This is a genomic window from Vogesella facilis (genome assembly GCF_042648525.1).
Taxonomy (GTDB): Bacteria; Pseudomonadota; Gammaproteobacteria; order Burkholderiales; family Chromobacteriaceae; genus Vogesella; species Vogesella facilis.
The window spans coordinates 1-56,492 of record NZ_JBHRXN010000036.1 but is presented as its reverse complement, the minus strand read 5'-3'; the positions used below and the strand labels follow the sequence as shown (position 1 = coordinate 56,492).

51 protein-coding genes (1 of these 51 running past the window's edge) are annotated in these 56,492 nt (G+C 63.9%); 29 read left to right on the top strand and 22 right to left on the bottom strand.

All coding sequences use genetic code 11. The features are described 5' to 3' along the window. Positions 1-1,299: the 5' portion of an MATE family efflux transporter gene (locus ACFOLG_RS15570; RefSeq protein ID WP_386093463.1), read on the bottom strand. The gene continues 81 nt to the left of window position 1, outside the view; 1,299 of the gene's 1,380 nt are visible here — the first part of the coding sequence; it begins with the start codon at positions 1,297-1,299; the stop codon falls past the left edge of the window. Between the two features lie 92 nt (positions 1,300-1,391). Then, positions 1,392-1,685, bottom strand: coding sequence for a hypothetical protein (locus tag ACFOLG_RS15565; RefSeq protein WP_386093462.1), 294 nt, complete (start codon positions 1,683-1,685; stop codon positions 1,392-1,394). Between the two features lie 374 nt (positions 1,686-2,059). On the opposite strand from ACFOLG_RS15565, the gene pcnB reads away from it, so the two are divergent. The 7 genes from pcnB to ACFOLG_RS15530 all read left to right on the top strand — a co-directional run bounded on the left by pcnB (position 2,060) and on the right by ACFOLG_RS15530 (position 7,220). Next, the gene (gene pcnB, locus ACFOLG_RS15560; protein WP_386093460.1) at positions 2,060-3,421 is read left to right on the top strand and encodes a polynucleotide adenylyltransferase PcnB; all 1,362 of its coding nucleotides are present in this window, start codon (positions 2,060-2,062) and stop codon (positions 3,419-3,421) included. Then, positions 3,418-3,897, top strand: a complete 480-nt coding sequence (gene folK / locus ACFOLG_RS15555) for a 2-amino-4-hydroxy-6-hydroxymethyldihydropteridine diphosphokinase (protein ID WP_386093459.1) — start codon at positions 3,418-3,420, stop codon at positions 3,895-3,897. Before pcnB ends, folK begins: the two co-directional genes overlap by 4 nt. 23 nt (positions 3,898-3,920) lie before the next feature. After that, positions 3,921-4,559, top strand: coding sequence for a deoxynucleoside kinase (locus tag ACFOLG_RS15550; RefSeq protein WP_386093458.1), 639 nt, complete (start codon positions 3,921-3,923; stop codon positions 4,557-4,559). 66 nt (positions 4,560-4,625) lie between these two features. Further along, positions 4,626-5,417, top strand: coding sequence for a 3-methyl-2-oxobutanoate hydroxymethyltransferase (panB, locus tag ACFOLG_RS15545; protein WP_386093456.1), 792 nt, complete (start codon positions 4,626-4,628; stop codon positions 5,415-5,417). Between the two features lie 7 nt (positions 5,418-5,424). Next, positions 5,425-6,258 carry a pantoate--beta-alanine ligase gene (gene panC, locus ACFOLG_RS15540; RefSeq protein ID WP_386093454.1) on the top strand — a complete coding sequence of 278 codons (834 nt, stop codon included), beginning with the start codon at positions 5,425-5,427 and terminating at the stop codon, positions 6,256-6,258. Between the two features lie 22 nt (positions 6,259-6,280). Beyond that, positions 6,281-6,661 carry an aspartate 1-decarboxylase gene (gene panD / locus ACFOLG_RS15535; protein WP_386093452.1) on the top strand — a complete coding sequence of 127 codons (381 nt, stop codon included), beginning with the start codon at positions 6,281-6,283 and terminating at the stop codon, positions 6,659-6,661. Positions 6,662-6,818: 157 nt separating this feature from the next. Then, entirely contained in the window at positions 6,819-7,220 is a 402-nt protein-coding gene (locus tag ACFOLG_RS15530; protein ID WP_386093450.1) for a GFA family protein, read from the top strand. Positions 7,221-7,234: 14 nt separating this feature from the next. On the opposite strand, the gene rraA is transcribed toward ACFOLG_RS15530, so the two are convergent. From rraA to ACFOLG_RS15470, 12 genes are all read right to left on the bottom strand, one after another. Continuing rightward, a complete protein-coding gene (gene rraA, locus ACFOLG_RS15525) occupies positions 7,235-7,714 on the bottom strand; it encodes a ribonuclease E activity regulator RraA (protein WP_386093449.1) in 480 nt (159 codons plus the stop codon). A gap of 77 nt (positions 7,715-7,791) precedes the next feature. Then, positions 7,792-9,285 carry a DegQ family serine endoprotease gene (locus tag ACFOLG_RS15520; protein WP_386093447.1) on the bottom strand — a complete coding sequence of 498 codons (1,494 nt, stop codon included), beginning with the start codon at positions 9,283-9,285 and terminating at the stop codon, positions 7,792-7,794. 108 nt (positions 9,286-9,393) lie between these two features. Next, a complete protein-coding gene (gene nth / locus ACFOLG_RS15515) occupies positions 9,394-10,026 on the bottom strand; it encodes an endonuclease III (RefSeq protein WP_386093445.1) in 633 nt (210 codons plus the stop codon). Beyond that, complete coding sequence (locus ACFOLG_RS15510) at positions 10,023-10,706, bottom strand: electron transport complex subunit E (protein ID WP_386093444.1); 684 nt, start codon at positions 10,704-10,706, stop codon at positions 10,023-10,025. The genes nth and ACFOLG_RS15510 overlap by 4 nt, the downstream gene beginning before the upstream one ends. Further along, entirely contained in the window at positions 10,703-11,332 is a 630-nt protein-coding gene (rsxG, locus tag ACFOLG_RS15505; protein ID WP_386093442.1) for an electron transport complex subunit RsxG, read from the bottom strand. Before rsxG ends, ACFOLG_RS15510 begins: the two co-directional genes overlap by 4 nt. After that, entirely contained in the window at positions 11,325-12,350 is a 1,026-nt protein-coding gene (locus ACFOLG_RS15500) for an RnfABCDGE type electron transport complex subunit D (protein ID WP_386093440.1), read from the bottom strand. Before ACFOLG_RS15500 ends, rsxG begins: the two co-directional genes overlap by 8 nt. Next, positions 12,347-14,383, bottom strand: a complete 2,037-nt coding sequence (rsxC, locus tag ACFOLG_RS15495) for an electron transport complex subunit RsxC (RefSeq protein WP_386093438.1) — start codon at positions 14,381-14,383, stop codon at positions 12,347-12,349. Before rsxC ends, ACFOLG_RS15500 begins: the two co-directional genes overlap by 4 nt. After that, positions 14,380-14,961, bottom strand: coding sequence for an electron transport complex subunit RsxB (rsxB, locus tag ACFOLG_RS15490; RefSeq protein WP_386093437.1), 582 nt, complete (start codon positions 14,959-14,961; stop codon positions 14,380-14,382). Before rsxB ends, rsxC begins: the two co-directional genes overlap by 4 nt. Beyond that, entirely contained in the window at positions 14,958-15,539 is a 582-nt protein-coding gene (rsxA, locus tag ACFOLG_RS15485; protein WP_386093435.1) for an electron transport complex subunit RsxA, read from the bottom strand. Before rsxA ends, rsxB begins: the two co-directional genes overlap by 4 nt. A gap of 259 nt (positions 15,540-15,798) precedes the next feature. Further along, positions 15,799-17,766: an acetate--CoA ligase gene (gene acs / locus ACFOLG_RS15480; RefSeq protein ID WP_386093433.1), complete on the bottom strand. Its 1,968-nt coding sequence runs from the start codon at positions 17,764-17,766 to the stop codon at positions 15,799-15,801. A 70-nt stretch (positions 17,767-17,836) separates the two neighbouring features. Beyond that, on the bottom strand, positions 17,837-19,516 hold the full coding sequence (locus ACFOLG_RS15475; RefSeq protein ID WP_386093431.1) for a cation acetate symporter: 1,680 nt from the start codon (positions 19,514-19,516) through the stop codon (positions 17,837-17,839). Beyond that, positions 19,513-19,821 (bottom strand): DUF485 domain-containing protein, encoded by a 309-nt coding sequence (locus ACFOLG_RS15470; protein ID WP_386093429.1) that lies wholly within the window; start codon positions 19,819-19,821, stop codon positions 19,513-19,515. The genes ACFOLG_RS15475 and ACFOLG_RS15470 overlap by 4 nt, the downstream gene beginning before the upstream one ends. A gap of 310 nt (positions 19,822-20,131) precedes the next feature. Between ACFOLG_RS15470 and ACFOLG_RS15465 the strand changes: the two genes are divergently transcribed. Beyond that, positions 20,132-21,028, top strand: coding sequence for a LysR family transcriptional regulator (locus ACFOLG_RS15465; RefSeq protein ID WP_386093427.1), 897 nt, complete (start codon positions 20,132-20,134; stop codon positions 21,026-21,028). Positions 21,029-21,073: 45 nt separating this feature from the next. Further along, positions 21,074-21,511 carry a hypothetical protein gene (locus tag ACFOLG_RS15460; protein WP_386093425.1) on the top strand — a complete coding sequence of 146 codons (438 nt, stop codon included), beginning with the start codon at positions 21,074-21,076 and terminating at the stop codon, positions 21,509-21,511. A 156-nt stretch (positions 21,512-21,667) separates the two neighbouring features. Here the strand turns inward: ACFOLG_RS15460 and ACFOLG_RS15455 are convergent, their stop codons facing one another. Beyond that, positions 21,668-22,504, bottom strand: a complete 837-nt coding sequence (locus ACFOLG_RS15455) for a DMT family transporter (RefSeq protein ID WP_386093423.1) — start codon at positions 22,502-22,504, stop codon at positions 21,668-21,670. A 116-nt stretch (positions 22,505-22,620) separates the two neighbouring features. On the opposite strand from ACFOLG_RS15455, the gene ygfZ reads away from it, so the two are divergent. The 3 genes from ygfZ to ACFOLG_RS15440 all read left to right on the top strand — a co-directional run bounded on the left by ygfZ (position 22,621) and on the right by ACFOLG_RS15440 (position 25,840). After that, a complete protein-coding gene (ygfZ, locus tag ACFOLG_RS15450; RefSeq protein ID WP_386093422.1) occupies positions 22,621-23,625 on the top strand; it encodes a CAF17-like 4Fe-4S cluster assembly/insertion protein YgfZ in 1,005 nt (334 codons plus the stop codon). A gap of 95 nt (positions 23,626-23,720) precedes the next feature. Then, on the top strand, positions 23,721-24,044 hold the full coding sequence (locus ACFOLG_RS15445; protein WP_386093420.1) for an H-NS histone family protein: 324 nt from the start codon (positions 23,721-23,723) through the stop codon (positions 24,042-24,044). Positions 24,045-24,190: 146 nt separating this feature from the next. Next, positions 24,191-25,840, top strand: a complete 1,650-nt coding sequence (locus ACFOLG_RS15440; protein ID WP_386093418.1) for a hypothetical protein — start codon at positions 24,191-24,193, stop codon at positions 25,838-25,840. Positions 25,841-25,912: 72 nt separating this feature from the next. On the opposite strand, the gene ACFOLG_RS15435 is transcribed toward ACFOLG_RS15440, so the two are convergent. The 3 genes from ACFOLG_RS15435 to tsaD all read right to left on the bottom strand — a co-directional run bounded on the left by ACFOLG_RS15435 (position 25,913) and on the right by tsaD (position 30,207). Continuing rightward, on the bottom strand, positions 25,913-27,040 hold the full coding sequence (locus tag ACFOLG_RS15435) for a M14 family metallopeptidase (RefSeq protein ID WP_386093416.1): 1,128 nt from the start codon (positions 27,038-27,040) through the stop codon (positions 25,913-25,915). 96 nt (positions 27,041-27,136) lie between these two features. Further along, positions 27,137-29,056, bottom strand: coding sequence for an ATP-binding cassette domain-containing protein (locus ACFOLG_RS15430; protein WP_386093414.1), 1,920 nt, complete (start codon positions 29,054-29,056; stop codon positions 27,137-27,139). Between the two features lie 125 nt (positions 29,057-29,181). Further along, positions 29,182-30,207, bottom strand: coding sequence for a tRNA (adenosine(37)-N6)-threonylcarbamoyltransferase complex transferase subunit TsaD (gene tsaD, locus ACFOLG_RS15425; RefSeq protein WP_386093412.1), 1,026 nt, complete (start codon positions 30,205-30,207; stop codon positions 29,182-29,184). A 104-nt stretch (positions 30,208-30,311) separates the two neighbouring features. Between tsaD and ACFOLG_RS15420 the strand changes: the two genes are divergently transcribed. From ACFOLG_RS15420 to ACFOLG_RS15360, 13 genes are all read left to right on the top strand, one after another. After that, a complete protein-coding gene (locus tag ACFOLG_RS15420) occupies positions 30,312-30,731 on the top strand; it encodes an OsmC family protein (RefSeq protein ID WP_386093410.1) in 420 nt (139 codons plus the stop codon). Between the two features lie 213 nt (positions 30,732-30,944). Continuing rightward, a complete protein-coding gene (gene flgB / locus ACFOLG_RS15415) occupies positions 30,945-31,340 on the top strand; it encodes a flagellar basal body rod protein FlgB (protein ID WP_386093408.1) in 396 nt (131 codons plus the stop codon). Positions 31,341-31,342: 2 nt separating this feature from the next. Continuing rightward, positions 31,343-31,753, top strand: coding sequence for a flagellar basal body rod protein FlgC (flgC, locus tag ACFOLG_RS15410; RefSeq protein WP_386093406.1), 411 nt, complete (start codon positions 31,343-31,345; stop codon positions 31,751-31,753). 20 nt (positions 31,754-31,773) lie between these two features. Then, the gene (locus ACFOLG_RS15405; protein WP_386093404.1) at positions 31,774-32,463 is read left to right on the top strand and encodes a flagellar hook assembly protein FlgD; all 690 of its coding nucleotides are present in this window, start codon (positions 31,774-31,776) and stop codon (positions 32,461-32,463) included. Positions 32,464-32,481: 18 nt separating this feature from the next. Next, positions 32,482-33,765 carry a flagellar hook protein FlgE gene (flgE, locus tag ACFOLG_RS15400; protein WP_386093402.1) on the top strand — a complete coding sequence of 428 codons (1,284 nt, stop codon included), beginning with the start codon at positions 32,482-32,484 and terminating at the stop codon, positions 33,763-33,765. 26 nt (positions 33,766-33,791) lie between these two features. Next, positions 33,792-34,529, top strand: a complete 738-nt coding sequence (gene flgF, locus ACFOLG_RS15395; RefSeq protein ID WP_386093400.1) for a flagellar basal-body rod protein FlgF — start codon at positions 33,792-33,794, stop codon at positions 34,527-34,529. A 26-nt stretch (positions 34,530-34,555) separates the two neighbouring features. After that, positions 34,556-35,335, top strand: a complete 780-nt coding sequence (flgG, locus tag ACFOLG_RS15390; protein ID WP_386093398.1) for a flagellar basal-body rod protein FlgG — start codon at positions 34,556-34,558, stop codon at positions 35,333-35,335. A gap of 18 nt (positions 35,336-35,353) precedes the next feature. Continuing rightward, on the top strand, positions 35,354-36,031 hold the full coding sequence (locus tag ACFOLG_RS15385; protein WP_386093396.1) for a flagellar basal body L-ring protein FlgH: 678 nt from the start codon (positions 35,354-35,356) through the stop codon (positions 36,029-36,031). Positions 36,032-36,045: 14 nt separating this feature from the next. After that, the gene (locus ACFOLG_RS15380) at positions 36,046-37,143 is read left to right on the top strand and encodes a flagellar basal body P-ring protein FlgI (protein ID WP_386093394.1); all 1,098 of its coding nucleotides are present in this window, start codon (positions 36,046-36,048) and stop codon (positions 37,141-37,143) included. A gap of 97 nt (positions 37,144-37,240) precedes the next feature. Further along, positions 37,241-38,146 (top strand): flagellar assembly peptidoglycan hydrolase FlgJ, encoded by a 906-nt coding sequence (gene flgJ / locus ACFOLG_RS15375; RefSeq protein ID WP_386093392.1) that lies wholly within the window; start codon positions 37,241-37,243, stop codon positions 38,144-38,146. Between the two features lie 50 nt (positions 38,147-38,196). Then, positions 38,197-40,143, top strand: coding sequence for a flagellar hook-associated protein FlgK (gene flgK, locus ACFOLG_RS15370; RefSeq protein WP_386093390.1), 1,947 nt, complete (start codon positions 38,197-38,199; stop codon positions 40,141-40,143). 15 nt (positions 40,144-40,158) lie between these two features. Next, entirely contained in the window at positions 40,159-41,340 is a 1,182-nt protein-coding gene (flgL, locus tag ACFOLG_RS15365) for a flagellar hook-associated protein FlgL (protein WP_386093389.1), read from the top strand. 56 nt (positions 41,341-41,396) lie between these two features. Then, positions 41,397-42,128: a pseudouridine synthase gene (locus tag ACFOLG_RS15360; RefSeq protein WP_386093387.1), complete on the top strand. Its 732-nt coding sequence runs from the start codon at positions 41,397-41,399 to the stop codon at positions 42,126-42,128. A 34-nt stretch (positions 42,129-42,162) separates the two neighbouring features. Here the strand turns inward: ACFOLG_RS15360 and ACFOLG_RS15355 are convergent, their stop codons facing one another. The 4 genes from ACFOLG_RS15355 to ACFOLG_RS15340 all read right to left on the bottom strand — a co-directional run bounded on the left by ACFOLG_RS15355 (position 42,163) and on the right by ACFOLG_RS15340 (position 49,338). After that, the gene (locus ACFOLG_RS15355; RefSeq protein ID WP_386093385.1) at positions 42,163-43,329 is read right to left on the bottom strand and encodes an HD-GYP domain-containing protein; all 1,167 of its coding nucleotides are present in this window, start codon (positions 43,327-43,329) and stop codon (positions 42,163-42,165) included. A 43-nt stretch (positions 43,330-43,372) separates the two neighbouring features. After that, on the bottom strand, positions 43,373-44,527 hold the full coding sequence (locus ACFOLG_RS15350) for an HD-GYP domain-containing protein (protein WP_386093383.1): 1,155 nt from the start codon (positions 44,525-44,527) through the stop codon (positions 43,373-43,375). A 79-nt stretch (positions 44,528-44,606) separates the two neighbouring features. Continuing rightward, a complete protein-coding gene (gene hrpA / locus ACFOLG_RS15345) occupies positions 44,607-48,557 on the bottom strand; it encodes an ATP-dependent RNA helicase HrpA (RefSeq protein WP_386093381.1) in 3,951 nt (1,316 codons plus the stop codon). A gap of 136 nt (positions 48,558-48,693) precedes the next feature. Further along, the gene (locus ACFOLG_RS15340) at positions 48,694-49,338 is read right to left on the bottom strand and encodes a hypothetical protein (RefSeq protein ID WP_386093379.1); all 645 of its coding nucleotides are present in this window, start codon (positions 49,336-49,338) and stop codon (positions 48,694-48,696) included. A 306-nt stretch (positions 49,339-49,644) separates the two neighbouring features. Here ACFOLG_RS15340 and ACFOLG_RS15335 point away from each other — a divergent pair, with 306 nt between their 5' ends. The 4 genes from ACFOLG_RS15335 (at position 49,645) to ACFOLG_RS15320 (ending at position 56,434) form a co-directional block, all read left to right on the top strand. Next, positions 49,645-52,155 carry an EAL domain-containing protein gene (locus ACFOLG_RS15335; protein WP_386093377.1) on the top strand — a complete coding sequence of 837 codons (2,511 nt, stop codon included), beginning with the start codon at positions 49,645-49,647 and terminating at the stop codon, positions 52,153-52,155. 372 nt (positions 52,156-52,527) lie between these two features. Next, the gene (gene fdhA, locus ACFOLG_RS15330; protein WP_386093375.1) at positions 52,528-53,724 is read left to right on the top strand and encodes a formaldehyde dehydrogenase, glutathione-independent; all 1,197 of its coding nucleotides are present in this window, start codon (positions 52,528-52,530) and stop codon (positions 53,722-53,724) included. Between the two features lie 499 nt (positions 53,725-54,223). Then, on the top strand, positions 54,224-55,063 hold the full coding sequence (locus tag ACFOLG_RS15325; RefSeq protein WP_386093373.1) for a helix-turn-helix domain-containing protein: 840 nt from the start codon (positions 54,224-54,226) through the stop codon (positions 55,061-55,063). Between the two features lie 234 nt (positions 55,064-55,297). Continuing rightward, complete coding sequence (locus tag ACFOLG_RS15320; protein WP_386093371.1) at positions 55,298-56,434, top strand: APC family permease; 1,137 nt, start codon at positions 55,298-55,300, stop codon at positions 56,432-56,434. The last annotated feature ends 58 nt before the right edge of the window (positions 56,435-56,492 follow it).

The window sequence follows — 56,492 nt, the reverse complement described above, 5'->3', positions numbered from 1 at the left end:
GATCACCAGCGCCGCCCAGAAGCCATGCACCCCCATCTGCGGCGACCCCAGCCCCAGCCAGGCGCCCAGCAGCAGGCCGCAGCCCCAGAACGACACGATGTGGATCAGCATCGGCGTGGTGGTGATCTTGTAGCCGCGCAGCGCGCTGGAGGCGATGGTCTGCATCGCGTCGGTCAGCTGGTAGAAGGCGGCGAACAGCATCAGCGTGCCGCCCAGCGCGATCACCGCCGGGTCGGCAGTGTACAGCTGCATGATGCTGTGGCGGTCCAGCAGCACCCACAGCATGGTGAGGCAGGCCAGCGCCAAGCCCAGCGCCAGGCTGACGCCGCATACCAGCCGCGCCTGGCGGTAGTCGCCGGCGCCCACGCTTTGGCCGACGCGGATGGTGGCGGCGGTGCCGATGCTTTGCGGGATCATGTAGATCACGCTGGAGAAGTTGATTACCGTCTGGTGGGTGGCCACCACGGTGGTGCCCAGCTTGGCGATCAGCAAGGCGATGAAGGAAAACAGGCTGACTTCCACGAAGAACGACAGGCCGATCGGCAGCCCCAGCTTGAGGAAGGCCGGGAAGCGCCGCCACTGCGGCGCGACGAAGCGGCCACACAAGCCGTAGGGGCGGAACGCCTGGTGGTGCTTGATGTACAGGAACAGTGCGCTGGCATTGAAGATGAACACCATGCCGGTGGCCCAGCCGCAGCCGGCGCCGCCCAGTGCCGGCAGGCCGAACAGGCCGTGGATCAGTGCGTAGTTGAGCGGGATGTTCAGCAGCAGCCCGGCCACACTCACCACCATCAGCGGGCGGGTGTGGCCCAGGCTGGAGGCGAACGCGCCCAGCGCGCGGTGCAGGATGGCGGCCGGCATGCCCATGGCGGCGCCATCGATGAACAGCATCGCCTTGTCTTCCACGCTGGCGGGCAGCTCCAGCCACAGCCGCAGCGCCGGCTGCACCGCCAGCATCAGCAGCGCGCCAAAAATGCCCAGCAGCAGGCCGAACCACAAGCCCTGGCGCGCGGTGTCGCCCAGCGTGGTGGTTTCGCCCTGGCCATGTTGCTGCGCCAGAATCGGGTTCAGTGCCGCCGCCACGCCGATCAGCGTGACATACACGGTAACGAACACGCTGGCGCCCAGCGACACCGCCGCCAGATCGTCGGTGCTGACGCGGCCGGCCATCACGGTATCGACAAAGCCGGTGGCCACCTGCGCGATCTGCGCCACCATCATCGGCAGCGCCAGCTGGATCAGCAGCAGGGTCTCGTGGCGCAGGGTGCGCCACGGGCTACGGTTCAATTCAAACAGCATGGGAAATACCGGCGGGCAAAAAGAGCGCCATTATAAGCGCGCTTTGCCGCTGGCAAGCCCCGCTTGGCCGCAGGGTGTAATGCGGTGTCGCTTCAGTCGAAATGCGCCGGCGGGTCGCAGCGCAGGTGGCAGCTGATGATCAGTTCGTTGCCGAAGCGGGCATTGATGTTCAGCGCCTCGGTCAGGGTCAGGTCGTCGATGGTCAGCGTGCCCTGCTGCAGGGTGATGTCGAGATTGCGTTCGGTGGCGTAGGCGGCCAGTTCGGTGAGGCGGGGCTTGTGCGTGCCGGCCAGTGCGCGGGCGGTGAGGGTGCCGCGCAGTGCCGGGGTGGCGGTTTGCGGGGCGGTGTTGAAGTCGGTGTAGCGGTCTTCTTGGCAGTCGTACATGGCAGTCTCCGTAGCGTGGTGCGCGCCCGGTGGAAAGCCGAGCGACGCTTTAGCAGAATTTCGATGGCGCCCTGCAAGTTGTCGATTAACTCGGCGCGTGAAGCTGTTGCCCATTCCGGCTGCTGCAATGCAAAAACCCGCTGTGACCAGTAAAGGGCAGCAGCGGGTTAGGCGGTGCGCTCTTAGCTGGTATTTATCAGGCGCCCGCAAGCAGCAAAAATCGGCGCAAGCCAGAAAATTAGAGCACCGCGCCCACGCTGTCAAGCATGACTATGGCACGATGCTGGAGACTGAGGCCGGTATCGGGCTATAATCCGGCGCTCAAGTCCATCACGGCATGCGCCGCGCAGCTGCCACCTCCAGATACCATTCCCATGATCCGCAAACTGTTCAGTCGCGTTTTCGACTTGTCGGGCAACCGTGCCACCGCCAACAAAACCAAACCACGAGTACTGTCGCTGGCTCAACACGGCGTGCGCCGCGACGGCCTGAGTGGCGCCGCGCTGCGCGTGGTGTCGCGCCTGCAGGAAGGCGGCCACGCGGCCTATGTGGTGGGCGGCGCGGTGCGCGACCTGCTGCTGGGCGTCACGCCCAAGGATTTCGACATCGCCACCAGCGCCACGCCGGAAGAGGTGCACCACCTGTTCCGGCGCTCGCGCATCATCGGCCGCCGCTTCCGCATCGTGCACGTGATGATGGGGCCGGAGACCATCGAGGTGACCACCTTCCGTGGCGGCGAAGTGGGCAAGACCAGCGACAGCGGCCGCATCATGGCGGACAACACCTACGGCAGCCAGTCCGAGGATGCGCAGCGCCGCGACTTCACCGTCAACGCGCTGTTCTACAACCCGACCGACGAAACCATCATCGACTACCACCACGGCGTGAAGGACCTGCACGCCAGGAAGCTGGTGATGATCGGCCAGCCGGCGCGCCGCTACCAGGAAGACCCGGTGCGCATGCTGCGCGCGGTGCGCCTGGCGGCCAAGCTGGGTTTCGACATCGACGAGCACACCCGCAAGCCGATCGCCGCGCACGCCATGCTGCTGAAGAACGAGCCGCCGGCGCGGCTGTTCGACGAGCTGCTCAAGCTGCTGCACTCCGGTCATGCTTATGCCTGCCTGCAGAAGCTGCGCGACGAAGGGCTGTCGCGCGGTATCTTCCCGCTGCTGGACGCGGTGCTGGACGAGGACGGCGGCGAAGCCTTCCTCAAGCTGGCGCTGGCCAATACCGACGAGCGCGTGCGCGCCGACAAGCCGGTGTCGGTGGGCTTCATGTTGGCCGCATTGCTGTGGGCGCAGGTCAACAACCGCTGGCAGGCGTATATCGCGCGCGGCGAGAAATCGCTGCCGGCGCTGATGCTGGCGATGGCCGAGGTGGAAACGCTGCAGGACAACGATTTCGCCATTCCGCGTCGTTTCTCCGCCACCATGCGCGAGATCTGGTCGCTGCAGCCGCGCTTCGAAAGCCGCAACGGCGCGCGCCCGTTCCGCTTCCTAGAGCAGCCGCGCTTCCGCGCCGCCTTCGATTTCTACAGCCTGCGCGCCGAAGTGGGCGAGGTGCCCAAGCACATGGTGCAGTGGTGGGCGGAGTTCCAGGATGCCGATCACACCGAGCGCCAGGCGCTGATCACTGAAGCCGCGGCCAAGGAACCGGCCGAGGGTGGTGATGCGCAGCGCAAGAAGCGCCGCCGCCGCAAGAAGCCGGCCCGCCCGAGCGAGGGGGGCGACGCGTGAAGCGGGCAGTGATCGCGCTGGGTAGCAATCTGGAAAACCCGGCAGCACAGATCGAGGCGGCGCTGGCCGCCATTTCTGCTTTACCGGGGGTGCATTTGCTGCGCCGCTCGGCCTGCTACCGCACTGCACCGGTGGGCTATGCCGAGCAGCCGGACTTCATCAATGCGGTGTGCGAGGTGGAAAGCGCGCTGGCGCCGGCCGAGCTGTTGGCCGCCTTGCTGCGGCTGGAGCAGGATTTCGGCCGCGTGCGCACCTTCCGCAACGCGCCGCGGGTGCTGGACCTGGACCTGCTGCTGGTGGAAGGCGTCAGCCAGCAGGACGAATTCCTGACGCTGCCGCACCCGCGCATGCACGAGCGCGCCTTTGTGATGCTGCCGCTGGCGCAGATGGCGCCCGAGTGGCAGATCGGCACGCTCGGCACGGCCGCCGACATTGCGGCCAACCTTGACGCCAGCGGTGTCACCCGCCTGGATTGAGCTTTGTTGCAGGAGAACATCTGATGTCGCACTTGCGTTACGTGGTGGTGGAAGGGCCGATCGGCGCCGGTAAATCGCAGCTGGCGCGCCGCCTGGCCGAGCACTGGTCGGTGCGCCTGCTGGCCGAGGCGCCGGAGCAGAATCCGTTCCTGGAGCGTTTCTACCGTCAGCCGCCGTACCATGCGCTGGCCACGCAGCTGTCGTTTCTGATGCAGCGCGCCGACGCCGCGCACGGCATGCTGCATGGCGATCTGCTGGCCGCGCCGCTGGTGTCGGACTTCCTGTTCGACAAGGACGAGCTGTTTGCCAGCAAGACGCTGGATGCCGACGAGCTGGCCATCTACCGCCGCGTGGTGCAGCGCTTCCTGCCGGAATACCCGGTGCCGGATCTGGTGATCTACCTGCAGGCCTCGGCCGCTACCGTGGCTGACCGCCTGGCGGCGCGTGCGGCCAACTCGGCGCTGCCGCCGATGCCGGAAGGCTATGTGCAGCGTATGCACGAAGCCTACAGCGCCTTCTTCCATGGCTATGAGGCGGCACCGCTGCTGATCGTGAATACCGACAACCTCGATCTGGTTGAAGGCACAGAAGATTTCGAGCTATTGTTGCGCTGCATCACCGAGATGCGTGGTCAGCGCAGTTACTTCAACAAGGGGCTCTGAACCCGGTGCGCGACCGCAGCCACAAGCGGCGTTTCGCCACTGGAAGCAACGAGGACACACAAAAAAATGAAAGTCACCGTCAATACGCTGCAGCAGATGGCAGCGGAAGGTCAGAAGATCGCCATGCTGACCTGTTACGATGCCAGTTTTGCCACCCTGCTGGATGAAGCCGGGGTCGACATCCTGCTGATCGGCGACTCGCTGGGCATGGTGATGCAGGGCGAGGACTCCACCCTGCCGGTGTCCATGCCGGAAATGGAATACCACACCCGCTGTGTGGTGCGCGGTGCCAAGCGCGCCATGGTGCTGGCCGACATGCCGTTCGGCAGCTACCAGGAAAGCCCGGCGCAGGGCTTTGCCAATGCTGCGCGCCTGATGCAGGCCGGCGCCCACATGGTGAAGATCGAAGGCGGCGCCTTCATGGCCGACACCGTGCGCTTCCTGGTGCAGCGCGGCGTGCCAGTGTGCGCGCACATCGGCCTCACCCCGCAGTTCGTGAATACCTTCGGCGGCTACAAGGTGCAGGGCAAGAGCGAAAGCGATGCCGAACGCCTGCTGGCCGACGCCCGCGCGCTGGCCGACGCCGGCGCCAGCCTGGTGCTGATGGAATGCGTGCCGGCCACGTTGGCCGCACGCATCAGCGCCGAGATCGGCGTGCCCACCATCGGCATCGGCGCCGGCCCGGATGTGTCCGGCCAGGTGCTGGTGATCTACGACGTGCTGGGCGTGTACCCGGGCAAGAAAGCCCGCTTCGTGAAGAACTTCATGGCCGAGGCGCAGAGCATCCAGGGTGCCGTCGCCGGCTACGTATCCGCGGTGAAGGATGCTTCCTTCCCGGCGCCCGAACACTGTTTCTGAGGTCAGCATGCAAGTTATCCGCAGTATCGCCGAACTCCGCGCCTGGCGCCGCAGCGCCGGCCGTGTCGCCTTTGTGCCGACCATGGGCAACCTGCACGCCGGCCACCTGGCGCTGGTGGCCGAAGCGCGCCAGCGTGCCGACACGGTGGTGGTCAGCATCTTCGTCAACCGCCTGCAGTTCGGCCAGGGCGAGGATTTCGACGCCTACCCGCGCACCTTCGATGCCGACTGCGCCAAGCTGGAAGCCGGCGGGGTGGACGTGCTGTTCTTCCCCGACGAGCGTGAGCTGTACCCGCGCATCAAGCAGGATTTCAACGTCGAGCCGCCGCACATCCAGAACGAGCTGTGCGGCGCCTTCCGCCCGGGGCATTTCCGCGGCGTGGCCACGGTGGTGAGCAAGCTGTTCAATATCGTGCAGCCGGACCTGGCCTGCTTCGGCAAGAAGGACTACCAGCAGCTGCACGTGATCCGTGCCATGGTGGACGACCTGAACATGCCGATCGACATCGTGCCGGTGGATACCGGCCGCGCCGACGACGGCCTGGCGCTGTCGTCGCGCAACGGCTATCTGTCCGCCGACGAGCGTGCCGAGGCGCCGCGGCTGTACCGTAATCTGGCGGCGATTCGCGACGCGCTGCTGGCCGGCGACAGCAACTATGCTGCGCTGGAGAAGACCGCCTGCGACGATCTGGCCGCACACGGCTGGCGCGTGGACTATGTGGAGATCCGCCAGGCCGACAGCCTGGAAATCGCCCATGTCGGCGAGCCGCGGCTGGTGGTGCTGGCCGCCGCGCGGCTGGGCAAGACCCGCCTGATCGACAATATCGAAGTAACGCGCTGATACGCGCCCGAGGAAGACCGCCATGCAGCGTTCCATGCTGAAATCCAAGCTCCACCGTGTCACCACCACCCATGCCGAACTGCATTACATCGGTTCCTGCGCCATCGACGAAAACCTGCTGGAAGCCGCCGATATCAAGGAGTACGAGGAAGTGCAGATCTGGAACGTGACCAACGGCGAGCGTTTTGCCACCTACGCCATCCGCGCCGAACGCGGCTCCGGGGTGATCTCGGTGAACGGCTCTGCCGCACGCCGCGCCGCACCGGGCGACCTGCTGATCATCGCCTCGTTTGCCGCCTACGAAGACAGCGAGCTGGCCAATCATTCGCCCAAGCTGGTGTTCGTGGACGAGCAGAACGTGATCACCGAGCTGAAAGGCGCCACCCCGGTACAGCCGGCCTGAGCCTGCTCCGGCGCACCGAAAAAGCCCGACGCTGTCGGGCTTTTTTCATGTCTGCGGCCAACGTTGGCGAACTGACGTTCGTTTTGTCGCGGCGCTGGCATTTGCGCCGTATCCGGCTATAGTTTTTTGACCGGCTGATCTGACAGGGGAGTGCGCGATGCAAGGAAGATGCCTGTGCGGTGCCGTGCGCTATCGCGTGCGCGGCGAACCCTACCACGTCACGCATTGCCATTGTCTGTCCTGCCGGCTGGCCAGCGGCGCGCCGTTCGTCACCTGGTTCACCGTGCGGGCGCTGGAGCTGGAGTGGCATGGCGAGGTGCGCCACTACCAGTCGTCGATGGGCGTGCAGCGCGGTTTCTGCCCGCGCTGCGGCACCACGCTGAGCTACCGGCACGAGGCGGCGCCGGACGAGATCGACCTCACCGCCGCCACGCTGGAAAACCCGGCGCTGCTGACACCGGAGGATCACACCTGGGTGGAAAGCATGCTGGACTGGGTGCGGCTGCTGCCGCTGTTGCCGCGGCACCGGCGCTACCGCCAGTACGACCGCAGCGCCTGAGCCTGGCTGCCGACTTACAGCAGGGCGCTGGCGGAGACCAGCACGCCGTCCTCGTCGGCGTACAGCCATTGCCCCGGCACGAAATCCACGCCGCCGAAATTCACCGTCAGCTCGCGGCTGCCCTCGTTGCGTTTCACCGATTTCTTCGGGTTGGTGGCCAGTGCGCGCACCCCCAGCGGCAGCGCGTTGATGGCCACCGAGTCGCGGATGCAGCCGTGGATCACCACGCCCTCCCACTGGTTCTTCACCGCCAGCTCGGCGATCTGGTCGCCCAGTAGCGCGCAGCGCAGCGAGCCGCCGCCGTCCACCACCAGCACCTTGCCCTGGCCGGGCTCGCCCAGCACCTCGCGCACCAGCGTGTTGTCCTCGAACAGCTTGAGGGTGACGATCTGGCCGTAAAAGCGCGGCCGGGCGCCGTAGCTGTGCAGCATCGGCTGCAGCACGGCTACCTTGCCTTCGTTGGCGTCGTACAGGTCGGTGGTCAAGAAGGTCATGCTTGCTCCTTTGGGTGGCTCTCTATTGTTGTTGCTGGCCGAAAAAAAACCGCCCCGGGGGGCGGCATGTACATGTATTAGTTGATGCGCAAGGGCACAAACAGCGTACTGTCCTGGCGCCGCACCAGCAGCGCGATATTGCCGTTGGCCGCGGACAGCGCTCGCTCGAAGGAGCGGATATTGCTGATCTCGGTCTGGTTGAGGCCGATGATCACGTCGCCGTTGGTGAGCCCGGCCTGGGCGGCGGCGCCCTGGGCTTTCTGGATCACCAGCCCGCCGCGGATGCCCAGCGTTTCCTTGTCGTCGGCGGTCAGCTCGGCCAGGGTCAGGCCCAGCTTGCCGAACTGGTAGCTCTGCGGCTGCGACGGGGCGGCCGGCTCGCTGGCCTGTGCGGCTTGCTCGGCGGCCAGTTCCGCCAGCGTGGCCTCCACATTCTGCTCGTTACCCTTGCGCCATACCCCCAGCTTGATGCGGGTGCCCGGCGGCTGGTCGCCGACCATGCGCGGCAGGTCACGCGAGTTCTCCACCGTCTGGCCATTCAGGCGCAGGATGATGTCACCGATCTGGATGCCGGAGCGGCTGGCCGGGCCGTTGGGTTCCACCCGCACCACCAGCGCGCCGCGCGGGCGGTCCAGCCCGAACGATTGTGCCAGCTCCTGCGTCACTTCCTGGATGTGCACGCCAAGTTGGCCGCGGCTGACCTTGCCGCTGCTCTTCAGCTGCTCGGCCACTTTCATCGCCAGGTCGATCGGGATGGCGAAGGAAATGCCCATGAAACCGCCGGAGCGGCTGTAGATCTGCGAGTTGATGCCCACCACTTCGCCGCGCAGGTTGAACAGCGGGCCGCCGGAGTTGCCGGGGTTGATCGCCACGTCGGTCTGGATGAAGGGCACATAGCTTTCGTCCGGCAGGCTGCGGCCCTTGGCGGACACGATGCCGGCGGTGACGGTGTTTTCAAAGCCGAACGGGGCGCCGATGGCGGCCACCCATTCGCCCACTTTCAGTGCTTCCGGCGCGCCGATTTTCACGATCGGCAGGTTGGCCGCATCGATTTTCAGCACCGCCACGTCGGTGCGTTTATCGAGGCCCACCAGTTTGGCGCGCAGTTCGCGCTTGTCAGTGAGCATTACCTTGATCTGGTTGCCGCCGGCTACCACGTGGGCGTTGGTCAGGATATAGCCATCAGCAGACAGGATGAAGCCGGAGCCGAACGATACGCTCTCGGAAGGCTGCGGTTCCTGCTGCTGGTTGGGGTTAGGCATGTAGCGGCGGAAGAACTCGTAGAACGGGTCGTCTTCCGGAATCGGGAACGGCAGATCGCTGCTGGGGGTGGACTGGCGCGTCGATTCGGCACGGACCGCCTGGATGTTGACCACCGCCGGGCCTTCGCGCTCCACCAGCTGGGTAAAGTCCGGCAGCAGCATGGCCACGCTGCCGTCCGCCTTGGCCGGCACCGCAACCGGTGCGCCCTTGTCATCCTTGAACAGGGCTTCGATCTTGCCGCAGCCCCCCAGGGCCAGCAGCAGCGCGCTGGCGATGGCCACGCGTGTATAGCTATTCACCTGAAACATCCTTTTTTACAGAAATGGACCCTGCCGTGCCGAGCGGCGACTATCGCGGGCGACGCACGTACCCGGTACGTGGCGACAAAGTCGCAAAAATCAACAGGCAGGGGGCCATCATAGCGGTTTTGCCGGATATTCGCAGAGGTCGACTATCACGCAGCGCTGGCATTCCGGCTTGCGCGCTTTGCACACATAACGTCCGTGCAGGATAAGCCAATGGTGGGCATCGAGTTTGTATTCTGCGGGTACGAAACGTAACAGTTTGTCCTCCACCTCGCGCACGTCCTTGCCCGGGGCGATGCGGGTGCGGTTGGCCACCCGGAAAATATGGGTGTCTACTGCAATGGTAGGCTGTCCGAAGGCAGTATTCAGCACCACGTTGGCGGTTTTGCGGCCAACTCCGGGCAGCGCCTCCAGTGCCTCGCGCGTTTGCGGCACTTCGCCATCGTACTGTTCCACCAGGATGCGGCAGGTCGCCACGGTGTTCTTGGCCTTGGTGCGGAACAGGCCGATGGTCTTGATGTAATCGGACACGCCTTCCTCGCCCAGCGCCAGCATCGCGCGGGCATCGGGCGCCACCTGGAACAGCACGCGGGTGGCCTTGTTGACGCCGACGTCGGTGGCCTGCGCCGACAGCAGCACGGCGATCAGCAGCTGGAACGGGCTGGCGTACTCCAGCTCGGTGGTGGGGTGCGGGTTCTGCGCCTTCAGGCGCTCGAAAATCTGCAGACGTTTGGCGGCGTTCATGATTCGGTGGCGAGGGCGGAAAGGTTGGCCGCAGCGGCGGCAAGGCGGCGTTGGCGCGCGTCCAGCGCATTCTTGGCGGCGATCAGCAGCGCCAGGCCGAGGAAGGCGCCCGGCGGCAGCAGCGCCAGCAGGAACTGGTAGCCGTCCGGCGCCAGCTGCAGCGTCAGCGCGTGGCCGGCACTGCCGAACAGCTTGTCGGCACCAGCCAGCAGCGTGCCCTTGCCGACCAGCTCGCGCAGGCCGCCCAGTACCACCAGCACCGCGGTGAGGCCGAGGCCCATCATGGCGCCGTCCAGCAGCGCTGCGCGCACGCGGTTGCGCGCGGCAAACGCCTCGGCGCGCGCCATCACGATGCAGTTGGTGGTGATCAGCGGAATGAAAATGCCCAGCACCAGGTACAGCTCGTGCAGCCAGGCGTTCATCGCCAGGTCCACGCAGGTGACCAGGGTGGCGATGATCATGATGAGGATCGGGTTGCGGATCTCGCTGGGCACCAGGTGGCGCACGCTGGCCACGGCGGTGCCGGACAGCGCGGTCACCACGGTGGTGGCCAGCCCCAGCGCCAGCGCGTTGACCACGTTATTGCTGATCGCCAGCACTGGGCACAGGCCCAAGAGCTGCACCAGGCCCGGGTTCTGCTGCCACAGGCCGTTGCGGGCGATGCCTTTCCAGTTGCTCATGGGTTTCCTTGCAGCAGTTGCTGGCGATGGTCGCGGAAGTAGCCGGCCACGCGGCCCACCGCGGCGGCCACCGCGCGGGCGGAGATGGTGGCACCGCTGACGTAGTCCAGCGCGCCGCCGTCCTTCTTCAGCTGCCAGCCCGGCGCGGGCGCGGCGCTGCTGCGGCCGCTGAACTGCCGTGCCCAGTCGCTGACGGAGAGGTCGATATAGTCGCCCAGGCCCGGGGTTTCCTTGTGGGCCAGCACGCGTACCCCCTGCAGCTTGCCGTCGGCAGCGATGCCCACCAGCAGCTCGATGCGGCCGCCGTAACCGTTAGGTGCTGCCGCCTCGAACACCACGCCGCTGGGCTGGCCGGCCTTGCGCGCCAGGTAAAGGTTGGCCGCAGGGCGGCCGTTCAGGTACAGCGCGGCGGCCTCCGGCAGTGGCTGGCGGCTGGCGGCCAGATCATTGTCGAACAGCTCGGCCGGCAGCGCCTGCGCCAGCAGCATGGCGCGCGCCGCGTTCTGGTTGGCTTCCACCCGGGCGCGGGTGGCCAGCCAGGTGCCGGCCAGCAGCAGGGTGACGGTGGCAGCGAAAGCCGCCAGGGTGAGGGCGCTGCGCCGCGCCTGGCGCGGGGCGCTACGCACGGCGGCTTCCCTTGTGGCCGAACACCTTGGGTCGGGTGTACTGGTCGATAAAGGGCACGGCGATGTTCATGATCAGCACCGCGAAGGCGATGGCGTCGGGAAAGCCGCCGAACACGCGGATCAGCACCGTCAGCACGCCCACCAGCAGGCCGAAGATCAGCCGCCCGCGCGGGGTGGTGGGGCCGGATACCGGGTCGGTGACGATGAACATCGCCGCCAGCAGGGTGGCGCCGTTGAGCAGGTGGAACAGCGGGCTGGCGAACTGCGCCGGTGCGGCCAACCACAGCGCACCGGCCATGGCGGTGACGCCGGCCAGCATCGCCAGCGGCGTCTGCCACGGAATCAGCTTCTGCTGCCACAGCCACAGACCGCCGGCCAGCCAGCCCAGCGCGATCCACTCACCGCCGGCATTGCCGAACTGGCCGAAGCGCGCGCCGCTCAGCAGTTGTGACACCTCCTGACCACCCTGCAGCAGGCCGGTTTTAAGGACATCCAGCGGCGTGGCGCTGGACACCGCATCCAGCGCGCTGCCGGCCGGCAGGCTGTGGCTGAACACCCATTGCAACTGGGCAGTGGCATCCAGCGGCAAGAGCGGGCTGCCCCAGGCCGCCATCTGCGCCGGGAACGAGATGATGGCCACCGCAAAGCCCACCATCGCCGGGTTGAACGGGTTGTTGCCGAGGCCGCCGTACAGCTGCTTGGCCACCACGATGGCGAACAGCGTGGCCACCACGATCAGCCACCAGGCGCCCAGCGGCGGCATGGCCAGCGCCAGTAGCCAGGCGGTAACCACCGCGGACAGGTCTTTCAGGAACGGCGCCGGCGGCACGCCGCGCAGGCGCAACATTGCCGCCTCGGCGGCCACGGCGGTGACGGTGGCGAGGCCAAGCTGCAGCAGCACGCCGATGCCGTTGCAGTACACCGACAGGGCGATGCCCGGCAGCAATGCGGCCAACACCTTGAGCATCACCGTGGACACGGTGGCGGGTTTGGCGATATGGGTGGCGTGTTGGCTCATGGCGTCGGGTCTTGCTGATCCTGTGCTGCTGGTGGCGGCGTGGCGGTCTTGCGCGCGGCGGCGCGTTCCATCGCAGCTTTGACGGCAGCCTGCTTGGCGTCGTCCATGCCGGTAGTCGGGGAGGGGTTGGCCGCAGCGCTGTTGTCGGCCGGCTGTGCGGCGGCCTTGCGTGCGGCGGCGCGTTCCATGGCGGCTTTGACAGCGGCCTGCTTGGCGTCGTTCATGCCGTTGGCTGTGGGGGCCGCAGGATTGGCCGCAACGCTGCCATCCGCCGGCTGTGTGGCGGCCTTGCGTGCGGCGGCGCGCTCCATGGCGGCTTTGACGGCAGCCTGCTTGGCATCATCCATGCCGGTAGCGCTGATCGTGGCGGCAGGGTTGGCCGCAGCGTCAGTGCTGCCCTGTTGCGCGGCAGCTTTGCGCGCGGCGGCGCGCTCCATCGCCGCCTTGATCGCCGCCTGCTTGGCGTCGTCCAGCGCCTGGCTGTGGCTGTCGCCCAGCGGGTTGGCCTGCTGCTGCGCGGCGGCGCGTGCCATGGCAGCGGCGATGATGGCCTGTTTCGGGTCGTCGCCGGCCGCGCTGCTGCTGACTGCTGCCGGCGTGGCGCTCTGCTTGCTGGCCTGCTCGGCGGCGCGGGCGGCCAGGCGCTCGGCTTTCTCCGTCTTGTCGCGCTCGATGCGGAACTGGCGGAATTCATGGCGACGGCGTGCCAAGTCGGCGGACTTCTTGTCGCGCTCGGCGGCCCAGATCTCGCTCTTGGCAAAGCGGTAGTAGTCCACCAGCGGAATCTGGCTGGGGCAGACGTAGCTGCAGGCGCCGCATTCGATGCAGTCGAACAGCTGCCACTCCTGCGCCTTGCCGAAGTTCTTGGCCTTGGCGAGCCAGAACAGGTCCATGGGCTGCAGCTCCACCGGGCAGGCACTGGCGCATTCGCCGCAGCGGATGCAGGGCATGGCCGGCGGTCGCGGCGGGAATTCGGCCGCGCTCTTGGCGATCAGGCAGTTGCCGGCCTTGCTCAGGCCGGCAGCCAGACTGGGCAGGGTGAAGCCCATCATCGGGCCGCCCATGATCACCTCGTGGCTGTCGGCCTGGCGGCCGGCCTGTTGCAGCAGCCAGTGCAGCGGGCTGCCGATCAGCGCCTCCACGTTGCCGGGCTGTGCCACGGCGCCGGTGAGGGTGACGATGCGGCTGAGCAGTGGCTCGCCATGCAACACGGCGCGGGCGATGGCGTACAGCGTGGCCACGTTCAGGCACTGCACGCCCAGCTCGGTGGCGCGCACGCCGTGCGGCACTTCCTTGCCGGTGAGGATGCGGATCAGCTGCTTGGCGCCGCCGCTGGGGTAGCGGGTGGGGATGGAGACCACGCGCCAGGGCTGGCCCTGGCAGGCGGCTTGCATGGCGGCGATGGCCTGCGGCTTGTTGTCCTCGATGCCGATCAGCACTTCACCGGCCTGCAGTGTATGGGCGGCAATGGCGATGCCGTCGGCGATGTCGGCGGCGCGTTCCTGCATCAGGCGGTCGTCGCAACTGATATAGGGCTCGCATTCGGCGCCGTTCACCACCAGGGTCTGCAGGCCGCTTGCGGCCAACTTCAGATGGGTGGGGAACACCGCGCCGCCCAGGCCTACCACGCCCATCTGCTGCAGGAAGTCGCGCAGCTCGCTGCTGCCGGCCTCGCGCCAGTGCGGCAGGCCGTGGCGCGGTTGCCAGGCATCCTGCCCATCCGGCTGCAGGGTGATGCAGGGGGCGGACAGGCCGGAGGGGTGGGCGTAGGCGTGCTCGCCCACGGCCAGTACGGTGCCGGAGGTGGGAGCATGCACGGCGGCGGACAGCCGGCCATCCGGCTCGGCAATGCGCTGGCCTTTCAGTACCTGCTGCCCGGTTTGAACGCAGGGCAGGGCGGCATTGCCCACGCTCTGCGCCAGCGACAGGTACAGCAGCGGCGGCAAGGGCAGCTGACGAATCGGCGTGCCGTTCGACTGTTGTTTGTTCTCAGGTGGGTGGATGCCACCGTGGAAATCGTACAGCCGGCTCATGCGCGCGGCTCCGCCGGGGTTTTGACCGACTTGATCGGAATGGTCGGGTAGCGCCATTTCCAGTTGGTGAGGTCGGTGCCGAGCGGGATCATGCGGATGCAGTCCACCGGACAGGGGGCGAGGCACAGCTCGCAGCCGGTGCATTCGCTGGCGATGATGGTGTGCATCATCTTGGCCGAGCCGAGGATGGCATCCACCGGACAGGCCTGGATACACAGCGTACAGCCGATACAGGTGGCTTCGTCGATCAGCGCCACTGCCTTGGGCTTGGGTTGCGGCGCGTCGGCGGCGAAGGGTTTGAATTCCACGCCCAGCAGTTCGGCCAGCTTGTTGATGCCATCCTCGCCGCCCGGCGGGCATTTGTTGATGTCCTCGCTGCCATCGGCAATAGCGGTAGCGTAGGGGCGGCAGCCGGGGTGGCCGCACTGGCCGCACTGAGTCTGCGGCAGGATGGCGTCGATCTTGTCCACCAGCGGATCGCCCTGCACGCGGAAGCGTACCGAGGCAAAGCCCAGCACCGCCCCCAGCAGCAGCGCCAGGGCAACCATGACCAGCAGGGCAAGCAGCAGGCTTGTCATTTCACCAGCCCTCCAAAGCCCATGAAGGCCAGGCTCATCAGCCCGGCGGTGACCAGCGCGATGGGCGTGCCCTTGAACGCTGCCGGCACGTCGGCGCCCTCCAGTCGCTCGCGCATGGCGCTGAACAGAATCAGGATCAGCGAGAAGCCCAGCGCGCTGCCGAAGCCGAATACCAGCGATTCGGCAAAGCTGTGGCCCTCCTGCGCGTTCAGCAGTGGGATGCCCAGCACCGCGCAGTTGGTGGTGATCAGCGGCAGGTAGATGCCCAGTACCTGGTACAGCACCGGGCTGGTCTTGTGGATCACCATCTCGGTGAACTGCACGATGGCGGCAATCACCACGATGAAGGACAGCGTGCGCAGGTATTCCAGCCCGGCGGCGGTGAGCAGCAGGTTGATCAGGTGGCTGCTGCCGGCGCCCAGGGTGAGTACGAAGGTGGTGGCGGCGCCCATGCCGATGGAGGCTTCCAGTTTTTTGGAGACGCCCATGAACGGGCACAGCCCCAGGATGCGCACCAGCACCACGTTGTTGACCAGAACGGTGCTGACCAGAATCAGCAGGTAATGCGAGAAATCCATTGATGCCATTGCCAGCGGAGAATGCGCGGATTATCCGTGTTCACCGGCATGGCTTCAACCTTCATGCCGGCACGGCAAGGTTGGCCGCAGCGTTAATAACCAGGCTTGATATGCGGGCGGGCGGCGCAAAAAAATCGCCACACGGTGATTGCAGCACGCGTGTGGCGCAGGAGGGTACTGTTACTACTACTTCAGCAGGGTACTACTCGGTTGCCGTGGCGGTGGGCGGTACAGCGGGGGGCGTCCACCGCCGCGGGGCTTAAATCGCAGCCTGTTGCAGCTGCTCCAGAATGTGCGGGTTTTCCAGCGTCGATACGTCCTGGGTGATTTCCTCGCCCTTGGCGATGGAACGCAGCAGGCGGCGCATGATCTTGCCGGAGCGGGTCTTGGGCAGGTTGTCGCCGAAACGGATGTCGTCCGGCTGGGCGATCTTGCCGATTTCGTGCGCTACCCAGTTCTTCAGCTCGGCGGCGATCTTCTTGGCATCGTCGCCCTGCGGGCGGGCGCCTTTCAGCACCACGAAGGCCACTACCGCTTCGCCCTTCACGTCGTGCGGCTTGCCGACCACCGCGGCTTCCGCCACCAGCGGGTTGGCCACCAGCGCCGATTCGATCTCCATGGTGCCCAGACGGTGGCCGGACACGTTCAGTACGTCGTCGATGCGGCCCATGATCCAGAAGTAGCCGTTCTCGTCACGGTTGGCGGAGTCGCCAGCCAGGTAGTACTGGCCGTTGAATTCGTCCGGGAAGTAGGTTTTCTTGAAGCGTTCCGGGTCGTTCCAGATGGTGCGCACCAGCGACGGGAACGGTTTCTTGATCACCAGGAAGCCACCGCGGCCCGGCTCGACCTGGGCACCGGATTCGTCGACGATGTCGGCGATGATGCCCGGCAGCGGCAGGGTGCAGGAGCCCGGCTTGGTCGGCACGGAGCCCGGCATCGGGGCAATCATCGCCGAGCCGGTTTCGGTCTGCCACCAGGTGTCGACGATCGGGCAGCGGCCGCCGCCAACTACCTCGTAGTACCACATCCACGCTTCCGGGTTGATCGGCTCGCCGACGGTGCCCAAGAGGCGCAGGCTGGACAGGTCGAACTGCTTGGGCAGGTCGGTGCCGAGCTTGATCAGCGAACGGATGGCAGTCGGCGCGGTGTAGAAGATGGAAACCTTGTGCTTTTCGATCATGCGCCAGAAGCGGCTGGCGTCCGGGTAGGTCGGCACGCCTTCGAATACGATCTGGGTGGCACCGATGCCCAGCGGGCCGTAGCAGATATAGGAGTGGCCGGTGATCCAGCCCACGTCGGCGGTGCACCAGTACACATCGTTCGGCTTGTAGTCGAACGCCCAGCGGAAGCTGTTGATGGCACCCAGCAGGTAGCCGGCGCTGCTGTGCTGGATGCCCTTCGGTTTACCGGTGGAGCCGGAGGTGTACAGAATGAACAGTGGGTCGTCCGCCAGCATCCATTCCGGTTCGCAGGTCTCGGCCTGGTCTTCCACCAGCTTGTGCCACCACACGTCGCGGCCTTCGGTCCATTGCGCGCCACCATTGGTGCGCTGGTAAACCACCACGTTCTGTACCGATTCGCAGCCTTCCAGCGCCAGCGCTTCGTCTACGGTGGCCTTCAGCGGTACGGTCTTGCCGCCGCGCAGACCTTCGTTGGCGGTAATCACCAGCTTGGCGCCGGCATCCTGGATGCGGTCGCGCACCGCGCCGGCGGAGAAGCCGCCGAACACCACCGAGTGGATGGCGCCGATACGGGCGCAGGCCTGCATGGCGACGATGGCCTCGATCACCATCGGCATGTAGATCACCACGCGGTCGCCCTTGGCGATGCCCAGGCTCTTCAGGCCGTTGGCAAACTGGCAGACGCGGCGATGCAGCTCGGCGTAGGTGACGCGGGTGACTTCGCCGTCGTCTGCTTCAAAAATCAGTGCAATCTTGTTGCCGTTCTCGGCCAGGTGACGGTCCAGGCAGTTGTAGGACACGTTCAGCATGCCGTCGTCGAACCACTTGAAGAACGGCGCGTTGCTGTCGTCCAGCACGCGGCTGAACGGTTTTTTCCAGGTAATCAGTTCACGAGCCAGGTCACCCCAGAAGGACAGATAGTGATCGTCAGCCTGCTCGCACAGCGCGTTGTAGGCATCCATGCCGGAGATGGTGGCCTTGCGACGGAAATCTTCGCTGGGCGGGAAGCTGCGGGTTTCCTTGAGGATCGATTCGAGGGTAGACATATTTGGCTCCTTTTTGCTTTCTTGGTTGGCCGCACCGTTGGCGGTGCGGCCATAACTGCGTGTTGCTTACTTAGTGTTTGGACGCGCCGGAGGCACCGATGCCGGTCATGGAGCGAACGAACTGTGCATCAAACTTCTCTTTTTCTTCTGCGGCGGCCTTGGAGGTATCCAGTACCGAGAACAGCCAGGTGAAGAAGAAGGCCAGGGTCATGGAGAACAGCGCCGGGTTCTTGTACGGGAAGATGGCGGCTTCGTGCTTCATCACGTCTACCCATACGGTCGGGCCAACCACGATCAGGCCAACGGCGGAGATCAGGCCGATAAAGCCGCCGATTACCGCGCCGCGGGTGGTCAGGCCTTTCCAGAACATGGACAGGAACAGCACCGGGAAGTTGGCCGAGGCGGCGATGGAGAATGCCAGGCCGACCATGAAGGCGATGTTCTGCTTCTCGAACACCAGACCCAGCACGATGGCCAGCACGCCCAGGCACAGGGTGGTGATCTTGGAGACGCGCATTTCGCTCTTCTCGTCGGCCTTGCCCTTCTTGATCACCGAAGCGTACAGGTCGTGCGATACCGCGGAGGCGCCGGACAGTGCCAGACCGGCAACCACGGCCAGGATGGTGGCGAAGGCTACGGCCGAGATGAAGCCGTAGAACACGTTGCCGCCGACGACGTGCGCCAGGTGAATGGCTGCCATGTTGTTACCGCCCACCAGCTGGGTGACTTCCTTGCCGTTCTTGGTGATGGTTTCCATCAGGCCCGGCTGGTTCAGTACCAGCATGATGGCGCCGAAGCCGATCACGAAGGTCAGGATGTAGAAGTAGCCGATGAAGCCGGTGGCGAAGAACACCGATTTACGGGCTTCTTTGGCGTTGGACACGGTGAAGAAGCGCATCAGGATGTGCGGCAGGCCGGCAGTACCGAACATCAGCGCGATACCCAGCGAGATGGAGTCGATTGGATCAGCCTTACCCGGCGACATGATGGCGATGCCCTTGGCGTGAATCTCGGTGGCTTTCTGGAACATTACTTCCGGGCTGAAACCAACCGAGGCCAGCACCATGAAGGCCATGAAGGAGGCGCCGGACAGCAGGATCACCGCCTTGATGATCTGTACCCAAGTGGTGGCCAGCATGCCGCCGAACATCACGTACATCACCATCAGTACACCCACCAGTACCACGGCCACGCTGTAGTCCAGGCCGAACAGCAGCTGGATCAGCTTGCCGGCACCAACCATCTGCGCGATCAGGTACAGCGCTACCACCACCAGGGTGCCGGTGGCGGCAAAGGTGCGCACCGGGCCCTGTTGCAGGCGGTAGGACGCCACGTCGGCAAAGGTGAACTTGCCCAGGTTACGCAGGCGTTCGGCCACCAGGAACAGGATGATCGGCCAGCCAACCAGGAAGCCCATGGAGTAGATCAGGCCGTCATAGCCTTTCTCGAACACCATGGCGGAAATACCCAGGAACGAGGCGGCAGACATGTAGTCGCCGGCGATCGCCAGGCCGTTCTGGAAGCCGGTAATGCCGCCGCCGCCGGTGTAGAAGTCGGAGGCAGACTGGGTGCGGCGTGCTGCCCAGTAGGTGATGAACAGTGTGGCGCCGACGAACACCAGGAACATGATGATGGCGGTCCAGTTGGTCGCCTGCTTCTTCACGTCGCCGTCGATGGCGCCCGCGGCCATGGCGACGGCCGGCAGGGTGGCCAGCGCGGCAAACGCTGCGTGTTTCAGCCATTTATTCATTGTTTTGCCTCCTCAACGATCTGCTGCGTGAGTTCGTCGAACTCGGTGTTGGCCTTGCGCACATAGATGCCGGTCAGCACGAAGGCGGACAGGATGATGGCGATGCCGACAGGGATGCCAACCGTAGTGATGCCGCCGGACAGCGACGCACCCAGCGTGGCCGGGGAGAAGGCAAGTACCAGGATGAAGCCGTAGTAGATTGCCAGCATGATGATGCTGAGCAGCCATCCGAAGCTGGTTTTCTTGTGTACCAGTTGTGCGAACTTTGGATTGGCTTGCACCCGTTTCAGGATGTCCTCGTTCATTGTTTCCTCCTTTGTCATCGCGAAAGATCGAACGACCGTGATCGCGTGCTGGGAAATTAAGGCGCGTCAGAAGTAGGGGCTAATCGTTTTTTTTGATGTCACGGATAAAGTTTTGTCGGATCTTGAAAAAAATCCTTTCATATCAATCGATTGCAATCGAGCATTTGCTTTATTTATGCCGGGCATAAGGGATTTTTATCCAGATGTTGTGCGGTTTTCCTTGTCGCGGCACAGGCGCTTGTACAGAATGGAGGCCGATAATCGGCAGGCCAGCACATATAGTTGGCCGCATCTGGAGGGTGGTCGCAGGATGGAAATCTATCAGCTGAGAACCTTTGTCACCGTGGCCCAGCAAGGGCACCTGACTCAGGCTGCTGAAGTACTGCATTTGTCGCAACCTGCTGTGACCGCCCAGATCAAGGCGGTGGAAGAAGAAGTGGGCATGCCGCTGTTCGAGCGTACCGCCGGTGGCGTGGTGCTGACCCGGGCGGGGCAGGAGCTGCTGCCGCAGGCGCAGGAGATACTTGCCGCGGCCAAGCAGCTGCTGAATCAGGCGCGTAGCCTTAAAGGTCAGCTTACCGGCAAGGCCCAGCTGGGCATTACCCTGATGCCCGACTTGCTGCGGGTCGGCCCCTGGGTTGCCCGGCTGACCGAACGCTACCCCTTGCTGGAAGTGTGTCTGCATCAGGGCGTGACCGGCGATGTGCTCAACGCGGTACGCAAGAAAGAGCTGGACGGCGGTTTCTACCTGGGCAAGAACCCGTATGTGAACGTGCATACCGTGCTGCTGGACAATATGCGGCTGCGGGTGGCGTTGCCGCCGGGCTGGCTGGCCCGGGTGCAGCCGGATAATCCGCGCGAGCTGGGGCGTTTGCCGTGGGTGGGGGTATCGCAGTTCTCCAGCCTGTCCAAGATCGTCAGCGAATTGTGGCGGGAGCTGAATATCTCGCCGAAGAAGGTTTCCGAAAGCGACTACTTCCTGACCTCGATGGAGCTGGTCAAGGCCGGCGTCGGCGTGGCGCTGCTGCGCGAAGAAGACGCGTTGGCCGCAGCGGCTGCCGGTGAGCTGGATTTGTGGCCGGATCTGGTCAAGACTGCCGAGTTGCAGTTTGTGTTCGCCGCCGACAAGGCGAGTGATCCGGTGCTGCAGGCGCTGGTCGGCGAGCTGGGGCCAGTGTGGCATATTCCGGTGCCGGAGCTGCAGTAGCCGGCCTGTTCCTGTTGTGACAGTGCGCAAATCGCGGGGGGCTTTATGGCCAATGTGTTGCAGCAGTATCTGGATGTTTTTCAGGCCGCGCACCAGCGTTGGCTGGAGACCAACGGCGACTACTGGCAGCAGCTGTGGAGCAAACCGCCCACGGCCAGCCGTCAGCAGTTATCGCTGCAACTGGAAACTTCGCTGGCCTCCGGCGCCTCGCTATGGCGGGCTTCCGCCGACATGCACCACGACCTGCAGGTGCTGGGGGAGCGCTGGCTGGGGCAGCAGCAGCGAAACTGGCAACAGTATGTTGCCGCCCTGCCGCAGCAGGTCACGCCTTGCTTGCTGCCGCTGGAAGCCGGCCTGTCCGGCTGTTTGATCGCCAGCCGCGCTTCGCGGCAAATTCACCATTTTGCCTCTACCCGCCTGTCCACTGCCCCGCTGCATGCGGTACGTGGTGCGCAGCGCGTCTATCATCATCAGGGTAAATAACCCTGCTGCCGCTGCCGTGTTTATCCTGGGGCCGAGTCTCTAGAATGGCGGACGCTACTGGCGTTCGAGTTTGGCGTCATCGCGCAGCTGCCCGCAAATGGCGACGCCAGGCAAGTTGCCTGGCGCTGTGCTTGATGCCGTAGGGCGTACTGCTGCTCAGCCGCGTTTGGACGTCAGGCTGCCAACGGCGGCACCGCTCAGGATCAGTGCGCCAGCCAACCAGCTGATGGCTGTCATTTTGCCCGGCCCGCTGAGCGCCAGCAGCAGGGTGGACAGCAAGGGCGTGAGGTAGGACAGGGTGCCGACCTGGCGCGGATCCGCCTGCTTCATGGCTTTGTCCCACAGGAAAAAGGCCAGTCCCAGCGGGCCAAGGCCAATCACGCCGAGGGCAAGCCATTCTCGAGCCGTCGGCACGACCGGCGGCTCGAACAGCCAGTGGCAAATAGCCGCCAAAATGGCCGAGAGCAGGCAAAAGCCACCGACCGCACTATTAGAAAAACTGGGGAGCTTGCGAAGCAGCAGGCTGTAGCACGACCAGGTTACCGCTGCGGCAATGGCGAACAAATAGCCGCTGGGCAGCGTAGCCGGTAATTGCAGCCTGCCTTGCGTGACGATTAGCACCGCACCGGCAAAGCCGGCAATCGAGGCTACGATATGCAGCCCATGCAGGCGGCCGAGGCGAAACAGTGGGCTGAGCAGGACCAGCAGCAGCGGCCATAGATAGTTCAGCAGATTGGCTTCCAGCGCCGGCGCGGTGCGAAAGGCGGTAAATAACAGACAGTGATAGCCGAAGATTCCGCTCACACCGACAAGCAGCACGTTGCTTGGCACGCGCCACTGGCGATAATGGCGGATCGAGAGCAGGCTGCCAAAGCCTAGGGCAATGGCGGTTACCAGAAATGGTGGCAGGCGCTGGGTAAAAACCCCGAGGCTGGCAATCGTGGACCAGAGCAGAATAGCCAGGAAAGCCGAGAATAACGGATGTTGCTTCATGGTAAATCGGTGAGCGGTGCGAGGGCGGCCACTATCCCCGCAGAACAAAGGCCGGTCAAGTATCCGGGTGGAGTATCATGTCAGGCCGCATTGGCGGCAAAGTAAGAGGTCGAATCATGCAGCAGCAATTAATTGCCGACTGGTTGCAACAAAACCAGGCCACCGTAAACGAGAAAAGTGAATTGAACCTGCCGGCCTATGCCGAACAGTTGGCCGCAGTGACTGCCGGTACTGCCTGCAGCTGGTTAAGCAAGTTTTCCATTCTGCGTATTTCGGGAGACGATGCCACCGCATTCCTGCAAGGGCAGTTTTCCTGCGATGTCGCTGCCGTGGCCGAAAACGGTGTCAGCTGGGGAAGTTATTCCACCGCCAAAGGGCGCATGCAAGCCAGCTTCTTGCTGTTTGGCAGCATGGGTGTATTCCATTTGTTGCTGCGCCGCGATATTGCCGACACATTCCGCAAGCGCTTGTCGATGTTTGTACTGCGCGCCAAGGTAAAAATCGAAAGCGTTGATGATTCAATGCTGGCATTGGGGGTAATGCAGGCAAACGCCAGCAATGGGGTATTGCCGCAGCGGGAGATTGTTGCCGGCGAAGATTTGGTAGCCACGGTAGCGAGCAATGTCCGCATCGTGCTGACGGCTGCGCCTGCCGCCGTACTGGCGCAATGGCAAACATCACACCGTGCAGTAGGCAGCCAGGCGTGGGACTGGGTGTTTGTACAGGCGGGCCTGCCGTGGGTGAGCCAGGCAACTTATGAAGAATTTGTGCCGCAAATGGCCAACCTGGATTTACTGGGCGGTATCAGTTTTAAAAAGGGCTGTTACCCGGGGCAGGAAATTGTGGCCCGCACCCAGTATCTGGGTAAAGTGAAACGCCGGCTTTATCGTGCCCGTGTCACGGCGGCGGCAGTAAACGAAGGTGATGCCCTGATTGCCGCCAGCAGCGGGGAACAAACCATTGGCCGTATTGTCATGGTGGTGCCATTAATGGATGGCAGTAGCGAGTGTTTGCTGGTGATGCAGTCCGGCGCCTGGGATGAGCAGCCTAAACTGGCGGCCGATGCGCAAAGTAGCTTGGTGCAATTGCCGCTGCCTTATTCGCTGCCGGATGCCGATTGAATGTGCTGTTGGTGTGATTGTAAATGCGCTTGACGCAATTGGGATTAAGAGCTAATTTGCGATAATCTAAAAACTCAAACGCCAAGGGGAATCACATGGATCTGTCTACGCTGGATTATTCGGCCCTGCTGCAATTGCGTACCGACGTTGATGCAGAAATTCGTCGCCGTGAAAGCGAAGAAAAAGCCAAGGCTGCCAAACAGGTTATGGAGCTGATTCGCACCCATGGTCTGGATCTGCAGGAACTGGCAACCAAGTCGGTAAAAGCCGTGGCAACCAGCACCCGTAAACCGGTAGATGCCAAATACCGTCATCCGGACGATGCTTCCCTGTCCTGGACTGGCCGTGGCCGCAAGCCGCTGTGGGTGGTTACCTGGCTGGATGCCGGCCGCTCGCTGGATGAACTGCTGATCAAGTAAGCAGCCAAGCGCAGGTCGCTAATAGAAACGCCATGCTTTTGCATGGCGTTTTGTTTTTGGCAACGGCCATAACGCGGCTGCACTATACTGGCGGTTATCAATTAGTTGGCAGCTCTTCACCGGGTTGATATTCGAGACAATGACAAATGGCTAAGCTCGATTTTTTATCTTTTGGCAGCAAGAAAAAAGCCCAGCCGCTGGATGATGCGGAGGCTGCTGCTGCCTGGTTCGGGGAAGTGGTGCATGAGCACGGCGCCGGTGCGCACCAGAAGGTGGTGGAGCTGCTGGGGCAATACAATCTGCACGGCGACAGCCTGACGCCGCAAACGTTGGCCGCATTGCTGGCGCTGGACGGGCTTGCCGTCCAGCAGCATCAGCAGCTGGGGGCGCAGTACCTGTTGAATGGCCGCCTGCCCAAAATGCTGGAAGAGCAGTTGCGCAGCCGTATCACCGCCTACGACCGGCAGGTAGTCGCCGCCTACCAGCGCTTTCTGGCGCTGGGGGATGAGGAAATCCGCCAGCTGGGCGATAGCCTGCTGCTGGCGATGGCCCGCACCATGCATTACCTGGCAGAGCAGGCGCTGTGGCAGTACTACCGCCACGCCCAGCCGGATACGGTGTTCTGGGAGACGGTGAACCGGCTGTTTGCCCGTGCCGAGTTACTGGGGCTAGACGCCCGCCCGGTGGAGCTGTTCAAGCAGGGGCAGGCCACCACGGTGCATGATCTCTATCTGTCGCTGTTGCTGGTGGCGGGGCTGTCCAGCGGCAACCTGTCGGCAAGACAGGTCTCGCTGTCCCACCAGATGGCGCTGCTGGTGTCCAACCGCGCTACGTTGCGCCGCAGCGTCAGCAGCTATCCCAGCTTTGTCGTCGATCTGGACAAGGGCATGCCGCCGGGGCGGGTGCGGCAGGTGGACATGCAGGGCAACCTGCGCTACTGGAACACGGTCGACATCATCGAGCAGATCGACCGCTGGCATGTGGTGTGCGAATCCGGCGTGCTGCCGCTGGAGCTCAAAGGGCTGATGATGACCACCAGCGAAACGTCGCTGTTGCGTTATCTGGCGCGCGAATGGGCGGAGCGGCCGTTCCATTTCCAGCGGGCGGAGCGGGTACGCAGCGGTTGCCAGCGGGTGGAAGTGGCGCACCGGCTGGCGGTCATCCATCGCCTGGTGCGCGATGCCGATGAAGTGGCCCGGCAAATCGCCTATGCGCAGGATAGCGCAGAGGAAGAGCAATTCCGCGTGTATGGTTTTGTCAGCAGCCGCCGCCGCGAGAAGAACATCTATACCCAGGTGCAGGCGCCGTCGGCGTTTCCGTTCTGGGAGCTGGACAACAAGAGCGCCACCGGCATCGGCGTCAACCTGCCGTCACACGGTAACGAGTGGGTGGCGCTGGGCGGGCTGATGACTTTCCGCGAGGTGGAAGACCACGGCTGGACGCTGGGCTTGATCCGGCGCCTGCAGCGCCCGGAGGCCGAGCGCGTCTATCTGGGCATCCAGGTATTGTCCAACCGCCCGGTGGCGGCTTCGCTGCACCGCAGCGACGGCGTGCCGCCGGACAACGTGCTGCCGGCCGAGCTGATCTGGAACAAGGGCGAGATCGCCCTGTTCGTGCCGTTCGTGCGCGAAGACAAGAAGCTGAACACCCTGCTGCTGTCGGTCAGCTCCTACTCGGCCGGGCGCGAGCTGGAAATGCGTGCCAAGGGCAAATCCTTCCAGGTACGGCTGGGGCGGGTGCTGGAAAAGGGCGTGGACTGGTGCCAGGTGGAGATCGATCTGATCAAGGCGAACTAGGCGGCCTGAGCAGCAAACAACAACGCCGGCAGGCCCGATGGGCTTGCCGGCGTTGTCATTGTTGCCGGGCGATCAGCGCAGCTCTTGCAGCACGCCGTAAATGGCGCTGACCGTGGCTTCGCCCAGGCGCAGGCTGCGCTGGCCGTTCCAGCCGTAGTCGTCGTCCGGCAGGTTGTCGTTGTCCTTGAACGGCATTTCCAGCGTGTAGGCCAGGCACTTGAACTGCTCGCCAACCCAAGCGGTGGCCATGCTCATGTTGGCCGTACCCGGCTCATCCTTGTCGTAGCCGAACTCGTCCTGGAAGTCCGGCGACGACAGGCGCAGCAGGTGCTTGAACTTGTCTTCCAGCCGCGCGATGCGCGCATCGTAGCTGGGCACGCCCTCGGTGCCGGCCACGAAGACATAGGGGATGGTTTCGTCGCCGTGGATGTCCAGGAACAGGTCAACGCCGGTTTCCAGCATCTTGTTGCGCACGTGGAACACTTCCGGGCTGGTTTCCGCACTCGGCGTCAGCCATTCGCGGTTCAGGTTGGCGCCGGCGGCATTGGTACGCAGATTGCCCAGCACCGAGCCATCCGGGTTCATGTTCGGCACGATGTAGAAGGTGGCGCGGTCCAGCAGTGCGCGCGAGGTCGGGTCCAGCGTATCCAGCAGGCGGGTGATCAGGCCCTCGACAAACCACTCGGCCATGGTTTCGCCCGGGTGCTGACGCGCGGTAACCCATACCTTCAGGTCGGATTCCACCTCGTGGCCGATGGTCAGCAGATTAATGTCGCGCTGCTGCACGGTGGCGCCCAGGTCGGACACCTGGCACAGACCGGAGCTTTGCGCCATGCCGATCAGGTTCAGATGCTGCTCATGCGAATACGGCTCGAAGTAGGCGTAGTAGATACTGCCGGCCAGCGGCGCATGCTCGATCACCAGCTCATTGCCGTCGACATAGGTCGGCACACGGAACCAGTTCACGCGGTCGTAGGAGGCCACCGCCTGATAGCCATCCCAGCTGTTGGGGTAGGCGGTTTCGTTCAGGTTGAGGAAGCGCAGCTTGCAAGTCTCGTAGGCGGCACCTTGCAGACGGAAGTAAAACCATTGCGCAAAGTCCGAGGCATTGTCCTTGCGGATGCGCAGCTGGATGTCGTCGAAGCTGGTGGCGGAAACTACCTCGATGCTGCCGGCATCGAAATTGCTGCTGATTTTCATGTGGTGCATCCTTCCTGATCAAGGGCGGGATTGTAGACCGCCTGACGGCCGCCGTCATGGTTGGCCGCAGCGGCGATCAAATGTTTGAACACAGACTTACTGCGCGTGCGCCTGTTCCAGGCTGTCGATTTCTTCCTGCAGCGCCAGCCAGTCCATTTCTACGGTTTCCAGCAGACTGCTCACCTCGCCCTGGCGCTTCACGCTGCTGCTCAACTGCTGGCGATTGGCGTCATTGTAGGCATCTTCCGATGACAGAAACGCTTCCAGCGCGGCTTTTTCCTGCGTCAGCGCGTCCAGCTGCTTTTCCAGCTTGCTCAGCTTGCTCAGTAGCGGCTTCTTCGCCGCCGCCAGTTTCTGCCGCGCCTCGGCTTCCTGCCGCTTCTGTTCCTTGCGGCCAACGTTCTGTGCGTCGCCGCTGCTTGGGCTGCCGTTCTGGCCCTGCTGTGCCAGCTGGGCCAGACGCCACTGGCGGTAGTCTTCCAGGTCGCCATCGAATGCCTGGACGGTGCCGTCGGCCACCAGCCAGAAGTCGTCGGTGGTGGCTTCCAGCAGCGCACGGTCGTGCGATACCACCACCAGCGCGCCGGCAAAATCCTGCAGCGCCATGGTCAGCGCGTGACGCATTTCCAGGTCCAGGTGGTTGGTCGGTTCGTCCAGCAGCAGCAGGTTGGGTTTCTGCCACACGATCAGCGCCAGCGCCAGCCGCGATTTCTCGCCGCCGGACATCGGTCCCACCGGGTCGGTGACGTTGTCGCCGCGGAAGTTGAAACCGCCGAGGAAGTTGCGCAGCTCCTGCTCGCGCACTTCCGGCGCCAGCTTCTGCATATGCCACAGCGGCGATTCGTCCGAGCGCAGCGTGTCCAGCTGGTGCTGGGCGAAGTAGCCGATCTTCAGCATCTGCGCGCTGATCAGCTCGCCGGCCTGCGGCTTGAGTTCGGCTGCCAGCAGCTTCACCAGCGTGGATTTACCGGCGCCGTTCACCCCCAAGAGGCCGATGCGGCTGCCGGCCATCACCGACAGGCTGATGCGCTGCAGGATGGGCGCCGCGCCGTAGCCGACGCTGATGTTGTCCAGCCGCAGCAGCGGGTTGGGCAGGTTGTCCGGGGTGTCAAAGTGGAAATCGAACGGCGAGGCGACGTGCGCCGGTGCCACGCGTTCCAGCTTCTCCAGTGCCTTGACCCGGCTCTGCGCCTGGCGCGCCTTGCTGGCCTTGGCCTTGAAGCGGGTGATGAACGATTCCAGGTGCGCGATCTCGCGCTGCTGCTTCTCGTAGGCGCCTTGCTGCCGCGACAGCTTCTCGGCGCGCATCACCTCGAACTGGCTGTAGTTGCCGGTGTACAGCGTCAGCGTTTGCGACGCCACTTCCACGATGTGGGTGGTCACGCTATCCAGGAAGTCGCGGTCGTGCGAGATCACCAGCAGGGTGCCGGGATAGGCCTTCAGCCAGTCCTCCAGCCACAGCACCGTTTCCAGGTCCAGGTGGTTGGTCGGTTCGTCCAGCAGCAGCAGGTCGGAACGGCACATCAGCGCCTGCGCCAGGTTCAGGCGCATGCGCCAGCCGCCGGAGAACTCCGCTACCGGGCGTTGCTGGCCTTCCTGGCTGAAGCCGAGACCGGTGAGCAGCCGTGCGGCGCGCGACGGCGCGGCATAGCCGTCGATGCGCGCCAGTTCCTCGTGCAGATGGCCAATGGCATGGCCGTCGCCACTGTGTTCGGCGGCGGCCAGCTGCTGTTCCAGGCTGCGCAGTTCGGCATCGCCGTCCAGCACGTAGTCCAGCGCGCTACGCTGCAGCGCCGGGGTTTCCTGTGCCACGTGCGCCATGGTCCACTGCGCCGGCACGATGGCGTCGCCGTTCTCGGCGTGCAGCTCGCCGCGCAGCAGCGCGAACAGGCTGGACTTGCCGGCGCCGTTGGCACCGACCATGCCGACCTTGTTGCCGGGGTTGATGGTGAGGTTGGCCGCAACAAGCAGTTCTTTCAGGCCGCGGCGCAGGGTGAGGTTCTTTAGCTGGATCATGTTTTCTTGGGGCTAGGGCAGTGCCCGCGCAGCCGGCGCAAGCGGGTTGGCGGCTGCGGCCAACCTTGCTGCGCGGGACGGGGCTTGCCGTGGCGGCCGTGGGCTTTCGTGGCAAAAATTCAGGGTTATACCGCCGGCAGGCTGGACAGATCCCAGCGTGGCTTCACGGTGAAGCCGCCGGCGGGCTGGGCCTGCGACAGGCGCATGGCGCCGGCGAAGGCGATCATGGCGCCGTTGTCGGTGCACAGTTTCAACGGCGGGTAGTACACCGCGAACTTGCGGCGCTTGGCGGCGGCGTCCAGCGCCGCGCGCAGCTGCTTGTTGGCGCCGACACCGCCGGCCACCACCAGCTGGCTCATGCCGGTCTGCTTCAGCGCCTGCTGGCACTTGCTCACCAGTACCTCGACGATGGCTTCCTGGAAGGCGCGGCAGATGTCCTTGCGAGCCTGTTCGTCGATGGCGCCGTGTTCGGCCTGCACCTGCTTGCTCAGCGTCAGCACCGCGGTCTTGAGGCCGGAGAAGCTCATGTCCAGATCGCCGGAGCGCAGCATCGGCCGCGGCAGGGTAAAGCGCGCCGGGTCGCCGTCTTCCGCCAGTTTCGACAGCAGCGGGCCGCCGGGGTAGGGCAGGCCGAGCAGTTTGGCGGTTTTGTCGAAGGCTTCGCCGGCGGCGTCGTCCAGCGTCTCGCCGAGGATCTGGTACTGGCCGACGCCGCGCACCGCCATGATCTGGGTGTGGCCGCCGGAAACCAGCAGCGCCAGGAACGGAAAGGTTGGCCGCGGCTCGGCCAGCAGCGGCGACAGCAGGTGGCCTTCCAGGTGGTGCACCGGAATCACCGGCTTGCCGAGGCCGAAGGCCAGGGCATTGGCGAAGCTGGCACCTACCAGCAGCGCGCCGCCCAGGCCCGGCCCTTGGGTGAAGGCTACCGCGTCGATGTCCTGCAGACTGACGCCGGCCTCGGCGAGGCAGGCGTCGGTCAGCGGGCGGATGCGGCGGATATGGTCGCGGCTGGCCAGCTCCGGCACCACGCCGCCGTACTCGGCGTGCATCGCCATCTGGCTGTGCAGCTGGTCGGCGATCAGGCCGCGTTCGGTGTCGTACAGGGCGACGCCGGTTTCGTCGCAGGACGATTCAATACCAAGAACAAGCATTATCTGGCTTCAAAACTTATCAATCTTTTCATTTTACCGGTGATTCTTTGTCCGCCCAAATCGGCAATGTTAGGCTAGGCGCCTGTTTTGAGCGGAGAACAACAATGAAGGCCAGATTGAAGTGGGTGGACGGGGTGTGTTTCATGGGCGAAACCGGCAGCGGCCACGCGGTGGTGATGGATGGCGCGCCGGAAGGCGGCGGTCGCAACCTGGGCCCGCGGCCGATGGAACTGCTGCTGCTGGGTACCGCCGGCTGCACCAGTTATGACGTGATCAACATCCTGAAGAAGTCGCGCCAGGACGTGCGTGACTGCTGGGTGGAGATGGACGCCGAGCGCGCCGAGGTCGACCCCAAGGTGTTCACCCGCATTCACTTCCACTTCGTGGTGGTTGGCCGCAACCTGAAGCCGGAGGTGGTGGAGCGCGCCATCGCACTGTCGGCGGACAAATACTGTTCCGCCTCCATCATGCTGGGCAAGACCGCCGACATCACCCACGATTTCGAGATTCGCAGCGACGATTGATGCGGCCAACCTTGTCGCCAGTAATAACGCCACCGGCAAACGGTGGCGTTTTGCTTTTCCGGGCGGCAAATCTTGCCGCTTGCCGCCTTGCCGCCGCCGGCGCCTGTCGGCAGAGAGCTGATTTTCTTGAGGGTTAAGTGCCAAAAAATGTTGGCACGCATCGTGCTTTAACACCGCCATTCCACCGATCGGTGTCATGCCATGTTGAACAAGATGTCCCAGCAACTCGACTTTCTGCAGCACTCGCTCGATCTGCGAGCCAAGCGCGCGGAAGTGATTGCCGGCAATATCGCCAACGCGGACACCCCGGGCTACAAGGCGGTCGACTTCGACTTTGCCAAGGCGCTGCAGGCGCAGACCAGCCAGCAGAACGGCGGGCTGGGCATGGCACTGACCGACAGTCGCCATCTGGCCGGCCGCGGCAGCCAGGCCGGCGGCGGTGAGCTGCAGTACCGCAGCGCGGTGCAGCGCAGCATCGACGGCAACTCGGTGGATATGGATATCGAGCGCGCGGCGTACACCGACAACGCGCTCAAGTATCAAAGCACGCTGACTTTCCTCGGCCGCCGTATCAGCGGCCTGATGGATGCCATCAAGGGCGGCCAATAATCATGTCTCTGTCTAATGTCTTCAATATTGCCGGCTCGGCAATGACCGCGCAGTCGATGCGCCTGAACCTGGTGGCCAGCAATATCGCCAACGCCGAAAGCTCTACCAGCTCCACCGGCGAACCGTACCGTGCGCGCCATGCGGTATTTACCGCCACGCCGGTCAAGGCCGATGTGCCGCAGGTGGCCGGCGTGCGCGTTACCGCGGTGGCGGAAGACACCTCGCCGTTCCGCATGAAATACCAGCCGGGCCACCCGCTGGCGGACGAGAACGGCTACGTGAAGATGTCCAACGTGAACCTGGTGGAAGAAATGGCGGACATGATCTCCGCCTCGCGCTCCTACCAGACCAACGTCGAAATTGTGAATACCGCCAAGACCCTGCTGCAAAAGACCTTGCAGCTGGGGCAGTAAGCTGAAGTCGGGAGAGTGTGATGTCCACCATTGCTAATACCACCTACAACCAGACGCTACTGGATCAGATCAACGGCGCCAGCAGCCAGTCGGCCAATGCGGCCAACGTGACCTCCGCCGAGGAGATCCAGAACCGCTTCCTGAAGCTGCTGACCACGCAGATGAAGTCGCAGGATCCGCTCAACCCGATGGACAACAGCCAGATGACGACACAGATGTCGCAGATCAGCACCGTGTCCGGTCTGGAAAAGCTCAATTCGACGCTGAAAGTGATGATGGATTCGCAGCTGGCCAGCCAGTCGATGGCGGCGGTCAGTGTCATCGGCAAGAAGGTGCTGGCGGAGGGCAATGGCCTCAACCTGAAGGATGGCACCGCTCCCGGCCTGCTGAAGCTGTCGGCGCCGGCAGACAAGGTATCTGTCGATATCCGCGACAGCAACGGCAAGCTGGTGCGCTCGCTGGACCTTGCCGGTGGCGATGCCGGCATGCTCAGCTACAGCTGGGATGGCAAGGATATGAATGGCGCCACGCTGACGGATGGCAGCTACAGCGTGCAAGTCAGCGCCAGCAACGCCGGCACGGCGGTGGCGGCATCGTCGCTGCAGGGCTTCATGGTCAGTGCAGTGGCATTTGAAAGTGGACAACCCCAGTTGGTTCTTTCTTCCGGACAGCGCGTGGGCCTGTCGGATGTGGAATTGATTACGGCTTAAGCGTTCGAGGAGAGAATCATGGGTTTTCAACAAGGTCTGAGTGGTCTGAACGCAGCCAGTAAATCGCTGGATGTGATCGGTAACAACGTAGCCAACGCCAATACCGTCGGCTTCAAGCAATCGCGTGCCGAGTTTGCCGACATCTACGCCAACAGCCTGTCGGCGATCAGCAATACCCAGGTGGGTATCGGCGTGCAGACGGTGAACGTGGCGCAGAGCTTCTTCCAGGGTAACGTCACCACCACGCAAAACCCGCTGGATCTGGCGATTTCCGGCCCCGGCTTTTTCCAGGTGAACTCCGCCGAATCCGGCGACGGCGTTGCCGCCTACACCCGTAACGGCCAGTTCAAACTGAACAAGGATGGCTATTTCGAGAACAACGGCTACTTCCTGACCGGCTACCAGCTGGACTCCTTCGGCAATGAAATCGGCGCCGAAGGGCCGCTGAACATTGCCAACCTGGCGCAGGGCGTGGCCAAGGCCACCACCAATATCGACTGGAGCTTCAACCTGGATGCCGACAGCACGCGCACCCCGGCCATCGCCTATTCGGCCGGTGGCGGTTACGACGTGCCGAATACCACGGTGCGCGGCTCCTACTCCTACACCAATACCAGCAAGTTCTACGACAACTTCGGCTCGCCGCATGAAGTGACGCTGTTCTTCGTGAAGCGTAACGCCGCTACCAATACCTGGGATGTATTCCGCCAGATCGATGGCGGCACGGTCACCAACGCCGATGGCACCGCAGCGCCGGCCACTGCGCCATACCAGATCACTTTTGACTCGCTGGGCCAGCTGCAGACCCCGAGCCCGCCGACCTTCCAGGTTACCGCCGCGGCTACCGGCCTGGCGCTGGCCAGCCCGATCACCATCGACCTGAGCAAGACCACGCAGTATGCCGGCGAATTCTCGGTGACCAGCCTCAGCAATGACGGCTACCCGCTGGGCAGCCTGGCCAGCGTCAGCGTCAGCGGCGACGGCCTGGTGAGCGCGCGCTTCTCCAACGGCTACGTGCAGAACGTCGGCCACGTGAAGCTGTACAACTTCGTCAATCCGCAGGGCCTGCGCCCGGTGGGTGACAACCGCTGGCTGTACACCGACAATGCCGGCGCCAAGACCGTGGGCAGCCCGGATTCGTCCGGCCTGGGCGCGCTGCAGTCCGGCGCGCTGGAAGACTCCAACGTGGATACCACCCAGGAGCTGGTCAACATGATCGTGGCGCAGCGCTACTACCAGGCCAACGCGCAGACCATCAAGACCCAGGACTCGGTGCTGCAGACGCTGCTGAATCTCCGCTAACCATTGAACTGACGGGTGTGAACTGAATGGACAAGATGCTGTATCTGGCAATGAACGGTGCCAAGCACGTGGATTTGCAGCAGGCCACCACCGCCAACAATCTTGCCAACGTTCACACCAACGGCTTCAAGGCGGACCTCGCCTCGTTCCGCGCGCTGCCGGTTGTCGGCGATGGCGCGCCGACCCGCGTCTACCAGGTGGACAACACCATCGGCCATGACCTGTCGCAGGGCGTGCTGCAGCAGACCGGCAATGATTTCGACTTTGCCGTCACCACACCGGGCTTTTTTGCCGTGCAGTTGCCGGATGGCGGCGAAGCCTACACCCGTAACGGCGGTTTTGAGCTGGATGCGACCGGTACCATGCGTACGCGTACTGGCATGGCAATTGCTGGTGAGAGCGGCCCGCTGCAGATTCCGGAAGGCTACAAGGTGGATGTGCGCCAGGATGGCTATGTGTTCGCCATCCCCGCCAACGGCGGCGAGCCGCAAGAGGTTGGCCGCATCAAGCTGGTCAACCCGCCGGCCGGCACCATGTACAAGGGCGATGACGGCCTGTTCCGCCAGAGCAACGGCGAGGACGCCGATGCCGATCCGGCGGTGCGGGTGCGCAGCGGTTTTCTGGAGGCCAGCAATGTCAATGCCGTCGACAGCCTGGTACAGATGATCAGCCACGCCAAACAATACGACCTGAATGTCCGCATGATGCAGACTGCGGACCAGGATGCTCGCCAGGCGACACAGATCCTGTCGCTGAACGCGTAACGAAAAGATAGCCAGGTAACGACACCATGATGCGTTCGCTCTACATCGCCAAGACCGGTATGGAATCCAGCCAGTTCCGCCTGGACGTGATTTCCAACAACCTGGCCAACGTGGGTACCAAGGGTTTCAAGCGCAGCAATGCCGTGTTCGAAGACCTGATGTACCAGACGCTGCGCGAGCCGGGCTCGCGCCTGCAGACCGGCGAGGAACTGCCGACCGGCCTGCACATCGGCCTCGGCTCGGCGGCCACCGCCACCACGCGGGTGCATACCCAGGGTGGCCTGTCGACCACCGACAATGTGTTTGACCTGGCGGTGAACGGCCGCGGCTTCTTCAAGGTCACCACGCCGGATGGCGAGACCGCCTATACCCGCAACGGCCAGTTCCAGCGCGGCTCCACCGGGCGGCTGGAAACGGCGGAAGGTTACCCGCTGCAGCCGGAAATCACGGTGCCGGACGGCACCGGCTTCCAGGTGGCTGCCGACGGCACGGTGTCCTACATTCCCGCAGGCGACACCACGCGGGTGGATGCCGGTCAGCTGGAGCTGGCGGACTTCATCAATTCTGCCGGCCTGGAAAGCCTGGGCGGCAATCTTTACCGCGAAACCACCGCCTCGGGGGCGCCGATTGCCGGTACCGGCGGCCTGCTGGGCTTCGGCGCGATCAAGTCCGGTTTCCTAGAAGAATCCAACGTCAACGTGGCCGAGGAACTGGTGGGCATGATCCAGGCGCAGCGCGCCTACGAGATGAACTCGCGTGCCATCAAGACGTCCGATGAAATGCTGCAGCGCCTGACGCAGCTGTAATCGCTGAGGATGACGGTGATGAAAAAACTGCTGCCCTTGCTGGGTGTGCTGCTGCTGGCGGCCTGCAGCACCCAGGCGCCGCCCATTACCCAGCAGCCGATGTCGCTGCGGCCGCAGGGCCAGCCGGCGGCGGTGCTGCCGCAAGGCTCCATTTTCCAGTCCGCCAGTTATCAGCCGTTTTTCGAGGACAAGGTGCCGCTGCGCGTCGGCGACATCCTGACCGTGACCATCAGCGAAAGCTCCACCTCGTCGAACAAAGAAGACTCGGCCGGCAACCGCTCGTCCAGCATCGACGGCTCGATCGGCGCCTCGCTGTCGCTGCCGTTTGTGCCGGGTGCGCTGGAGAAGAAACTGGCCGGCACCTCGCTGAGCGGTAGCGGCTCGGCCAGCGACTCCGGCAAGACCAGCAGCTCCAATAGCAGCCGTTTCCAGGCCACCATCACGGTGACGGTGATCGATGTCTACCCGAACGGCAATCTGCTGGTCAGCGGTGAAAAACAGGTCAAGGTCAACAGCGAGCACGAGTTCGTGCGCTTGTCCGGGGTGGTGAACCCGCGCGATATCGCCCAGAATCGCACCATTGAATCCACCCGGCTGGCCGATGCGCGTATCGAGCAGGTCAACCAGGGGCGCAGCCGCTGGTATAACGACGTGGGCTGGCTGCAGAAGATTTTCCTGTCGGTGATGCCGTTCTGAAACGGAATGCAAACATGAAGCGATGCTTGGTGCTGCTGCTGGCCGGCCTGTTGTGTGTGAACGCACAGGCGGCGCAGCGGCTGAAGGAAATCAGCAGTGTGGCGGGGGTGCGTTCCAACCCCTTGCTCGGCTACGGCCTGGTGGTGGGACTGGATGGCAGCGGCGACAAGTCCGGTTCCTCGCCGTTCACCACCCAGTCGCTGGCCAATATGCTCAACCAGCTGGGGGTCCAGGTGCCGGTCGGTACCAAGCTCGATCCCAAGAACGTGGCCGCGGTGTCGCTGACCTCGGTGCTGCCGCCGTTCGGCCGACGCGGCCAACCTTTGGATGTCACGGTATCGTCGATTGGCGACGCCAAGAGCCTGAAGGGCGGCACGCTGTTGCTGTCGCCGCTGAAGGGGGCGGACGGCCAGATCTATGCGCTGGCGCAGGGTAACGTGGTGGTCGGCGGCGCCGGTGCCGCCTCGGGCGGCAGCAAGGCGCAGGTCAACCACCTGAGCGTTGGCCGCATCCCGGCCGGCGCCACCATCGAGCGCGAGGTGCCGAATGCCTTTGCCAGCAGCGAAGTGGTGATGCTGAACCTGCAGGAATCGGACTTCACCACCGCCAACCGGGTGGTGATGGCGGTGAACCGCGAGTTTGGCGCCAACACCGCGCGCGCGCTGGACGGCGCCTCGGTGGAGGTGCGGGCGCCGCAGGATAGCAACAGCCGCATCCAGTTTCTGTCGCGGCTGGAGAACCTCAACGTGGAACCGGGCGAGGATACGCCGCTGGTGATCATCAATGCCCGCACCGGCTCCATCGTGATGAACAAGGCGGTGAAGCTGGAGCCGTGTGCCATTGCGCATGGCAACCTGTCGGTGACCGTGAGCAACACCCCTGGCGTGAGCCAGCCGCCGCCGCTGAGTGGCGGCAATACCGTGACCACCAACCAGGCCAATGTGGCGATCAAGGCGGATGCCGGCAAGGTCATCAACCTGCCGGGCGGTGCCTCGCTGTCGCAGGTGGTGAATGCGCTCAACACCGTGGGCGCCACGCCGCAGGACCTGGTTTCCATTCTGCAGGCGATGAAATCCTCCGGCGCGCTGAAGGCCGATCTGCAGATCATCTGAGGCGGCTTGCGGCCAACATGAGAAAGCACCTGCGGGTGCTTTTTTTGTTGGCCCGCTTTTTGCTGTAAAGCGGGTGACTGTAACCGGAGCACCCAGCATGTCCCTGCCCACACTTCCCAATCGCCTGGTGATGGACCCCGCGTCCACGCAGGGCATGGCCGAGCTGACGCGCAAAGACCCCAAGGCGGCGATGCGGGCGGTGGCCGGCCAGTTCGAGGGCTTGCTGTTGAGCCAGCTGATGTCGGCGATGCGCGAGAACTCGCTGGGCGGCGACGAGGACTCCGGCGAGATGGACACCTTTCGCGGCATGTACGACCAGCAGCTGGTGCAGGGCATGATCCAGTCCGGCGGTATGGGGCTGGCCGATGTGCTGACACAGCAGCTGATGCGGGCGGCAAATCTGGCCGATACGCAGCAAGAACTGCCGCCGCTTGCCGGCTCCTTGCCGCCGGCAGTATCGCCGGCGCAGCTGCGCCAGGCCTACGGCGGCAGCGTCGATCCGCTTGCCAGCGCGGGGCCCGCCGCCAGCAGCGAGCCGCTGCCGGGCGACAAGGACGGCTTCGTCGCCGCCATGCTGCCGCACGCACGGCGTGCCGCCGAGCGTCTGGGTGTGGCGCCGGAACTGCTGGTGGCGCACGCGGCGCTGGAATCCGGCTGGGGGCGGCGCATGCTGCGCCAGGCGGACGGCCAGAACAGCTTCAACCTGTTCGGCATCAAGGCGACCGGCAACTGGCAGGGCGGTTCGGTGGCGGCGCTGACTACCGAGTACGAGTCGGGCAAGGCGAAAAAGCAGGTGGAAAGCTTCCGCGCCTACCAGTCCTATGCCCAGTCTTTCGACGACTACGCACAGCTGATCGAAAGCAGCCCGCGTTATCGCCAGGCATTGAACCAAGGCAATGATTTCGGCGCTTATGCGCAAGCGCTGCAGCGTGGCGGCTACGCCACCGATCCGGCTTACGCCGCCAAGCTGCAGGCAGTGGCCAAGAGTGTTGTCGCCCTGTAAGGCTTCAATTTACGGCCCTGCTGCCGATATAAAGTAGTAAGGAGAGCAAGATGAATCTGTTGAATCTGGGTGCGAGCGGCGTTTCTGCGGCCAGGGTGAACCTGGAAACCACCAGCCACAACATCAGCAACGTGAATACCGACGGTTATTCGCGGCAGGTGGTATCGCAAAAGGCGGCGCTGCCACAGTACAGCGGTTTCGGCTTTCTGGGGCAGGGCGCCGACATTGCCAGCGTCAGCCGCATGTTCGACCAGTTTGTCGAGGTGGAGCTGCGTACCTCCACGTCGACCATCAGCTCGCTGCAGGCGCAGCAGAATGCGCTGGGCACCATCGACAATATGCTGACCGACAGCTCCACCGGCATCATGGCCTCGGTACAGCAGTTCTTTACCGCCATGCAGACCGCTGCGGCCAACCCGACCTCCATCGCCACCCGCCAGGTGGTGCTGAGCGAGGCGCAGGCGCTGGTGGACCGCTTCCAGACCACCAACAGTCAGATCGAGGAACTGCGCCAGAACCTGCGCAGCTCGGTGGATGTGTCGGTCAACCAGATCAACACCCTGACCGAGAACCTAGCCAAGATCAATCGCCAGATCACCATCCTGTCGGATGGCTCGGCCAAGGTGCCGAACGACCTGCTTGACCAGCGCGACAAGCTGGTGGTGGACCTTGGCAAGCTGATCAATGTCAACGTGGTGCAGTCGGACGACGGCAACTACAACGTGTTTCTCGACAGTGGCCAGGCGCTGGTGGTGGGGCCGAGCTCATCCAAGCTGTATACCCAGACCACGCAGAGCTCTACCACGGTGATGCTGGATAACCAGTTCACGCCGGATAGCCAGATCAGCTACACCGATATCCGCGGCGGCGCGCTGCAGGGTTATCTGCAACTGCTGGAGCAGGACATTCCGCGCGTGCAGATCGACCTGGGCAACCTGGCGGTCGAGTTTACCGATGCGGTGAACCGCCAGCATGCGCTGGGGGTGGACCTGACCGGGCAATACCAGCAGGCGACGTCGCAGCAATATCTTGACCCCGCCACGCCGTCCGGCCCGTATGTCGCCCAGGACGGCGGCCTGTTCCAGGACTTGAGCCAGGAGCGGCTGAAGGCGGAAAACGCCACTACGATTACCGACGAGGCGCTGGCAATGCAGCTGGCGGTGACGCATATGGCGGTGAAAGTGGGCAACCCGGCGCAACTGGCGATGTCGTCCGGGGTGATTGCCACCTCGCAGGTCAGTGCCGACGGTTCGATCACCAAGCCGGTGATCAGCTCGGTGTGGCAGGAGGCTTACCTGCACCAGGACAACAGCACGCCGTTTGTCGGCAAGGAGCCCAATGCGCGGCTGGTGGACGTGCTGCCGCCGCCGGCCACGGTGCAGATTCCGTTCGATGCCAGTACCAACCCGGTGTTCGGCACGCCCACTGTGTCGATTGCCGGCTATACCGCCACGGCGGTGACCAAGTCGACCAGCCAGCAGGGGGTGTGGGAGTTCGAGCTGACCAGCACTGCGGCGCCGTCGCAGACGGTGAAGCTGGCGTTCAAGGCGGAATCGCTGCCGCTCACCGGCACGCAGAGCCTGACGATTCGCGCCCGCGACCCGGCCACCGATGGCGTGAACGGCATGGACAACAGCAATATGCTGGCCATCAACAGCCTGCAGTCCAAGCCGATCCTGGCCAGTACCAAGACCGGCACCACCTCGCTGCTAGCCAAGATTACCGACCCCGGTTTCACCCGCACCTCGACCATGGAAGTGTTCTTTGCACAGACGGTCAGCTATGTGGGTAGCCGCGGCAGCATTACCGACGTGCAGTTGAAGGCGCAACAAAACCTCAACCTGGAAGTCACCAAGAAGAAACAGGGGCTGTCGGGAGTGGATCTGGACGAGGAAGCGGCCAACCTGGTGAAGTTCCAGCAGGCCTACCAGGCGTCCAGCAAGGTGATCCAGGTGGCGCAGGAAACGTTCCAGGCCATTCTGGATGCCGTAGCGTAAGTAGAGGACTGAGTCATGAGAGTTACCAACGCCACACAATTCGGTCTCGGGGTGTTTTACATGCAGCAGAAGCAGCAGAGCCTGCAGAAGCTGTATGAACAGATTTCCTCCAAGCAGCGGGTGATCACCTCGTCCGATGACCCGGCCGCGGCCTCGCTGGCGATCGAGGTGACCGCGATTGCCGATCGCAGCAGCCGCTTTGTCAGCAATGCGAGCCTGGCGTACGACCAGCTGGCGACCACGGATACCACGCTGCAGAACGTGTCGGACGTGATTACCCGAGTGCGCGAACTGGCGGTACAGGCCGGCAAGCCGGCGCTGTCGCAGACCGACCGCGCGGCGATGCGTGCCGAGCTGGTGGAGGTGACCAAGAACCTGGTGGGGCTGTTCAATACCACCAGCGCCGAGGGCAATTACATTTTCGGCGGTACCGCCACCGGCTCGAAACCGTTCGACCTGTCGTGGGAACCTGCCATCCAGGTGGATTACCAGGGCAATATGCAGCGCCAGGAAGTGGCCGTCGGCACCTCGCGCACGCTGGCGCTGACCGAGCCTGGCAACCTGGTGGCCGGGCAGACCAGTACCGTGCCGGCACTCACCACCGCGCTGGCAGCGGTGCCGGCCGCGCCGCCGGCGATCCCCAGCAACCTGCCCGCGGTCAGCAAGGACCCGGATGCCTTTTCTGCCGGCAACGAGTTGTTCCAGGCTATTTCCCGGCTGGATGTGTTGTTGCGGGTTGGGCCGAACGATGCGGCCAGCACCGCGGAATTCGATCGCATGCTGTATGAGTCGCGGCAGCTGACCGCCGCCGGTACGACCCCGAATCCGTACAAGGCCTACGAGGACTTTGCCGCCACGCCGGACTGGAACATTCCCGATCCGCCCAGCCCGGACAGCGGCAGCGCCTATTACTCCAAGGGCATGGCCGAGGTGTTGAAGGGGCTGGATGCCGGTTTTGAACAGGTGGTGTCGGTGAATACCGTGATCGGCTCGCGCATGAACGCGGCGCAGACGGTGAAGGATATCGGTGCCGAGCTGGACATCAACTACACCAAGCGCATCCAGCAGCTGGTGGGGCTGGACGAGGACGGCTACGTGAAGGCCATTTCCTCCTACCAGCAGGCGGTGACGGCGCTGCAGGCGTCGCAGCAGACTTTCTCCAGCATCAGCAAGTTGTCACTGTTCAACTATCTGTGATGGCGCGGACTTAGTGGTATGATGCCGCCCTTTGTCGGCATGGCGGTGGGAATGATATGGAAACAATGCGTTTGTCCAAGCGCCTGGCTGAAATGGGCGTCTGCTCGCGCCGCGAAGCAGATGTCTACATTGAAAAAGGCTGGGTAAAGGTAAACGGTGTTGCCGCCGTGCTGGGGCAGAAAGTGGGACCGGACGATCACATCGTGGTCGAAAAGCAGGCGCTGGCGGCGCAGTCCCACCGTGTGACCATTCTGCTGAACAAGCCGGTCGGCTATGTGTCCGGCCAGGCGGAAAACGGCTACCAGCCGGCGGTGGTGCTGGTGCGGCCGGAAAACCACTGGAGCGCGGATCAGGCCAAGATCAACTTCTCCCGCGATCACCTGAAAGGGCTGGCGCCGGCCGGCCGGCTGGATATCGACTCGGTCGGTCTGCTGGTGTTGACGCAGGACGGCCGGGTAGCCAAAGAGATCATCGGCGAAAATTCGGACGTGGAAAAAGAGTACCTGGTGCGGGTGGAAGGCGAGCTGGATGCCGATGGCCTGCGCCTGCTCAACCATGGTCTGGCGCTGGACGGCCAGCCGCTGCAGCCGGCCAAGGTGTGGTGGCAAAACCAGGATCAACTGCGCTTCATCCTGCGCGAAGGCAAGAAGCGGCAGATCCGGCGCATGTGCGAGCTGGTCGGCCTGCGGGTGGTCGGCCTCAAGCGGATTCGCATCGGCAACATCATGCTCGGCGATCTGCCCACCGGGCAGTGGCGCTACCTGTCGCCGGAAGAAAGCTTCAGCTGATAAAAAAAACCTGCCGCCTGGCAGGTTTTTTCGTTCATCCCCACTGTTTGACCAGAAAGCCGGGGCGGATGCCGGCGTCTTTGAGCGACACCGGGCCGGTGATGCCGTACTCGGCCAGTGCGGTATTGCGCGGCAGCGGTTCGCCGTACATGTCGCCGCTGCCGGCACGCACTGCCGCCACGCGCGGCGTGTTGCCCTTGCCCTCGGCCGGGCGCTGTACCACCACGGCGATCTCGCCATTGCCCAGGCGCACAAAGCTGCCCGGCGGGTAGATGCCGATTTCCTTGATCAGCATGGCGACGAAGCGGGCGTCGAACTCGCTGAAATCGCCGCGGTACAGCTTGCCCAGCGCGATGGACGGCAGGTGGCCGGGACGGTGGGCGTGGGTGGTCAGCAGCGAGGTCAGCACGTCGGTCAGGCGGATCAGGTGCGCGCCGGGGTCGATCTGCTCTTTCTTCAGACCATAGGGGTAGCCGCTGCCATTCCATTCCTCGTGGTGCTGCTGGATCAGCAGGTGCCAGCGCTCGTCCTCTATTTTTAGGTCGCGCAGGATGGCCGACGACAGCAGCGGATGCGCGTACATCTCGGAACGCTGCCCGTCGTCCAGCGGTTGTTCCTGCCGGCTCAGCTCGCTGTGCATCGCGGTGGTGGAGATATTCATGGTGAGCGCGGCGCACAGCAGGATCTGCTGCTCGGCCGGCGGCAGGTTCAGGCGGCGGCCCAGCACCGCCAGGATGGCCGCGGTGTGCAGGCTGTGCATGCTGCCGTAGTCCTTGTACGGCACCAGCAGACAGGCGGCGATCAGCCCGTCCGGGTGCTGGTGGGCCAGCCGGATCAGTTGCTCGGCGACGTTGCCGATTTCCTCGGCAAAATTGCGGAACTGGAAAAAGCGGTTCAGCAGGCCGCCCATCTTGTGCGCCAGCCTATCCATCTCGATGATGGGGTTGCTCTGCCGGTTGGCGTGCTCGCGGCGTTCCTGCTCGTGTTTTTCCCGCCGCTCACGCAGCTCTTTCTCGATCAGTGCCGCGCGGTCATGGCCGGTGATCAGGCCATGCTCCAGCAGCCGCTGTTTCTGCGTTTCGGTCAGGACATAATGTCCCCGCTTGATGAACAGCATGCCGTTCTTGGCGAACACATCGGTGGGCAATTCGGCACCGAGGGTGATCATGTTGGCTGGTAGCGGGGTGGTGGGCTTGCTCATGGTGGTCTTGCCTTAATGCGTGATGCCGGCAGCGCGGGATGCGTCAGCGCACCTGTGGCGCGCTGCTGCGTAGGCGCTTCCACAGGTCTGCCAGATACTGCGGGCGGACGCCGATCTGCTGCTGGTCTAGGGCCTGCAATATCTTGTACTGCGAATTATTGGCCTCGCGCAGTTGCGGTTTGTTATAGGAGCTGCCGTTGTTGCTGCGCAGTACCGCCACGCAGGGTTCGTTGGCGCGGCTGCGGCGCTGCAGCACCACGCCCATCTCGTGATTGGCCAGCTGCACAAAACAGCCGGGCGGGTAGATGCCCAGCTCTTTCACCAGCAGGGCGGTAAAGCGGTAATCGAACGAGCGGTCGGCTTCCAGAAACACATGCGCCAGCGCCTTGTTGGGTTTCAGTGCCGCACGATAGCCGCGCGGCGCCAGCTTGGCGGCGGTGACATCGGCCAGATGCAGCAGGTGCGATAGCGGCTCGATATGCTCGCGGTTGAGGCCGTACGGGTAGCCCTTGCCGTTCCATTGTTCGTGATGCGTCTGCACCAGCTGGTGCCAGACCTCGTCATGCACGCCCATCTCGCGCAGCATGGCGGAAGACAGCAGCGGGTGGGCCTCGATCTGCTGCCGCTGCTCGTCGCTCAGCGGGCCGCGCTGGTGGTGCAGGCTGTCCATCAGGCTGGCGATCGACAGGTTCATGGTCAGCGCCGCACACAGCAGGCTGCCGCGTACCTCGGCCGGCAGCTCCAGCTTCTCGGCCAGCACCGCCAGGATGATGGCGACGTGGATGCTGTGTGCCGACGCGTACTTGCTCATCGGCACCAGCAGCACTGCGGCCAACATGCCGTCCGGCGCGCGCAGGGTGAAGGCGGTGAGGCGGCTGACCAGCGCCCGTACCCGCTGCTCGAAGCCCGCGGCGGACAGGCCGGTGCCCAACAGGTAGTCCAGGTGGCGGGTGGCGTGCTGCACCTCCTCGAACGGGCTGAAGTCTCCGATGCGCGTCAGGTCGCTGTCCACTGGCGGCAGCGGGCCGGAGGGGTGGGCGATGCCCATGCTGACCAGCCGTTCACGCTGGCGCTCGTTCAGCACGTAATGGCCTTTTTTCAGCAACAACAGGCCGTTGCGGGCATAAATGTCCGCCGGCAATGCTTCGCCGACTTTCAATACCTGCGCCAGCGGCGGCATGTTATCGGAATTCCCCATGGCACCCATATATAAGTAGCTGCAACAATACTCATTTGATTGTGGCACAAATCCCGGCTAGGGCGGGGCGAGTCCGGCATCAATAGTTGCGGGGCAGTTCATCCCAGAGCTTTTGCAGACGTTTCATCGACACCGGGTAGGGAGTCTTGAGTTCCTGGGCGAACAGGCCCACGCGCAGCTCCTCGATATGCCAGCGGAAGGCCTGCAACGCGGCGGAAGGTTGGCCGCGTGCGGTTTCCTCCGCCACGCGCGCCTCCCACTTCGCCCACAGTTCGCGGATCTCGGCACCGCGCTGGCCGTCGCGCTGGGCATTGGTGGGCTGCTTGTCCATGCGCAGGCCCATCGCTTTCATATAGCGCGGCAGTTGCGGCAACTGCGGCCACGGCGTGGCGGCCAGGAAGCCCTTGTACACCAGGCGCCCCAACTGCTGGGTCAGCTCGAAGCCCAGCTTGTGCTTCTGCATTCTTGGCGCCAGCGCCTGGTATTCGCCGGCGATCTGGTTCAGGTAGCTGGTCACTGCCTGGGTTACCGCCGGCAGCCGGGTGCGCGCGCGCGCCTTCTGTTCGTTGAAGGCTTTTTCCGTGCGCGGCAGTTCGTCGTCGCCGATGAAGGCGCGGTCGCAGATGGCGGCAATCGCGTCCTGCAGCAGCTCGTCCACATTGCACACCGTGCGCAGCTGCAGCCCCAGCTGGGTCATGCCCGGCAGGCCCTTGTTCAGCTGCTTCATGTGCTCCTTCAGCTGGTATTGCAGCAGACGCACCACGCCCTGGCGGTGCGCATGGTTGGCCGCACCTTCGGTATCGAACAGGCGGATCGCCACGTGTTCGCCCTTGCCGTCGTTTTCCAGCGTCAGCGCCGGGAAGCCGGTGAGCTGCTGGCGGCCACGGGCGAACTGGATCGCCTGCGGCAGCTCGCCGAAGTCCCAGGCTTCCACCTGGTCGCGCTCGAACTCGGCGCTGGTGTCGCGGAAAGTGAGCTGCGCCGCCTGGCCGAACTGCTTTTGCAGCGCGATCAGGTCGCGGCCCATGCCGATTTCCTGCTTGCCGTCGTCGATGATGCGGAAGTTGAACTGCAGGTGCGGCGGCAGCTCCACGGTATCGAACTCCAGCGGGTCCACCTTCACGCCGCCGGTCTCGCGCAGGATGAAGTGCGCCAGCTGCGGGGCGATCGGCTTGAACTGATCCGGGTTGGTCAGCAGGAAGCGGGTAACGAAGTCCGGCACCGGCACGCAGCTGCGGCGAATCTGCTTGGGCAGGCTCTTGATCATGGCCTGCAGCTTGTCGCGGATCATGCCCGGCACCAGCCATTCGAACTCGGCCGGCTCCAGTGTGTTCAGCGCCGCCAGCGGCAGGTCGATGGTGACGCCGTCCAGCGGGTGGTTCGGCTCGAAGCGGTAGCGCAGGCGGCAGCGGCTGCCGGCCAGCTCGCGGTATTCCGGGAACTGGGTTTCCGACACATTCTCGGCGGTGTGGCGCATCAGTTCCTCACGGGTGAGGAACAACAGCTTGGGGTTGGCTGCTTCCGCATCCTTGCGCCAGGCTTCAAAGCTGGCGGCATCCACCACGTCAGCCGGAATGCGCTCGGCGTAGAAGGCGAACAGCGCCTCTTCATCCACCAGCACGTCCTGGCGGCGCGCCTTGTGCTCCAGCTGCTCCACCTCGCGGATCAGCTGCTGGTTGCGCTGGAAGAACGGCGCATTACTCACGTACTCCATGGCCACCAGCGCGCCGCGGATGAACAGCTCGCGCGCTTCTTCCGGTGCGATGCGGCCGTAGCTCACCGGGCGGCGGGCGATCAGCGTCAGGCTGAACAGGGTAACGCGTTCGCTGGCCACCACCTCGCCGCGCGACTTTTCCCAGTGCGGGTCAAAGTGGTGCAGCTTCACCAGGTGCGGCGCCACGTCCTCCACCCAGTCCGGCTCCACGCGCGCCACGCAGCGGGCGTACAGCTTGGTGGTTTCCACCAGCTCGGCGGCCATCAGCCACTTCGGGCGTGCCTTTTTCAGGCCGGAACCGGGGAACATCAAAAAGCTGCCGCCGCGGGCGCCGTTGTAGTCGTCGCCTTCCTGCGACTTCATGCCGAGGTTGCCGATCAGGCCGGTGAGCAGCGCCTTGTGCAGCTTCTCGTAGGCCAGGGTCTCGGCCTGGGCGCGTTTCTTCGGCGTGGCCTCGGTGCCGGTTGGTGCTGCCGGGGCATGCGCCGCCTCGCGCTCGATCAGGCCCATGTCGGCGGCGATTTCCGCCAGCTGCGCGTGCAGCTCGCGCCATTCGCGCATGCGCAGATGCGACAGGAAGTGCTGGTGACACAGGTTCACCAGCTGGCGGTTGCTCTGCTTGTTGCTGAGTGCGTCGGCAAAGAAGTCCCACAGATGTAGGAAGGACAAGAAATCGGATTTCTCGTCGCTGAAGCGGGTATGGGCGCGGTCGGCGGCCTCGCGCGCCTCGAACGGCCGCTCGCGCGGGTCCTGCACCGACAGCGCGGCAGCGATGATCAGTACCTCGCGCACGCAGTGGTGTTCGCGGCCGGCCAGCAGCATGCGGCCAACCTTGGGGTCCACCGGGATGCGCGCTAGCTCCTTGCCCACCTGGGTGAGCTGCAGCGCCTCGTCCACCGCGCCCAGCTCCTGCAGTACCTGGTAGCCGTCGGCGATCAGGCGGCTGGACGGCGGCTCGATGAAGGGGAACTGGTCCACCTGGCCCAGGCGCAGCGCCGCCATGCGCAGGATCACTGCCGCCAGGCTGCTGCGCACGATTTCTGGGTCGGTAAACGCGCCACGGGCGTTGAAGTCGGCCTCGTCGTACAGCCGCACGCACACGCCGGCTTCCACCCGGCCACAGCGGCCGGCACGCTGGCGTGCGGCGGCCTGCGAGATCTTCTCCACCTGCAGCTGTTCCACCTTGGCGCGCGGGCTGTAGCGCTTGATGCGCGCGAGGCCGGTGTCGATCACGTACTTGATGCCGGGCACGGTGAGCGAGGTTTCTGCCACGTTGGTGGCCAGCACGATGCGGCGGCCGCCGGAAGGCTTGAAGATCTTCTGCTGGTCCTCGTTGGACAGCCGCGCGAACAGCGGCAGCACCTCGTAATGGCGGATGCCGCTGCGGCGCAGCTTGTCGGCGGTGTCGCGAATCTCGCGCTCGCCGGGCAGGAAGACCAGCATGTCGCCGGGGCCGTGGCGCGAGATTTCCGCCACCGCCTCGACGATGGCGTCTTCCATCTCCATCTCGCGCTCGTCTTCGTCGCGCTGCTTCAGCGGGCGGTAGCGCACCTCCACCGGGTAGGTGCGGCCGGATACTTCGATCACCGGCGCGTTATCGAAGTGGCGGGCGAAGCGGTCGGCGTCGATGGTGGCCGAGGTGATGATCACCTTCAGGTCCGGCCGGCGCGGCAGCAGCTGCTTCAGGTAGCCCAGCAGGAAGTCGATGTTGAGGCTGCGCTCGTGCGCCTCGTCGATGATGATGGTGTCGTAGGCTTCCAGGTGGCGGTCGGTCTGCGTTTCCGCCAGCAGGATGCCGTCGGTCATCAGCTTGACCACGCTGCGCTCCGACAGTTTGTCGGTGAAGCGCACCTTGAAACCGACGTGGTTGCCCAGCTCGCTGCCCAGCTCCTGCGCGATGCGGGTGGCCACCGAACGGGCGGCAAGCCGGCGCGGCTGGGTGTGGCCGATCAGCCCGTACACGCCGCGGCCCAGCTCCAGGCAGATCTTGGGCAGCTGGGTGGTTTTGCCGGAGCCGGTTTCGCCGCAGATGATCACCACCTGGTTGGCGGCAATCGCCGCCTTGATGTCGTCGCGCTTCTGGTTGACCGGCAGCGCGTCGTCGAAGCTCGGCTTGGGCAGATGCTGGGCGCGCACCGCGGCGCGGCTGGCGGATTTGGCGATCTGCGCGGCGAGGTCGGCCAGCAGACGGTCTGCCGGCTGCTGGCGCTTGCTGCGCTGCTCGGCGTCGGCCAGCTTGCGCTTCAGGCCGTAACGATCGCGGATCAGGCAGGTGGACAGGGCGGCTTTGAGTTCGGGCAGGGTGGGGGTGGTCATGCGGCGGGTAAAGAGCACGGAATTCGACAAGGCGGGCAGTATAGCAGAGCGTCTTGCTGCGCCAGACAAGGCATTGCGGCCAACCTTGAGGTTGGCCGCAATGGGCTGACGGTGACAGGCGCGGGCCGTGGCCGGATCAGGCGCTGCTGCTGCTCTGTTCGGCAGGCTTGAGGCTGATGCTGGTGTCGCCGGGCAGGCCGTCCGTGGCCCAGCGGTCGAACTCGGCCATGATCGTGTCGTAGGTCTGCTGGCTGATGTCCGGCAAGGCGCCGCCCAGCATTTCCTTAGCTTGATCAAAGCCCTGGCTGACGGCATCGCGTACGGCCTCCAGCCGCGACGGGTCGTCGCCTATCATCGAGCGGGCAAAGCTCAGGATGCGTTCGGCGGTCTTGCGCACGCCGAATTCGCCGTCCTCGGCAATCGCCGCCTGCGCCGCCTTGATGGTTTCCGGGTCGGCGCTCAGCTTCTGTTCGCCGCTGACCACCTTTTTCCACTCCAGCCCCTGTTTTTGAATCAGGTTGCCCAGCAGCTGCAGCATTTCGCCGGCCTTGCGGTCGGACTCTTCCAGCATCGCCGTCAGGTCGACCTGCTGCGGCGCCTCGCTCTTGCGCGGCTTGTCGTAGGTCAGCGCGGCGGTGTCGTCCTGCTGGCCCAGCGTGACTTTCTCCTGCTGTTTCTCGCGCTGTTCCGCCTGCTTGGCGGCGGCGCGGGCGTGGGCCTCGCTGCTGACCTGGCGGCCTGGCGGGGTGATGGGAGGGGTATTGATACGCGAGATGTCCATAACGGCTCCGGGGCAGACAAGGGGATAGTTCTTTATCGGCCAGGGCACGGTTTTTTGCAGGCCGGAATGCGGTTTCGACGCTATGATTTTGCCTTGCTGGCGGCCGGCAAATGCCTGCCGTAATGCCTAATGAATTGAATGGCATGTCGCTGGCTTTTTGCCGTAGCGGCAAACACTTGATCAATGCGCATGCGCTATCGAATAATGCAAATGACAAGTGTTATCCGGTTTGTTTTTTATCAACGCATATCAAATCGATCTGTGGAATATAAAGCGTTCTGATTTGAATGCCGTCTGGAGTGTGGTGTGACGTTTCCCCATGCCGTTGAATCGATCATTTCCCGCAATGTGCTGACTTGTGCGCCGGACACCCCGGTGAGCGAGGCCGCGCAGGCGATGTGCCGTGCCCATTGCGGTTCCATCGTGGTGGTGGATGCGCAGGGACACCCGCTGGGCATCTGGACCGAAAGCGACGTGGTGAAGCTGGACCTGTTTCATCCGCAGGTGGCGCAGTGTCCGGTACGCCAGTTCATGAGCTCGCCGGTGCTGAGCATCCCGGCGGACATGTCGGTGCAGGAAGCCACCGCGCACATGCACGACAACAAGGTGCGCCATCTGCTGGTGACCAGCCCGGTGAGCAACCGGCTGCTGGGGCTGGTGTCGGCTACCGATATCGTGGTCAACCAGGACGCCGAGTTCTTCCTGCGCCTGAAGCGGCTGGACAGCATGCTGCACCGGCCGCTGGTGATCGTGAATGCCGATCAGCCGGTGGTGGCGGCCATGCACCAGATGCGCGAGTTCGCGGTAGAGGCGCTGGGGGTGCGTTACCCGGACGGCAGCTGGGGCATCCTCACCCAGAGCGACGTGGTGCGCTTTGTCGCCGGTGGCGACAGCGCGCTGCCGGTGTCGGCGCTGGCCAGCCACCCGCTGCGCACGGTGTCGCGGCAGATGACCCTACTTAACGCACGGCGCATGCTGCAGGAAGGGCGCACCCGCCACCTGGGGGTGGATGGCGACGATGGCCAGCTGATCGCCATCATCGGCATGTCCGACATCCTGGCCACCATGGAGCAGGAGTTCCTGATCGAGCTGCGCTCGGCGCTGCGCGAGCGCGACGAGGCGCTGCTGCAGTCGCGGCAGAGCCTGCAGCTGGCCGACAAGGTGTTCGAATCCACGCTGGAAGGCATCGTCATCACCGACCACTACGGGGTGATCCAGTCGGTCAACCCGGCGTTCACCCGCATCACCGGCTACAGCCGCGACGAAGTGCTGGGCAAGACGCCGGCGATCCTGAAATCCGGCCGCCAGTCCGCCGACTTCTACGAGCATATGTGGCGGCAGCTGAAAAACGACGGCTACTGGCAGGGCGAGGTGGTGAATCGCCGCAAGAGCGGCCTGCTGTATACCGAGCACCTGACCATCACCGGCATCCCAGATGGCTTTGGCGGCACCCGCCATTACGTGGCGGTGTTCTCCGACATCACCCAGCGCAAGCAGGCGGAGGAGCGGCTGCATTTCCTCGCCAACCACGACGCGCTGACCGGGCTGCCCAACCGCACGCTGTTTGGCGAAAAGCTGCAGAGCGCCATCGAACAGGCACAGGAGCACGGCCAACGTCTGGCGCTGATGTTCATCGACCTGGACCGCTTCAAGCTGATCAACGACACCCTCGGCCATCAGGCCGGCGACGAGCTGCTGGTGAAGATCGCCGCCCGGCTGCAGACCGAGGCGCCGGCCGGTAGCACCGTGGCGCGCCTGGCCGGTGACGAATTCACCCTGCTGCTGCCCAATGTCGGCTCGCTCAACAGCGTGGCCAGCCTGGCGCAGGACGTGCTGGACGGCATCGCCGGCGAGGTGGTGCTGGCCGGCAGCAGCAAGGTATTCATCTCCGCCAGCCTCGGCATCGCCATGTATCCGGAAGACGGCACCACCGCCGATTCGCTGCTGGTGAACGCCGACGCGGCGATGTACCGCGCCAAGAACCGCGGCAAGAACACCTTCCAGTTCTACACCACCGACATGAACGCCAGCGCCATGGCGCGGCTGAAGCTGGAATACGGCCTGCACCGCGCGCTGACGCGCGACGAATTCCAGGTTTGGTACCAGCCCAAGGTGGACCTGGCCAGCGGCCGGCTGGAGGGCATGGAGGCACTGGTGCGCTGGCAACACCCGGAAATGGGGCTGGTGTCGCCGGTGGATTTCATCCCGGTGGCGGAAGAATGCGCGCTGATCGTGCCGCTGGGCGCGTGGGTGCTCAGCGAGGCCTGCCGCTTTACCCGCCAGCTGCAGGACGACTGCGGCTTCAGCGGCCGCGTGGCGGTAAACCTGTCTGGCCGCCAGCTCAAGTTCGGCAATATCGTCGATACCGTGCAGCAGATCCTGCAGGAAAGCGGCCTGTCGGCCAGCAGTCTGGAACTGGAAATCACCGAGAGCACGGCGATGGACAGCGACCAGGAGGTTGGCCGCGCGCTGGAAGGGCTGCGCGGCATGGGGGTGACGCTGGCGATCGACGACTTCGGCACCGGCTATTCCTCGCTGGCCTACCTCAAGAGCCTGCCGGTGCAGGTGCTGAAGATCGACCGCTCCTTCATCGCCGACCTGCATCAGGACAAGGACGACGCGGCGATCGCCTCGGCGGTGATCTCGATGGGCCGCAGCCTGGGCCTGTCCATCGTCGCCGAAGGGGTGGAGCTGCCGGCGCATCGCGACTTCCTGCGCGCGCAGGGCTGCCACATGGCGCAGGGCTATCTGTACGGCAAGCCGATGCCGGCGGAGGTGTTCCGCCGCTATGTGCAGACCTTCGAGGTGCAGCACTAAGCCTGGCCGCAAGGCAGCTGCTGCTACGAAGCCGGTGTCGCTGACACCGGCTTCGGCGTTTTCGGGCGGCGTGGCCGCCGGCGGGGCTCCGTACGCACCCGTCTTCCTCGCGCTTCCCGCCGCAGGGTGTCGCTTTTTTGCCGGCGCTTGCGGCTTGATTTTGCAGCCTTTTTGCCGCTGCGCCGCCGCTGGCGGCCGGCTGGGCGGCAGATGTCGCAATCGGGACGATTCAGGCCGTTTCCCTTTCGTTGTCAGCCCATGTCGCGCGCGTATTCTCGCGGGCACGGCCGCTTGCGTGCCGTGCTGGCGTGGCCCTCACGGGTGGCGCCATTGCCAACAATCACAGCCAACCAACCAAGGCGGAGACAAGCAATGAGTGACAATCGCGGTGTGGTGTACATGGGTCCGGGCAAGGTCGAAGTGCGGGAGATCGAGTCTCCGCGCATGGTCGACCCCAGCGGGCGGGCAATCGGTCACGGCGTAATCCTGAAAGTGGTGACCACCAATATCTGCGGTTCCGACCAGCACATGGTGCGCGGGCGTACCACCGCGCCGGTCGGCCTGGTGCTGGGCCACGAGATCACCGGCGAGGTGATCGAGGTTGGCCGCGACGTGGAAACCCTGCAAGTGGGCGACCTGGTGTCGGTGCCGTTCAACGTGGCCTGCGGCCGCTGCATTACCTGCAAGGAGCAGCATACCGGCGTATGCCTGAACGTGAACCCGGCGCGTGCCGGCGGCGCCTACGGCTACGTCGACATGGGCGGCTGGATCGGCGGCCAGTCCGAATACGTGATGGTGCCGTACGCCGACTTCAACCTGCTGAAGTTCCCGGACCGGGATCGCGCACTGGCCAAGATCCGCGACCTGACCTGCCTGTCCGACATCCTGCCCACCGGCTACCACGGCGCGGTGATGGCCGGGGTGAAACCGGGCTCCACCGTCTACATCGCCGGTGCCGGCCCGGTGGGCCTGGCGGCCGCCGCCTCGGCACGCCTGCTGGGCGCCGCGGTGGTGATCGTCGGCGACATGAACGCCGACCGCCTGGCGCATGCGCGCGCGGTGGGTTTCGAAACCGTCAACCTGTCGCTGGACGCGACCCTGGGCGAGCAGATCGCCGCCTTGCTGGGCACACCGGAGGTGGATTGCGCGGTGGACTGCGTCGGCTTCGAGGCACGCGGCCACGGTGCCGGCAGCCACGAAGAGGCGCCGGCCACGGTGCTGAACTCGCTGATGGAAATCACCAAGGTGGCCGGCGGCATCGGCATCCCCGGTCTGTACGTGACCGACGACCCGGGTGCGGTGGACGCGGCGGCGAAGAAAGGCAGCCTGAGCATCCGCTTCGGCCTCGGCTGGGCCAAGTCGCACAGCTTCCACACCGGCCAGACCCCGGTGATGAAGTACAACCGCAGCCTGATGCAGGCGATCCTGTGGGACCGCCTGCCGATCGCCGACATCGTCAACGTGGAAGTGATCTCGCTAGACCAGGCGCCGGAAGGCTACCGCGCGTTCGACGGCGGCGCGCCGAAGAAATTCGTGATCGACCCGCACAATACGCTGAAGTCGGCGTAAGGCCGTAGGCTGTTGCAGCCATGAAAACGGGCCTCTGCATGCAGAGGTCCGTTTTGTTTGCGTAAAGGTTGGCCGCATGCGGCCAACCTTTCGGGCAGCAGGCCAAGAGCCGGCTCAATATCTGCCGCCTGCGGGCAGGGCGGGCCAAAGCCGCTTATCATGTCAACGTGTTAGCATGGCTGCTATCGGCCTGAAGCAGGCATTGGCTATACCTGCCAATAGCCGACATGCTGACGCACTGCCGCGTCGGCTATCCCCACCACAGCCCAACAAGGCTGCGACATCACATTGAGCCTAGTGTGGCGTCATCAGAAACGCCGATGCCAGAGGCTGCATTGGGGTTGGCCGCGTTCATTCATTCGTATCTAATACCGCCCAGTGCAAAGCAGGTCATAATGGAGAACCAGGCCCACCCTTGTAACCATGCATTCCACTAGCTTAGCTTTATTAGCTTGCTTCAGTCGGCTAATTGGTTACGTTAAGTATGTAGAGATTTTCTGTGGCACGTAGCGACCCTAAAAACAGGACCCGATACTGGTGGGATACCCACACGCCAGGCTTGAGCCTAATGTGTGCCGACTTTACTACGCAGAAATTTTCACCACATACGCATGATGGATTTGTCATCGCAATTACGGAGGCAGGCGGCTCCATAATTAAGAGTCGCGGCATCGAGGGAGAGGCGCGCACCTCTACGTTACTGGTTTTCAATCCTGCAGAAGTACATTCTGGCGGGATGGGATGGAGCGAGCGCTGGCGATACCGCTCGCTCTACCTGACAACTTCAGCGCTGGACGTGGTTGCTCAAGGACTAGGGGTCGCGAGTGTTCCCTATTTTTTGCGCAATATATTCGATGATGCAGACCTCATTACCGGGTATCTCAGGCTGCACCGTGCATTAGAAGATGGTCATGACCTCTTCCAAGAACGAGAGCTGCTGTTTGCTACTTTCGGTCTCCTGTATGAGAGACACGGTAGTGGTGGCGGGCGTCTCGACGATCCTCCGCAGGACCAGGTATTACTCCAGCAAGTTGTCGAAATCATGAACGACCTGTACGCGGACAACTTGCTACTTGATGATATCAGCGCCATGGTTGGACTGACCCCGTTTCAACTTATCGGACTGTTCAAGCGTACCCTCGGCCTTACTCCCCACACCTACTTGACGCAAATCCGGCTCAAAAGAGCATGCCACTATCTATCACTCGGCATGCCTATCGTTCATGTGGCTTCGGCAACCGGTTTTTATGACCAGAGCGCGCTCACGAAACAGTTCAAGCGCTGCTATGGCATTACGCCTTTGCAGTTTCAAGCAGCAGCCTGCAGGCCCGGTCTCTGACTCCACCGCTCATTCAATTTTTGCCAATACGGTAGAGGTGCAGCGCTTCAAACTCGAACGGTCATTAACGAGAGTTGGAGCCATCATGACTGCTCACGAGCAATGCAATCCCCCATCCCTTTTGCCCAGCGATGCAAATTCTTCAAGCGGCACCTCCGCAGACCCTCAGTTCCGTGGTCCCAGTCGCCCCTCGGACGGGTACCCGTGCAATGAAAACGCTCAGGGAGAACGTAAATGAGTATGTCCAGAACAGAGCATGCCCAGGTCGAGCTGAAGCGCGCACTTGGCTTAAAAGGAGCCATCGCCCTTGGTGTGGGCGGGACGATTGGTGGCGGTATTTTTGTGCTTGTCGGCCATACAACGGCGCTGGCTGGTCCTGCTGCGCTACTGGCATTCGGATTGGCCTTCCTCGCGTCACTCGTCATCGCATTACCCTACGCAGAGCTAGCCTGCCGTTACCCGCAAGCAGGTGGGGGCTATGTATTTGTACGTGAGGTACTTGGCCATAAGTGGGGATTTCTCATGGGCTGGGTGTTCTGGGGCGCTTACCTATTCGTCAGCGGCTACGTCACGCAGGGCTTTGGTGGCTACCTCCATATGCTGACAGGTACTCCGCCGATTTGGGGTGGCGTCGGGCTGGTATTGGGTTGCGTGCTCATCAACATCCGAGGTGTCGAATTATCGGGAAAGCTGCAGGTGCTGGTTATCGGGCTTGCGCTCGCTGGCCTGCTTGGGTTTGCGGTCGCAGGCGCCCCAGCAGTTGATGCCGCCAAATTCTCTCCGTGGATGCCAACTGGATTGCAAGGGCTTCTCGCGGCGGCACTCATCGCATTTCTTGCTTTCGGCGGCTTCGACATGATTGCTGTTGCCGGCGAAGAGATTGAACACCCTGAGAAAAATTTGCCCCTTGCCATTTTTCTAACACTGGCCATCGTGCTGGGCGTGTATCTGCTTGTCGCCTATGCCGCCGTGGGCACACTCGACTGGCGCTTGCTGGGTGCGTCATCAGCACCACTCAGTGATGCGGCAAAAGTCTTTCTTGGCCCCTTGGGAGGCCGTTTAGTTGCCGTCATTGCGGTTCTTACGACAGCTGCTACGGCCAATGCCGTGCTGGTTGTGACTTCGCGTATTTGCTTCGCGATGGCCCGAGATGGGTTGCTGCCTTATTACCTGGCACGTGTTAATCCTGAGACGGCAACCCCGCGGTCCGCGGTTCTCGTGTGTGGCGGCATCTTGATAGCGATACAGCTCATGGATTCGCACTTTTCCACCTCCATTGGTGGCTTCCTCTATGTCTTGCACTTCATCCCACCAATGATTGTGCTGTTGAAACTTCGCCAGCGAGGAGGTGAATCGCCCCTCCTTTCCTAGACACCTCAAGAGCCTCACACTAGGCCCTACAAGGAGGTGTCATGAGCAGGCAGCGTTT

Bases quoted from the DNA above. Each gene is read 5' to 3' on its own strand.
- ACFOLG_RS15320 (WP_386093371.1), top strand. From the start codon at position 55,298: ATGAGTATGTCCAGAACAGAGCATGCCCAGGTCGAGCTGAAGCGCGCA.
- hrpA (WP_386093381.1), bottom strand. From the start codon at position 48,557: ATGACCACCCCCACCCTGCCCGAACTCAAAGCCGCCCTGTCCACCTGC.
- rsxA (WP_386093435.1), bottom strand. From the start codon at position 15,539: ATGGATTTCTCGCATTACCTGCTGATTCTGGTCAGCACCGTTCTGGTC.
- flgJ (WP_386093392.1), top strand. From the start codon at position 37,241: ATGTCCCTGCCCACACTTCCCAATCGCCTGGTGATGGACCCCGCGTCC.
- flgL (WP_386093389.1), top strand. From the start codon at position 40,159: ATGAGAGTTACCAACGCCACACAATTCGGTCTCGGGGTGTTTTACATG.
- ACFOLG_RS15355 (WP_386093385.1), bottom strand. From the start codon at position 43,329: ATGAGCAAGCCCACCACCCCGCTACCAGCCAACATGATCACCCTCGGT.
- flgB (WP_386093408.1), top strand. From the start codon at position 30,945: ATGTCCCAGCAACTCGACTTTCTGCAGCACTCGCTCGATCTGCGAGCC.
- ACFOLG_RS15440 (WP_386093418.1), top strand. From the start codon at position 24,191: ATGGCTAAGCTCGATTTTTTATCTTTTGGCAGCAAGAAAAAAGCCCAG.
- ACFOLG_RS15445 (WP_386093420.1), top strand. From the start codon at position 23,721: ATGGATCTGTCTACGCTGGATTATTCGGCCCTGCTGCAATTGCGTACC.
- ACFOLG_RS15360 (WP_386093387.1), top strand. From the start codon at position 41,397: ATGGAAACAATGCGTTTGTCCAAGCGCCTGGCTGAAATGGGCGTCTGC.
- rsxB (WP_386093437.1), bottom strand. From the start codon at position 14,961: ATGACAAGCCTGCTGCTTGCCCTGCTGGTCATGGTTGCCCTGGCGCTG.
- flgC (WP_386093406.1), top strand. From the start codon at position 31,343: ATGTCTCTGTCTAATGTCTTCAATATTGCCGGCTCGGCAATGACCGCG.
- ACFOLG_RS15350 (WP_386093383.1), bottom strand. From the start codon at position 44,527: ATGGGGAATTCCGATAACATGCCGCCGCTGGCGCAGGTATTGAAAGTC.
- flgK (WP_386093390.1), top strand. From the start codon at position 38,197: ATGAATCTGTTGAATCTGGGTGCGAGCGGCGTTTCTGCGGCCAGGGTG.
- flgF (WP_386093400.1), top strand. From the start codon at position 33,792: ATGGACAAGATGCTGTATCTGGCAATGAACGGTGCCAAGCACGTGGAT.
- ACFOLG_RS15510 (WP_386093444.1), bottom strand. From the start codon at position 10,706: ATGAGCAACTGGAAAGGCATCGCCCGCAACGGCCTGTGGCAGCAGAAC.
- ACFOLG_RS15405 (WP_386093404.1), top strand. From the start codon at position 31,774: ATGTCCACCATTGCTAATACCACCTACAACCAGACGCTACTGGATCAG.
- acs (WP_386093433.1), bottom strand. From the start codon at position 17,766: ATGTCTACCCTCGAATCGATCCTCAAGGAAACCCGCAGCTTCCCGCCC.
- ACFOLG_RS15550 (WP_386093458.1), top strand. From the start codon at position 3,921: ATGTCGCACTTGCGTTACGTGGTGGTGGAAGGGCCGATCGGCGCCGGT.
- pcnB (WP_386093460.1), top strand. From the start codon at position 2,060: ATGATCCGCAAACTGTTCAGTCGCGTTTTCGACTTGTCGGGCAACCGT.
- rraA (WP_386093449.1), bottom strand. From the start codon at position 7,714: ATGACCTTCTTGACCACCGACCTGTACGACGCCAACGAAGGCAAGGTA.
- ACFOLG_RS15455 (WP_386093423.1), bottom strand. From the start codon at position 22,504: ATGAAGCAACATCCGTTATTCTCGGCTTTCCTGGCTATTCTGCTCTGG.
- ACFOLG_RS15385 (WP_386093396.1), top strand. From the start codon at position 35,354: ATGAAAAAACTGCTGCCCTTGCTGGGTGTGCTGCTGCTGGCGGCCTGC.
- ACFOLG_RS15520 (WP_386093447.1), bottom strand. From the start codon at position 9,285: ATGTTTCAGGTGAATAGCTATACACGCGTGGCCATCGCCAGCGCGCTG.
- ACFOLG_RS15340 (WP_386093379.1), bottom strand. From the start codon at position 49,338: ATGGACATCTCGCGTATCAATACCCCTCCCATCACCCCGCCAGGCCGC.
- ACFOLG_RS15500 (WP_386093440.1), bottom strand. From the start codon at position 12,350: ATGAGCCAACACGCCACCCATATCGCCAAACCCGCCACCGTGTCCACG.
- fdhA (WP_386093375.1), top strand. From the start codon at position 52,528: ATGAGTGACAATCGCGGTGTGGTGTACATGGGTCCGGGCAAGGTCGAA.
- ACFOLG_RS15530 (WP_386093450.1), top strand. From the start codon at position 6,819: ATGCAAGGAAGATGCCTGTGCGGTGCCGTGCGCTATCGCGTGCGCGGC.
- ACFOLG_RS15420 (WP_386093410.1), top strand. From the start codon at position 30,312: ATGAAGGCCAGATTGAAGTGGGTGGACGGGGTGTGTTTCATGGGCGAA.
- flgG (WP_386093398.1), top strand. From the start codon at position 34,556: ATGATGCGTTCGCTCTACATCGCCAAGACCGGTATGGAATCCAGCCAG.
- ygfZ (WP_386093422.1), top strand. From the start codon at position 22,621: ATGCAGCAGCAATTAATTGCCGACTGGTTGCAACAAAACCAGGCCACC.
- ACFOLG_RS15565 (WP_386093462.1), bottom strand. From the start codon at position 1,685: ATGTACGACTGCCAAGAAGACCGCTACACCGACTTCAACACCGCCCCG.
- panC (WP_386093454.1), top strand. From the start codon at position 5,425: ATGCAAGTTATCCGCAGTATCGCCGAACTCCGCGCCTGGCGCCGCAGC.
- panD (WP_386093452.1), top strand. From the start codon at position 6,281: ATGCAGCGTTCCATGCTGAAATCCAAGCTCCACCGTGTCACCACCACC.
- ACFOLG_RS15475 (WP_386093431.1), bottom strand. From the start codon at position 19,516: ATGAATAAATGGCTGAAACACGCAGCGTTTGCCGCGCTGGCCACCCTG.
- ACFOLG_RS15460 (WP_386093425.1), top strand. From the start codon at position 21,074: ATGGCCAATGTGTTGCAGCAGTATCTGGATGTTTTTCAGGCCGCGCAC.
- nth (WP_386093445.1), bottom strand. From the start codon at position 10,026: ATGAACGCCGCCAAACGTCTGCAGATTTTCGAGCGCCTGAAGGCGCAG.
- ACFOLG_RS15380 (WP_386093394.1), top strand. From the start codon at position 36,046: ATGAAGCGATGCTTGGTGCTGCTGCTGGCCGGCCTGTTGTGTGTGAAC.
- panB (WP_386093456.1), top strand. From the start codon at position 4,626: ATGAAAGTCACCGTCAATACGCTGCAGCAGATGGCAGCGGAAGGTCAG.
- rsxC (WP_386093438.1), bottom strand. From the start codon at position 14,383: ATGAGCCGGCTGTACGATTTCCACGGTGGCATCCACCCACCTGAGAAC.
- flgE (WP_386093402.1), top strand. From the start codon at position 32,482: ATGGGTTTTCAACAAGGTCTGAGTGGTCTGAACGCAGCCAGTAAATCG.
- ACFOLG_RS15465 (WP_386093427.1), top strand. From the start codon at position 20,132: ATGGAAATCTATCAGCTGAGAACCTTTGTCACCGTGGCCCAGCAAGGG.
- tsaD (WP_386093412.1), bottom strand. From the start codon at position 30,207: ATGCTTGTTCTTGGTATTGAATCGTCCTGCGACGAAACCGGCGTCGCC.
- ACFOLG_RS15430 (WP_386093414.1), bottom strand. From the start codon at position 29,056: ATGATCCAGCTAAAGAACCTCACCCTGCGCCGCGGCCTGAAAGAACTG.
- ACFOLG_RS15435 (WP_386093416.1), bottom strand. From the start codon at position 27,040: ATGAAAATCAGCAGCAATTTCGATGCCGGCAGCATCGAGGTAGTTTCC.
- ACFOLG_RS15470 (WP_386093429.1), bottom strand. From the start codon at position 19,821: ATGAACGAGGACATCCTGAAACGGGTGCAAGCCAATCCAAAGTTCGCA.